This window comes from Streptomyces sp. NPDC058683, from assembly GCF_042716195.1.
Classification (GTDB): Bacteria; Actinomycetota; Actinomycetes; order Streptomycetales; family Streptomycetaceae; genus Streptomyces.
Genome location: NZ_JBHXSK010000041.1, coordinates 56,492 through 113,437, shown reverse-complemented (window position 1 = coordinate 113,437; position 56,946 = coordinate 56,492). Strand labels below are relative to the sequence as shown.

Annotated in this window: 49 protein-coding genes and 5 tRNA genes (1 of these 54 running past the window's edge); 37 read left to right on the top strand and 17 right to left on the bottom strand. The window is 71.0% G+C overall.

What is annotated here, in order from left to right:
• The first annotated feature begins 218 nt into the window (after window positions 1-218).
• The 7 genes from ACFWXC_RS36945 (at window position 219) to ACFWXC_RS36915 (ending at window position 3,791) form a co-directional block, all read left to right on the top strand.
• Window positions 219-2,468 carry a FlgD immunoglobulin-like domain containing protein gene (locus ACFWXC_RS36945; protein ID WP_384485741.1) on the top strand — a complete coding sequence of 750 codons (2,250 nt, stop codon included), beginning with the start codon at window positions 219-221 and terminating at the stop codon, window positions 2,466-2,468.
• Window positions 2,469-2,495: 27 nt separating this feature from the next.
• On the top strand, window positions 2,496-3,227 hold the full coding sequence (locus ACFWXC_RS36940; RefSeq protein WP_384485739.1) for an HAD family hydrolase: 732 nt from the start codon (window positions 2,496-2,498) through the stop codon (window positions 3,225-3,227).
• Window positions 3,228-3,318: 91 nt separating this feature from the next.
• A tRNA-Gln gene (locus ACFWXC_RS36935) sits at window positions 3,319-3,390 on the top strand.
• Between the two features lie 39 nt (window positions 3,391-3,429).
• Window positions 3,430-3,502: transfer RNA gene (locus tag ACFWXC_RS36930), tRNA-Glu, on the top strand.
• Window positions 3,503-3,524: 22 nt separating this feature from the next.
• Window positions 3,525-3,597, top strand: a tRNA-Glu gene (locus ACFWXC_RS36925).
• Between the two features lie 21 nt (window positions 3,598-3,618).
• Window positions 3,619-3,690, top strand: a tRNA-Gln gene (locus tag ACFWXC_RS36920).
• A gap of 28 nt (window positions 3,691-3,718) precedes the next feature.
• Window positions 3,719-3,791: transfer RNA gene (locus tag ACFWXC_RS36915), tRNA-Glu, on the top strand.
• Between the two features lie 65 nt (window positions 3,792-3,856).
• Here the strand turns inward: ACFWXC_RS36915 and ACFWXC_RS36910 are convergent.
• Window positions 3,857-4,501, bottom strand: coding sequence for a MerR family transcriptional regulator (locus ACFWXC_RS36910; RefSeq protein ID WP_384485737.1), 645 nt, complete (start codon window positions 4,499-4,501; stop codon window positions 3,857-3,859).
• Between the two features lie 89 nt (window positions 4,502-4,590).
• Between ACFWXC_RS36910 and ACFWXC_RS36905 the strand changes: the two genes are divergently transcribed.
• Window positions 4,591-5,103, top strand: a complete 513-nt coding sequence (locus ACFWXC_RS36905) for a DUF4188 domain-containing protein (protein ID WP_384485735.1) — start codon at window positions 4,591-4,593, stop codon at window positions 5,101-5,103.
• 84 nt (window positions 5,104-5,187) lie between these two features.
• On the opposite strand, the gene ndgR is transcribed toward ACFWXC_RS36905, so the two are convergent.
• Entirely contained in the window at window positions 5,188-5,904 is a 717-nt protein-coding gene (ndgR, locus tag ACFWXC_RS36900; RefSeq protein ID WP_003993203.1) for an IclR family transcriptional regulator NdgR, read from the bottom strand.
• A gap of 204 nt (window positions 5,905-6,108) precedes the next feature.
• Between ndgR and leuC the strand changes: the two genes are divergently transcribed.
• The 4 genes from leuC (at window position 6,109) to ACFWXC_RS36880 (ending at window position 9,419) form a co-directional block, all read left to right on the top strand.
• Window positions 6,109-7,539 (top strand): 3-isopropylmalate dehydratase large subunit, encoded by a 1,431-nt coding sequence (leuC, locus tag ACFWXC_RS36895; protein ID WP_384485733.1) that lies wholly within the window; start codon window positions 6,109-6,111, stop codon window positions 7,537-7,539.
• 6 nt (window positions 7,540-7,545) lie between these two features.
• Entirely contained in the window at window positions 7,546-8,139 is a 594-nt protein-coding gene (leuD, locus tag ACFWXC_RS36890) for a 3-isopropylmalate dehydratase small subunit (RefSeq protein WP_384485731.1), read from the top strand.
• A 288-nt stretch (window positions 8,140-8,427) separates the two neighbouring features.
• Complete coding sequence (locus ACFWXC_RS36885; protein ID WP_384485729.1) at window positions 8,428-8,658, top strand: hypothetical protein; 231 nt, start codon at window positions 8,428-8,430, stop codon at window positions 8,656-8,658.
• A gap of 140 nt (window positions 8,659-8,798) precedes the next feature.
• Window positions 8,799-9,419 carry an HU family DNA-binding protein gene (locus tag ACFWXC_RS36880; RefSeq protein ID WP_384485727.1) on the top strand — a complete coding sequence of 207 codons (621 nt, stop codon included), beginning with the start codon at window positions 8,799-8,801 and terminating at the stop codon, window positions 9,417-9,419.
• A gap of 114 nt (window positions 9,420-9,533) precedes the next feature.
• Here the strand turns inward: ACFWXC_RS36880 and ACFWXC_RS36875 are convergent, their stop codons facing one another.
• Together ACFWXC_RS36875 and cofC are read right to left on the bottom strand one after the other, a co-directional pair.
• On the bottom strand, window positions 9,534-9,737 hold the full coding sequence (locus ACFWXC_RS36875; protein WP_365804061.1) for a hypothetical protein: 204 nt from the start codon (window positions 9,735-9,737) through the stop codon (window positions 9,534-9,536).
• Window positions 9,738-9,746: 9 nt separating this feature from the next.
• Window positions 9,747-10,385 carry a 2-phospho-L-lactate guanylyltransferase gene (gene cofC / locus ACFWXC_RS36870; RefSeq protein ID WP_384485725.1) on the bottom strand — a complete coding sequence of 213 codons (639 nt, stop codon included), beginning with the start codon at window positions 10,383-10,385 and terminating at the stop codon, window positions 9,747-9,749.
• Window positions 10,386-10,562: 177 nt separating this feature from the next.
• On the opposite strand from cofC, the gene ACFWXC_RS36865 reads away from it, so the two are divergent.
• The 3 genes from ACFWXC_RS36865 to ACFWXC_RS36855 are packed head-to-tail and all read left to right on the top strand — an operon-like array spanning window position 10,563 to window position 13,551.
• Window positions 10,563-11,327 (top strand): lysophospholipid acyltransferase family protein, encoded by a 765-nt coding sequence (locus tag ACFWXC_RS36865; protein ID WP_384485723.1) that lies wholly within the window; start codon window positions 10,563-10,565, stop codon window positions 11,325-11,327.
• Window positions 11,324-12,334 (top strand): NAD(P)H-dependent glycerol-3-phosphate dehydrogenase, encoded by a 1,011-nt coding sequence (locus tag ACFWXC_RS36860; RefSeq protein ID WP_384485721.1) that lies wholly within the window; start codon window positions 11,324-11,326, stop codon window positions 12,332-12,334. The genes ACFWXC_RS36865 and ACFWXC_RS36860 overlap by 4 nt, the downstream gene beginning before the upstream one ends.
• 59 nt (window positions 12,335-12,393) lie before the next feature.
• Window positions 12,394-13,551: a D-alanine--D-alanine ligase family protein gene (locus ACFWXC_RS36855; RefSeq protein ID WP_384485719.1), complete on the top strand. Its 1,158-nt coding sequence runs from the start codon at window positions 12,394-12,396 to the stop codon at window positions 13,549-13,551.
• A 127-nt stretch (window positions 13,552-13,678) separates the two neighbouring features.
• On the opposite strand, the gene ACFWXC_RS36850 is transcribed toward ACFWXC_RS36855, so the two are convergent.
• Entirely contained in the window at window positions 13,679-14,164 is a 486-nt protein-coding gene (locus ACFWXC_RS36850; RefSeq protein ID WP_384485717.1) for a DUF3515 domain-containing protein, read from the bottom strand.
• A gap of 20 nt (window positions 14,165-14,184) precedes the next feature.
• Complete coding sequence (locus ACFWXC_RS36845) at window positions 14,185-14,418, bottom strand: Lrp/AsnC ligand binding domain-containing protein (RefSeq protein WP_352219363.1); 234 nt, start codon at window positions 14,416-14,418, stop codon at window positions 14,185-14,187.
• A gap of 206 nt (window positions 14,419-14,624) precedes the next feature.
• Here ACFWXC_RS36845 and ACFWXC_RS36840 point away from each other — a divergent pair, with 206 nt between their 5' ends.
• Window positions 14,625-15,590, top strand: a complete 966-nt coding sequence (locus ACFWXC_RS36840; protein ID WP_351705346.1) for a thiamine-phosphate kinase — start codon at window positions 14,625-14,627, stop codon at window positions 15,588-15,590.
• A complete protein-coding gene (thiD, locus tag ACFWXC_RS36835; protein ID WP_384485714.1) occupies window positions 15,587-16,384 on the top strand; it encodes a bifunctional hydroxymethylpyrimidine kinase/phosphomethylpyrimidine kinase in 798 nt (265 codons plus the stop codon). Before ACFWXC_RS36840 ends, thiD begins: the two co-directional genes overlap by 4 nt.
• Here thiD and ACFWXC_RS36830 read toward each other — a convergent pair.
• The 3 genes from ACFWXC_RS36830 to rpmB all read right to left on the bottom strand — a co-directional run bounded on the left by ACFWXC_RS36830 (window position 16,378) and on the right by rpmB (window position 21,044).
• The gene (locus tag ACFWXC_RS36830; protein WP_384485712.1) at window positions 16,378-17,604 is read right to left on the bottom strand and encodes an FAD-dependent monooxygenase; all 1,227 of its coding nucleotides are present in this window, start codon (window positions 17,602-17,604) and stop codon (window positions 16,378-16,380) included. The genes thiD and ACFWXC_RS36830 overlap by 7 nt on opposite strands.
• A gap of 34 nt (window positions 17,605-17,638) precedes the next feature.
• Window positions 17,639-20,692: a BTAD domain-containing putative transcriptional regulator gene (locus tag ACFWXC_RS36825; RefSeq protein WP_384485711.1), complete on the bottom strand. Its 3,054-nt coding sequence runs from the start codon at window positions 20,690-20,692 to the stop codon at window positions 17,639-17,641.
• 166 nt (window positions 20,693-20,858) lie between these two features.
• On the bottom strand, window positions 20,859-21,044 hold the full coding sequence (gene rpmB, locus ACFWXC_RS36820) for a 50S ribosomal protein L28 (RefSeq protein ID WP_003993230.1): 186 nt from the start codon (window positions 21,042-21,044) through the stop codon (window positions 20,859-20,861).
• A gap of 259 nt (window positions 21,045-21,303) precedes the next feature.
• Between rpmB and ACFWXC_RS36815 the strand changes: the two genes are divergently transcribed.
• Window positions 21,304-22,977, top strand: a complete 1,674-nt coding sequence (locus ACFWXC_RS36815; protein WP_384485710.1) for a DAK2 domain-containing protein — start codon at window positions 21,304-21,306, stop codon at window positions 22,975-22,977.
• A gap of 19 nt (window positions 22,978-22,996) precedes the next feature.
• Here ACFWXC_RS36815 and ACFWXC_RS36810 read toward each other — a convergent pair whose 3' ends face one another.
• Both ACFWXC_RS36810 and ACFWXC_RS36805 read right to left on the bottom strand, forming a co-directional pair.
• Window positions 22,997-25,915, bottom strand: coding sequence for a tetratricopeptide repeat protein (locus ACFWXC_RS36810; protein WP_384485708.1), 2,919 nt, complete (start codon window positions 25,913-25,915; stop codon window positions 22,997-22,999).
• Window positions 25,915-27,741, bottom strand: coding sequence for an HSP90 family protein (locus ACFWXC_RS36805; RefSeq protein WP_384485706.1), 1,827 nt, complete (start codon window positions 27,739-27,741; stop codon window positions 25,915-25,917). Before ACFWXC_RS36805 ends, ACFWXC_RS36810 begins: the two co-directional genes overlap by 1 nt.
• Before the next feature lie 169 nt (window positions 27,742-27,910).
• Between ACFWXC_RS36805 and recG the strand changes: the two genes are divergently transcribed.
• The 8 genes from recG (at window position 27,911) to mutM (ending at window position 35,311) form a co-directional block, all read left to right on the top strand.
• Window positions 27,911-30,115 carry an ATP-dependent DNA helicase RecG gene (gene recG / locus ACFWXC_RS36800; protein ID WP_384485704.1) on the top strand — a complete coding sequence of 735 codons (2,205 nt, stop codon included), beginning with the start codon at window positions 27,911-27,913 and terminating at the stop codon, window positions 30,113-30,115.
• A 164-nt stretch (window positions 30,116-30,279) separates the two neighbouring features.
• Window positions 30,280-30,867, top strand: a complete 588-nt coding sequence (gene rsmD / locus ACFWXC_RS36795; RefSeq protein ID WP_384485702.1) for a 16S rRNA (guanine(966)-N(2))-methyltransferase RsmD — start codon at window positions 30,280-30,282, stop codon at window positions 30,865-30,867.
• Window positions 30,868-30,893: 26 nt separating this feature from the next.
• Window positions 30,894-31,373 carry a pantetheine-phosphate adenylyltransferase gene (gene coaD / locus ACFWXC_RS36790; RefSeq protein WP_384485749.1) on the top strand — a complete coding sequence of 160 codons (480 nt, stop codon included), beginning with the start codon at window positions 30,894-30,896 and terminating at the stop codon, window positions 31,371-31,373.
• 57 nt (window positions 31,374-31,430) lie between these two features.
• Entirely contained in the window at window positions 31,431-32,531 is a 1,101-nt protein-coding gene (locus tag ACFWXC_RS36785) for a cell division initiation protein (RefSeq protein ID WP_384485700.1), read from the top strand.
• Between the two features lie 144 nt (window positions 32,532-32,675).
• On the top strand, window positions 32,676-33,326 hold the full coding sequence (locus ACFWXC_RS36780) for a YceD family protein (RefSeq protein ID WP_384485698.1): 651 nt from the start codon (window positions 32,676-32,678) through the stop codon (window positions 33,324-33,326).
• Window positions 33,327-33,328: 2 nt separating this feature from the next.
• Window positions 33,329-33,502: a 50S ribosomal protein L32 gene (gene rpmF, locus ACFWXC_RS36775; protein ID WP_007493396.1), complete on the top strand. Its 174-nt coding sequence runs from the start codon at window positions 33,329-33,331 to the stop codon at window positions 33,500-33,502.
• 8 nt (window positions 33,503-33,510) lie between these two features.
• On the top strand, window positions 33,511-34,368 hold the full coding sequence (rnc, locus tag ACFWXC_RS36770; protein ID WP_384485696.1) for a ribonuclease III: 858 nt from the start codon (window positions 33,511-33,513) through the stop codon (window positions 34,366-34,368).
• 82 nt (window positions 34,369-34,450) lie between these two features.
• The gene (gene mutM, locus ACFWXC_RS36765) at window positions 34,451-35,311 is read left to right on the top strand and encodes a bifunctional DNA-formamidopyrimidine glycosylase/DNA-(apurinic or apyrimidinic site) lyase (protein ID WP_384485694.1); all 861 of its coding nucleotides are present in this window, start codon (window positions 34,451-34,453) and stop codon (window positions 35,309-35,311) included.
• Here the strand turns inward: mutM and ACFWXC_RS36760 are convergent.
• Both ACFWXC_RS36760 and ACFWXC_RS36755 read right to left on the bottom strand, forming a co-directional pair.
• Window positions 35,284-35,688, bottom strand: a complete 405-nt coding sequence (locus ACFWXC_RS36760) for a winged helix-turn-helix transcriptional regulator (protein ID WP_384485692.1) — start codon at window positions 35,686-35,688, stop codon at window positions 35,284-35,286. The two genes, mutM and ACFWXC_RS36760, sit on opposite strands and share 28 nt — an antisense overlap.
• 212 nt (window positions 35,689-35,900) lie before the next feature.
• Complete coding sequence (locus ACFWXC_RS36755) at window positions 35,901-36,332, bottom strand: hypothetical protein (protein ID WP_384485690.1); 432 nt, start codon at window positions 36,330-36,332, stop codon at window positions 35,901-35,903.
• Between the two features lie 291 nt (window positions 36,333-36,623).
• Between ACFWXC_RS36755 and ACFWXC_RS36750 the strand changes: the two genes are divergently transcribed.
• Window positions 36,624-36,914, top strand: coding sequence for a hypothetical protein (locus tag ACFWXC_RS36750; RefSeq protein WP_384485688.1), 291 nt, complete (start codon window positions 36,624-36,626; stop codon window positions 36,912-36,914).
• A 241-nt stretch (window positions 36,915-37,155) separates the two neighbouring features.
• On the opposite strand, the gene ACFWXC_RS36745 is transcribed toward ACFWXC_RS36750, so the two are convergent.
• On the bottom strand, window positions 37,156-38,289 hold the full coding sequence (locus tag ACFWXC_RS36745) for a CAP domain-containing protein (protein ID WP_384485686.1): 1,134 nt from the start codon (window positions 38,287-38,289) through the stop codon (window positions 37,156-37,158).
• Window positions 38,290-38,478: 189 nt separating this feature from the next.
• Here ACFWXC_RS36745 and ACFWXC_RS36740 point away from each other — a divergent pair, with 189 nt between their 5' ends.
• From ACFWXC_RS36740 to ACFWXC_RS36725, 4 genes are all read left to right on the top strand, one after another.
• Window positions 38,479-38,760: an acylphosphatase gene (locus ACFWXC_RS36740; protein ID WP_351712561.1), complete on the top strand. Its 282-nt coding sequence runs from the start codon at window positions 38,479-38,481 to the stop codon at window positions 38,758-38,760.
• Between the two features lie 382 nt (window positions 38,761-39,142).
• A complete protein-coding gene (locus tag ACFWXC_RS36735) occupies window positions 39,143-39,346 on the top strand; it encodes a hypothetical protein (RefSeq protein ID WP_384485684.1) in 204 nt (67 codons plus the stop codon).
• Between the two features lie 270 nt (window positions 39,347-39,616).
• Window positions 39,617-43,282: an AAA family ATPase gene (locus ACFWXC_RS36730; RefSeq protein ID WP_384485682.1), complete on the top strand. Its 3,666-nt coding sequence runs from the start codon at window positions 39,617-39,619 to the stop codon at window positions 43,280-43,282.
• Between the two features lie 317 nt (window positions 43,283-43,599).
• Window positions 43,600-45,018 (top strand): sugar porter family MFS transporter, encoded by a 1,419-nt coding sequence (locus ACFWXC_RS36725; RefSeq protein WP_384485680.1) that lies wholly within the window; start codon window positions 43,600-43,602, stop codon window positions 45,016-45,018.
• Window positions 45,019-45,171: 153 nt separating this feature from the next.
• Here ACFWXC_RS36725 and ACFWXC_RS36720 read toward each other — a convergent pair whose 3' ends face one another.
• Both ACFWXC_RS36720 and ACFWXC_RS36715 read right to left on the bottom strand, forming a co-directional pair.
• Entirely contained in the window at window positions 45,172-46,143 is a 972-nt protein-coding gene (locus tag ACFWXC_RS36720; RefSeq protein ID WP_384485678.1) for an LLM class flavin-dependent oxidoreductase, read from the bottom strand.
• Between the two features lie 58 nt (window positions 46,144-46,201).
• The gene (locus ACFWXC_RS36715; protein ID WP_384485676.1) at window positions 46,202-47,674 is read right to left on the bottom strand and encodes a purine-cytosine permease family protein; all 1,473 of its coding nucleotides are present in this window, start codon (window positions 47,672-47,674) and stop codon (window positions 46,202-46,204) included.
• A 128-nt stretch (window positions 47,675-47,802) separates the two neighbouring features.
• Between ACFWXC_RS36715 and ftsY the strand changes: the two genes are divergently transcribed.
• Window positions 47,803-48,996: a signal recognition particle-docking protein FtsY gene (ftsY, locus tag ACFWXC_RS36710; RefSeq protein ID WP_384485674.1), complete on the top strand. Its 1,194-nt coding sequence runs from the start codon at window positions 47,803-47,805 to the stop codon at window positions 48,994-48,996.
• Window positions 48,997-49,132: 136 nt separating this feature from the next.
• Here the strand turns inward: ftsY and ACFWXC_RS36705 are convergent, their stop codons facing one another.
• Window positions 49,133-49,789 carry a bifunctional DNA primase/polymerase gene (locus tag ACFWXC_RS36705; protein WP_384485672.1) on the bottom strand — a complete coding sequence of 219 codons (657 nt, stop codon included), beginning with the start codon at window positions 49,787-49,789 and terminating at the stop codon, window positions 49,133-49,135.
• 457 nt (window positions 49,790-50,246) lie between these two features.
• Between ACFWXC_RS36705 and ACFWXC_RS36700 the strand changes: the two genes are divergently transcribed.
• The 5 genes from ACFWXC_RS36700 to ffh all read left to right on the top strand — a co-directional run.
• On the top strand, window positions 50,247-51,731 hold the full coding sequence (locus ACFWXC_RS36700) for a hypothetical protein (protein WP_384485670.1): 1,485 nt from the start codon (window positions 50,247-50,249) through the stop codon (window positions 51,729-51,731).
• Window positions 51,732-52,066: 335 nt separating this feature from the next.
• Window positions 52,067-53,404 (top strand): ammonium transporter, encoded by a 1,338-nt coding sequence (locus tag ACFWXC_RS36695; protein WP_384485668.1) that lies wholly within the window; start codon window positions 52,067-52,069, stop codon window positions 53,402-53,404.
• Window positions 53,401-53,739, top strand: coding sequence for a P-II family nitrogen regulator (locus ACFWXC_RS36690; RefSeq protein ID WP_384485666.1), 339 nt, complete (start codon window positions 53,401-53,403; stop codon window positions 53,737-53,739). The genes ACFWXC_RS36695 and ACFWXC_RS36690 overlap by 4 nt, the downstream gene beginning before the upstream one ends.
• Before the next feature lie 35 nt (window positions 53,740-53,774).
• The gene (locus ACFWXC_RS36685; RefSeq protein WP_384485664.1) at window positions 53,775-56,231 is read left to right on the top strand and encodes a [protein-PII] uridylyltransferase; all 2,457 of its coding nucleotides are present in this window, start codon (window positions 53,775-53,777) and stop codon (window positions 56,229-56,231) included.
• Window positions 56,232-56,324: 93 nt separating this feature from the next.
• Window positions 56,325-56,946, top strand: the start of a protein-coding gene (gene ffh / locus ACFWXC_RS36680; RefSeq protein WP_384485662.1) for a signal recognition particle protein. 929 nt of this gene lie beyond the right edge of the window; 622 of the gene's 1,551 nt are visible here — the first part of the coding sequence; the start codon lies at window positions 56,325-56,327; the stop codon falls past the right edge of the window.

The window sequence follows — 56,946 nt, the reverse complement described above, 5'->3', positions numbered from 1 at the left end:
CCCGGCCTTCTTCCGCGGGGGCGTCCGCGGGGCTCCCGTTCAACCCCCCGGGACAAATGGCGGGGCGCCCCCGGCCGCTTCCGGGCGCCGCCCCTCACGCGACCCCGAGCCGTCTCCGAGAGTTAACCCCTACGGCCAAGTCCCGCTTCCTGAGCGGATCTTGGATGTCTCCTGTGCGCATGATGTGCAGGCGCACCCGGTAGCAGGGGGTGGGGGACGTGACCCGTTCACGGCACGCAGAGATCCGTTCGCGCAGGCTGGCCACGGCCGTCGTCGCCGGAGTGGTGGCTCTGACCTGCGTCGGAGCGACCTCGCCAGCGTCGGCCGGGCCCGTGGTCCCGCCGCCGGTCGGGTACGTCACGCTCAGGTCGTGGGAGCCGACCTACGTGTACTACATGTGGGCGGGGGCGTCCGGGTTCCAATGGGAACCCCGGACCTCCGTCGGCCCCGGCACCTGGGTGGACTACCCGGACTTCGTCCCGCCCGCGCACGCCGGCCCGGACGACCTGGCCACCGGCACCGACGTGGTGAGCACCTGGGACGAGGGTGCCAAGGTGACGCAGCAGCACCGTTCCACCGGCGTGACGGCCACCGTCACCATCCCGGCGGGCCAGACCTACAAGGCCACGTCCGGCTGGAGCGTGCTCACCCAGGACACCTCCGGCACCCCGCACGTCCTGCGCGCCGCGGCCGACGGCTCCACCACCGACCTCCCCGTGACCGGACTCCCCGCGGGCGCCCGGCCCACCGGTTACCTCCCGGGCGGCTCGGTCCGCCGCGCCGCGATCGTCTACACCCTGGACGGCACCACCTCCGTCGGCCTCGTGGACCTGAGCGACGGCACCTTCCGCACCTACGTCACGGGAGTGACCGCCGAACCGCCGGTCCGCTTCAACGACCGCTGGCTGGTCGCCGACTGGAGGTACATCCGTGTCGACGCGGACCCGGGCACCCAGCCCACCGGTATGACGCCCTGGGGCGCCGAGCTGGTGGCCGTCGTCGGTGACCAGCTCCTCACCGGCAACCCGGCGTTCGTCAACGGTGGCACCCAGCCCGCGCTGATGGCCCGCTCGCTGACCACCGGCGAGACCCGCACCGTCCTCGCGAACTCCTCCCGAGGAATGGGCCCGACCCCGGACGGCGGCGCGCTCGCCACCGCCGGCACCTCCAGCTTCGACTGGAACGTCCACCGCATCACCCCCACCGCGGACGGCGGAACCGCCACGAAGAAGGTGGCCCAGGTCCCGGCCGCCCCGATCCGGGCCGAGGGGCTGGCCATGGCCGGCGGCGAGCTGTTCCTGGACGGCAGGCAGGGCAACGGCCACACGATCTCCAGCTTCGCGCTCAACGCCGTCGGCGCGCCGGTCGGACCCCAGACCCGCCGCAGCCCCGCCCTGGCCGACCCGACCTGCCTCACGGGCGACGCCGCCTGTCCCCAGCTGGAGGCCCTCGGCGACGGGCACGTCACCCACCTGTTCACCGACTCCTCCGGCCGGGAGTACGTGATCGAGACCGGCCTCGACACCGCCTCCCTGCAGAACGTGCAGACCGGCGACTCCCGGGGCCGCATCGCCGGCGGCACCGGCCGCTACGTCCTTTACAACGGCGGTACGCCCGGCGTCCAGAAGATCGTCGACTTCCCGCGCGGCGCCACGGCCGGCAAGATCCTGCAGAGCCGGAACCGCACCACGGCGGCCCTGTGGGGCCAGGTCCTGTGGACGCCCGGCAGCACCAAGGGGTCGATCACCGGCCACGACCTGAAGACCGGTGAGACCACGACCACGGTCACCACCGGCTCCCGGTGCGTCCCCACCGACATCCAGGCCGTCAACAGCCGCCTCTACTGGAGCTGCGGCGCATCCGGCCCGGCCGGGGTCTACGACCGGGCGGCCAAGCGGAACATTCCGGTCCCCGCCGGCCCCTCCCCGGCCCGCCTCGGCGACGGCTTCCTGGTGCGCGAGAACCGGACCACCCACCAACTGCTGCTCACCGACGTCCACACCGGTACCGCGAAGACCGGCGTCGTGGCGGTGCTGCCCACGACCGACCAGAACACCGGCACCAGCAACGGCCGTTGGGCCGTGGACCGGTTCGGCGGCCAGATCGCCTACCTCGGCTATTACGACGAGGTGTGGATCGTCCCCAGCCGCGTGCCCACCTCGCCGCTCGCCCAGATGGACGCGCAGGTCTACTCGCCGTCCGTCATCACCAGGTCGGCGCCCTGGTCCCCGGTGTGGCAGCTGAACAAGCCGTCCACCTGGACCCTGACCCTCGCCACCCCCTCGGGCACGGTCCGGCGCACCCTGACCGGCACCTCCACGGGCGCGGCCGTACGCCCGGCCTGGGACGGCACCACCGACAGCGGCGCCGCCGCCGCGACCGGCAGGTACACCTGGAAGCTCACCGCCCGTCCCCGCGACGGCCAGGGCCGGACCCTGACCCTGACCGGCACGACGACCCTGGGCTGACGGCGCCCGCGGAGTACGGTCGGTGTCATGACGATCAGGGCCGTGGTCTGGGACGTGGACGACACTCTCTTCGACTACACGAGTGCCGACCGCGAGGGCATGCGGGCGCATCTGGTGGCGGAGGGGCTGCTCGCGCGCTGGGAGAGCGCGGAGGCGGCGCTGGTGCGGTGGCGGGAGGTCACCGACCAGCAGTGGGCGCGGTTCGCGGCGGGCGGGCTCTCCTTCGAGGACCAGCGGCGCGAACGGGTACGGGTGTTCCTGGAGGCGGAGCTGACCGACGCCGAGGCCGACGACTGGTTTCGCCGGTACCGAACGCACTATGAGGCCGTCTGGGCCCTCTTCCCGGACGTCCTGCCCGCCCTGGACGCGCTCGCGACCAGCCACCGACACGCCGTGCTGTCCAACTCCAGCCTCCACGTCCAGGACCACAAGCTGCGCACGCTCGGTGTCCACGACCGCTTCGAGGCCATCCTCTGCGCCGCCGAGCTGGGCGTCTCCAAGCCCGCGGCCGGCGCCTTCCTGGCGGCCTGCGCGGCGCTCGAACTCGCCCCGCACGAGGTCGCGTACGTCGGTGACCACCCGGAGATCGACGGGCGCGGTGCCGCCGACGCCGGGCTGCTGTCGGTGTGGATCGACCGCCACGGGCTGTCGGCCAGGGGCGACGCGTCCGCCGGTCCGCACCGGATCGCGTCCCTCGCCGAACTTCCCGCGATCCTCCGCGCCGATACCCGTTTTGGAGCCCCGTCCACCTTCAGGTAATGTTCTTCCTGCGCCGCCGGGGAGCGGGCCGAAAGGCCGGAACCGGAGGCGCGAAACTAGAACAAGATCCCCTCAGGGGCTTGCGTTCCAGTGGCCTATGGTGTAATTGGCAGCACGACTGATTCTGGTTCAGTTAGTCTTGGTTCGAGTCCAGGTAGGCCAGCTCGCAGAGCTCATCTGCAGGTGCGGATCACATCCGCAAGCCCCCGTTGTGTAGCGGCCTAGCACGCTGCCCTCTCAAGGCAGTAGCGCCGGTTCGAATCCGGTCGGGGGTACGGTGATCGAAGGATCGCTAGGGCCCCCGTTGTGTAGCGGCCTAGCACGCCGCCCTCTCAAGGCGGTAGCGCCGGTTCGAATCCGGTCGGGGGTACGAACTGGTCTAAACCATCATTGGTCTATGGTGTAATTGGCAGCACGACTGATTCTGGTTCAGTTAGTCTTGGTTCGAGTCCAGGTAGACCAGCTCGGATCTGCGGAAACGTAAGATCCACGCCCCCGTTGTGTAGCGGCCTAGCACGCCGCCCTCTCAAGGCGGTAGCGCCGGTTCGAATCCGGTCGGGGGTACAGGGAAAAGCGAGGCCCCTCACTTCGGTGAGGGGCCTTCGTCGTGCCGCCGTATGTCGTGCGGCTCACTCGAAGCCGTAGCGGCGGGCCGTCTCCTCCTCCTGGGCCAGCCGGTGCAGCGCCTGGAGCATCGGCTCCACCAGGACCGCGCTGGCCACCGCGACCTCCACCTTCTCCTCCTCCGACGGATGCGTCTCCAGGAAGTCCAGGTCGGTGATCGCCGCCTGATGCATCAACTTCGCGTGCGACACGAGGAGTTCGGCGTCCCAGTCGTAACCGAGCCGGCGGAACGCGGCCACCGCGACCACCAGCTGGCGGTACGCGGGGGAGATGGTCGTGAGCTGCTTGGCGTTCTCCCAGCCGAGGACGTCCAGCAGCGCGCCGACCTCCTGGTGCGCGCTCCGCACGAACTCGTCCTCGTCGTCCGGCTCCGGGACCTGCGGCAGCGCCCACAGCGCGGCGCCCACCCTGATCGTGCGGCCCAGCGAGCCGTCGTCGACATGCCCGAGCACCTCGCGGACCGTCGCGACGGGGATCCGGCCGACCTGGATCATCGCGCGGACCAGGCGGAGCCGGCGCAGATGCTCCTCGTCGTATTCCGCGGTGGTGGCGTTGACCTGGCGGCCCGGCGGCAACAGGCCTTCGCGCAGGTAGTACTTGATCGTCGCGGCGGACACACCGCTGCGCTCGCTCAGCCGGGCAAGCCGCATGTCTTGCGCCCTTCCTTGGTAAGTGCCACTATCCAAGCATCCAAGAGAAGGATAGTGCTGCTATCCGATGAGGATCCGGGGGTGTCGTCATGTTCGCCAAACCGATTCCGGGCCGTACGACCGCGGCACGTGAGGGTGACGCGGTGGTCCTGCTGATCGGCATGCGCGTCAATCACTTCTGGGCGGTCCACCAGTGGCTGCCGGTCGCGCTGTCGATGTTCCGCATGCTGCGGGAGCTCGAACGGGACCCCGGCCGAGGGCTGCTGGGGCGCGTCCTGCTGACGGCCTCGCCGCGGACGTACTACGTCGTCCAGTACTGGGAGTCGAAGGAGAAGCTGTACGCGTACGCGAGCTCGCCCGACCTGTTCCACCACAAGGCGTGGGGCATCGTGAACCGCAAGGAGCGCGCGGGGAAGCTCCACGGGCACGTGGGACTGTGGCACGAGGCGTATGTGGCACCCGAGGGTTCCTACGAGTCGATCTACTTCGACATGCCTCGCTTCGGCCTGGGCGCGGCGAGCGGGGTGGTGCCGGTGGAGCAGCGGGGACGGTACGCGAAGGACCGGTTCGCTCATAGGAGCGCCGGCAAGAGCGCCCCGTAAGGGGCCAGTCCCCGTCCGGAAAAGTCTCACCCCCTGAGAAAGGGCCTGCCGCGGCGTTGAGGCCGGCCCCTTCCCATGGGAGTGTCAGCCCGTGCGGCGCAGGGCCTCCGACAGCCGGCCCGCCGCGTCGATGACCGCCTGGGCGTGCATGCGGCCCGGGTGGCGGGTCAGCCGCTCGATCGGTCCGGAAACGGACACCGCCGCCACCACGCGGTTGGAGGGCCCCCGCACCGGCGCCGACACCGACGCGACCCCCGGCTCGCGCTCGCCGATGGACTGGGCCCACCCGCGACGGCGGACGCCCGACAGCGCGGTCGCCGTGAAGCGCGCGCCCTGGAGGCCGCGGTGCAGGCGCTCCGGCTCCTCCCAGGCCATCAGGATCTGCGCGGAGGAACCCGCCTTCATCGTCAGCGTCGAGCCGACCGGAACCGTGTCCCGAAGACCGGACAGGCGTTCCGCCGCGGCCACACAGATCCTCATGTCGCCCTGGCGGCGATAGAGCTGCGCGCTCTCGCCGGTGATGTCCCGGAGGTGCGTGAGCACCGGGCCCGCCGTCGCGAGCAGGCGGTCCTCGCCGGCCGCCGCGGCCAGTTCCGCGAGTCGCGGACCGAGAATGAAACGGCCCTGCATGTCGCGTGCCACCATGCGGTGGTGTTCCAGAGCCACGGCCAGCCGGTGAGCCGTGGGTCGTGCCAGTCCGGTGGCCCCGACCAGACCCGCGAGGGTGGCCGGACCGGACTCCAGAGCGCTCAGGACAAGGGCCGCCTTGTCCAGAACGCCGACGCCGCTACTGTTGTCCATGCAACGATACTCACGTCTCACTCTGTGAAACGCAAGTTCAATTTTCGATGGAACGCGCCACTCTGGAGAGACACAGTGGCCCGCGGACCAACGGGCCCGGCGGCGGACGCCCGGAACCACGACTTCAGGGGCCCGAGAACGGGCAGCCGCTACCTCAAGATCTCTAGTTGGGCCGGTGCACGTCTGCCGGCCGGAGGGAAAGCGATGGGTAGGACACTCGCGGAGAAGGTCTGGGACGACCACGTCGTCCGGCGCGCCGAGGGCGAGCCCGACCTCCTCTTCATCGATCTGCACCTGCTGCACGAGGTGACCAGCCCGCAGGCCTTCGACGGTCTGCGCCAGAACGGCCGCCAGGTGCGCCGCCTCGACCTCACCATCGCGACCGAGGACCACAACACCCCCACCCTCGACATCGACAAGCCCATCGCCGACCCGGTCTCCCGTGTCCAGCTGGAGACGCTGCGCAAGAACTGCGCCGAGTTCGGCGTCCGGCTGCACCCGCTGGGCGACATCGAGCAGGGTGTCGTGCACGTCGTCGGCCCGCAGCTGGGTCTGACCCAGCCCGGCACGACCGTCGTCTGCGGTGACTCGCACACCTCCACGCACGGCGCCTTCGGCGCGCTCGCGTTCGGTATCGGCACCTCCCAGGTGGAGCATGTGCTGGCCACCCAGACGCTGCCGCTGGCCCGCCCGAAGACCATGGCCATCACGGTCGACGGCGAGCTGCCCGAGGGCGTCACCGCCAAGGACCTGATCCTGGCGATCATCGCGAAGATCGGTACCGGCGGCGGCCAGGGCTACATCCTGGAATACCGCGGCTCCGCCATCGAGAAGCTCTCGATGGAGGCCCGCATGACCATCTGCAACATGTCGATCGAGGCCGGTGCCCGTGCGGGCATGATCGCCCCCGACGAGACCACCTTCGCGTACATCAAGGGCCGCGCCCACGCCCCCGAGGGCGTCGACTGGGACGCGGCGGTCGAGTACTGGAAGACCCTGCGGACGGACGAGGACGCGGTCTTCGACGCCGAGGTGCACATCGACGCCGCCGCCCTCTCGCCGTTCGTCACCTGGGGCACCAACCCCGGCCAGGGCGCACCGCTTTCGGCACAGGTCCCCGACCCGGCTTCGTACGAAGACGCTTCGGAGCGCCTCGCCGCCGAAAAGGCCCTGGAGTACATGGGGTTGGAGGCCGGCCAGTCGCTGCGCTCCATCAAGGTGGACACCGTCTTCGTAGGTTCCTGCACCAACGGGCGGATCGAGGACCTGCGCGCCGCCGCCGCGATCGTCGAGGGCCGCAAAGTCGCCGACGGCGTACGGATGCTGGTCGTCCCCGGCTCCGCGCGGGTCGGTCTGCAGGCCGTCTCCGAGGGCCTGGACGTCGTCTTCAAGGACGCCGGCGCCGAATGGCGGCACGCGGGCTGCTCGATGTGCCTGGGTATGAACCCGGACCAGCTGGCCCCGGGGGAGCGCTCCGCGTCCACCTCCAACCGCAACTTCGAGGGCCGGCAGGGCAAGGGCGGCCGTACCCACCTGGTGTCGCCGCAGGTCGCGGCCGCCACCGCCGTCCTGGGCCACCTGGCCTCGCCCGCCGACCTGTCCGACGCCGACGTTCGTACGCCCGCTGGAGTCTGATCAGCCATGGAAGCATTCACCACGCACACCGGCCGGGCCGTCCCGCTGCGCCGCTCCAACGTCGACACCGACCAGATCATCCCTGCTCACTGGCTCAAGAAGGTCACCAGGGACGGTTTCGAGGACGGGCTGTTCGAGGCCTGGCGCAAAGATCCCGAGTTCGTGCTCAACCGGCCCGAGCGGCAGGGGGCGACCGTCCTGGTCGCGGGCCCGGACTTCGGCACCGGCTCCTCCCGTGAGCACGCCGTCTGGGCGCTGCAGAACTACGGCTTCAAGACCGTCATCTCGTCCCGCTTCGCCGACATCTTCCGGGGCAACTCGCTGAAGAACGGCCTGCTCACGGTGGTTCTGGAGCAGAAGATCGTGGAGGCGCTGCAGGAGCTCACCGAGAACGACCCGCAGGCCGAGATCACCGTCGACCTGGAGAGCCGCGAGGTGCGCGCCGAGGGCGTCACCGCCTCCTTCGAGCTGGACGAGAACTCCCGCTGGCGGCTGCTGAACGGGCTGGACGACATCTCCATCACCCTCCAGAACGAGGCCGACATCGCCGCGTACGAGACCAAGCGGCCGTCGTACAAGCCGCGGACGCTCCAGGCCTGATCCGGAGCCCGCTTCCGGCCTGATCGACCACATCTGAATACGGCTGGTTTCAGCCACCGCCACACCCCGCCTGTACCCCCGATCGCCACGATTGGGGGTACAGCCATGTCTGCACCCGAACGGACGCTCGCGTTGTCGCAGGTCTTGCCAACTTCCCACGTTAGGACGGATGTTGTGTGGGTACGTGAGTGCTGTGTCCGCGGCTTCCGCAAGTGCTCGGAAGGCCATTTGAGGCGGCAGTTGCCCCCTGCGCAGGCGACAACTCGCCCCAGATGGCACAATCTGTGCATGGAACACGACGGCCAACTCCAGCTCTATGCGGCGGTCGCGGGCCAACTGAAGGAAGCGCACACAAGAGTGCGCGCACTGCAAGTCCCGGAGGGCGTACGGATGGCGCTGACCCGGAAGCTGCTGGTCATTACGGCCGCGGCCAAGCACGACCTCGCCGACGCGGCAAGGCGGCTGGAACGGTTCAATGCGGACCTTGACGTGGGTCGATTCCCCGAAGAGGAACGCTGACTGGACCGTCCTGGACGACCGAATCCGTTGCGGCACAAGGGTGATAAGCCCGTTTCGTGTTTGATTTGCGGTATATATCTGCCTAACGTGCGAAAAAGCTTGAACACTTTCGTTCTGGCGATGTCTCCGAAGGGGAAGACGTGAACAAGGCGCAGCTCGTAGAAGCGATTGCCGACAAGATGGGCGGCCGCCAGCAGGCCGCCGAAGCGGTCGACGCGGTTCTGGATGCCATCGTCCGCGCGACCGTCGCGGGTGACCGGGTCTCGGTCACGGGCTTCGGGTCCTTCGAGAAGGTGGACCGTCCGGCCCGTTACGCCCGCAACCCCCAGACGGGCGAGCGGGTTCGGGTCAAGAAGACCTCCGTACCGCGCTTCCGTGCCGGTCAGGGCTTCAAGGACCTGGTGAGCGGCTCGAAGAAGCTCCCGCGCGGCGGTGAGGTCGCGGTCAAGAAGGCGCCCAAGGGCAGCCTGACCGGCGGTGCTTCGGCGACGGTCAAGAAGGCGGTGGCGAAGAAGAGCACGGCCAAGAAGGTCACCGCGAAGAAGGTCACCGCGAAGAAGACGACGGCTGCCGCGAAGAAGACGACGGCCGCCGCCGCCAAGAAGACCACGGCGAAGAAGGCGACCGCGAAGAAGGCCACGGCCACGGCCAAGAAGACGGCCGCGAAGAAGGCTCCGGCCAAGAAGGTCACCGCCAAGAAGGCGCCGGCCAAGAAGTCGACGGCTCGCAAGGCCACCGCCAAGAAGACGGTTGCGCGCTAGGGCAGGGCTCGCTTCACAGCGGGGTTGGGATACTCACGCGACGGGCCGGACTCCCTTGGGGAGTCCGGCCCGCGGTGTGTTCATACAGCCCCGCGCCCCTTGGCCGGCCGCGCCTCAGAACGTCTGGAGTGTCACCAGAGTGACGCGGAGGTCGGCTCCGCTTCCCTCGGTCTCGATCCGGACCCGTTGACCCGGCCTGAGCAGGCGTAGCCCGCCCGCCTCGAACGCCGCCCCGTCGAAAGGCACCGGGGTCCCGTCGTCCAGCAGTACCTGGCCGCTTCTGCTGTCGGGGTCGTACGTGTATGCGGTCGCCTGCATGAGCGCAGCCTACTGGTCCGGGATCAGCAGCCGCGCTGCCACCGCCGCCGTGCGCGGGCCCACGCCGAGGGCCAGGGCCGTGCGCAGGTCCGCGCCGGTGTCCACGTCCTGGCGTACCGACTCCACGCCGGCCAGTGTCAGTTCCGTGGCGCCCGAGGCGGTGTGGCGGGCGCGGGAATCCGGGCCGAATACGGGCGCCAATTCATTGCCGGGGGTCGCGGCCAGCAAGGTGGTGCCGATAGCCGCCGCGTCCGCGAGAAAAGCGCGCGGGAATTCCGCGGCCGCGTCGAGCACGCGGGACAATTCCAGCGGACGCAACGCCGGCAGATCGGCGTTCAGGGCCGCCACCGCGCTTTCCGGACGCGACGCGCGTACGACCGCGGCGCCGTGCCGCAGGGCGGCGTTCAGGCCGCCTCCCGGCGTGTCCGGGACGATCCGCGCGCCCAGCGCCGAGAGCTCGCGCCCGGCCAGCGTGTCGTCCGTGACGACCGCCACATCCTTCACCGCCTGGCAGGCCAGCGCCGCGGCCACCGTGTCCTGCGCGAAGGCGAGGGCCAGTCCCGGACGCACACCGTCCGTCGCGGTGTCCGCGAGCCTGCTCTTGGCTCGCGCCAGGGGCTTGAGGGGTATCACCAAGGTCCACTGCACCGACGTACCGTCCCTCCCTCGTTGCCTCATTGTCACCCGGGCCCCGAGGCAGGCGCGGCAGTGAGGCGTACGGTGTTCCTCGACAGACCGGCGGACCGGGGCGACACTTCTCCCGGCCCCCGGTCCGGGAGAAGAAGTCCCGGAGACCGGGAAGAAGTCCTAGAGGAAGGTGTGCGCGTGCCCCGCCGGAGAATCGGCTTCTGGTACCGCTTCGCTGCGGTGCTCTGCAAACCGCCGCTGGTGGTCCTGATCAAGCGGGACTGGCGCGGAATGGACAACATTCCGGCCGAGGGCGGATTTATCACCGCGGTGAACCACAATTCCCACATCGACCCCTTCGCCTACGCGCACTATCAGTACAACACCGGGCGCGTTCCGAGATTCCTGGCGAAGAGCGGGCTTTTCAAGAAGGGATTCGTCGGCGCCGCCATGCGGGGCACCGGCCAGATCCCCGTCTACCGCGAGTCCACCGACGCCCTCAGTGCCTTCCGGGCCGCGATCGACGCCGTGGAACGCGGCGAATGCGTGGCTTTCTACCCTGAGGGAACGATCACCCGCGACCCGGACCAGTGGCCCATGACCGCCAAGACCGGTGCCGCCCGGGTCGCCCTGCAGACCAAGTGCCCGGTGATCCCGGTCGCCCAGTGGGGCGCCAACGAACTGCTGCCGCCGTACGCGAAGAAGCTCAACCTGCTGCCTCGCAAGACCCACCACGTCCTTGCCGGTCCGCCGGTCGACCTCTCGCGCTTCTACGGCAAGGACATGACCCAGGACGTCCTGAAGGAGGCGACCGAGGTCATCATGGCCGCCATCACCCGCCAGCTGGAGGAGATCCGCGGCGAGAAGGCCCCCGAGAGCCCCTACGATCCACGCCAGGTGCGGATCGAGCAGCGGCGCCGGACGCGTGCGCAGAGCGGTCTGGAAGAGGAGAGCGGCAAGTGAGCATGCCTGCCAAGGCGGCGGTCTTCAGCGCGGGTTCGTGGGGTACGGCCTTCGGGATGGTGCTCGCCGACGCCGGGTGCGAGGTCACCCTGTGGGCGCGGCGGGCCGAGGTGGCCGAGGCCATCAACTCCGGCCGTACCAACCCCGACTACCTGCCCGGCGTGGAACTCCCCGAGAACCTGCGGGCCACGACCGACCCCGCCGAGGCCGCGGCCGGCGCCGACTTCACCGTCCTGTCGGTGCCGTCCCAGACCATGCGCGCCAACCTCGCGGACTGGGCGCCGCTGCTCGCGCCCGGCACCACCCTGGTGTCCCTCATGAAGGGCATCGAACTCGGCACCACCATGCGGATGAGCGAGGTCATCGCGGACGTCGCCAAGGTCGGCCAGGACCGTATCGCGGTCGTCACGGGCCCCAACCTGGCCCGTGAGATCGCGGCCCGGATGCCGGCCGCCGCCGTGGTCGCCTGCACCGACGACACCGTCGCCCAGCGCCTCCAGGTCGCCTGTCACACGCCGTACTTCCGGCCGTACACCAACACCGACGTCATCGGCTGCGAACTCGGCGGCGCGGTCAAGAACGTCATCGGGCTCGCGGTCGGCATCGCCGACGGCATGGGGCTCGGCGACAACGCCAAGGGCTCGCTGATCACCCGCGGCCTCGCCGAGACCACCCGCCTCGGCATGGCGCTCGGCGCCGACCCGCTGACCTTCTCCGGACTCGCGGGCCTCGGCGACCTGGTCGCCACCTGCTCCTCGCCTCTGTCCCGCAACCACACCTTCGGCACCAACCTCGGCAAGGGCATGACCCTGGAGGAGACCATCGCGGTCACCCGGCAGACCGCCGAGGGCGTCAAGTCCTGCGAGTCCGTTGCGGATCTGGCCCGCCGGCACGGCGTGGAGATGCCGATCACCGAGACGGTGGTCGACATCGTGCACGAGGGCAAGCCGCCCGTGGTCGCCCTCAAGGAGCTGATGTCGCGCAGCGCGAAGCCCGAGCGACGCTGAGCGAACCCACCCCGCGGACGCTGTATCGGCGCCCTACCACCGGGTACTCTCAACCCGATATGAGCACCGAGAACCTCCCCCAGAACCCTGAGCAGCCCGCTCGCAAGCCGCGTGTGGCCGTCGTGTTCGGCGGTCGCAGCTCCGAGCACGGGATCTCCATGGTCACCGCCGGCGCCGTCCTGAGCGCCATCGACCGGACGAAGTACGACGTCCTGCCGATCGGCATCACCAGGGAAGGCCGCTGGGTGCTCACCGCCGACGCACCGGAGCGCATGGCGATCACCGACCGCCGTACGCCGGAGGTCGGGGACCTCGCCGAGTCCACCGACGGCGGCGTGCTGCTCCCCGTCGACCCGGCCAACCGCGAGGTCGTCTACAGCGAGCCCGGCTCCGTGCCCAAGGCGCTCGGCGAGGTCGACGTCGTCTTCCCGATGCTGCACGGCCCCTACGGCGAGGACGGCACCCTCCAGGGCCTCCTGGAGCTCTCCGGCGTCCCGTACGTCGGCTCCGGAGTGCTCGCCTCGGCCGTGGGCCAGGACAAGGAGTACATGAAGCGGGTGTTCACCTCGTTCGGGCTCAAGGTCGGCCCCTACCTGGTGATCCGGCCTCGCGAGTGGAAGCAGGACGAGTCCGCCGCCCGCAAGAGGATCGTCGACTTCGCGGGTGAGCACGGCTGGCCGCTGTTCGTGAAGCCCGCGCGGGCCGGCTCGTCGATCGGCATCACCAAGGTCGACGACCTCTCCGGCCTGGACGAGGCGATCGCCACCGCCCAGGCCCACGACCCGAAGATCCTGGTCGAGGCGGCGCTGCGCGGCCGTGAGATCGAGGTCGGCGTCCTGGAGTTCGAGGACGGCCCGCGCGCCTCGGTCCCGGCCGAGATCCCGCCGGCCGACACGCACGCGTACTACGACTTCGAGGCCAAGTACATCGACTCCACCCCCGGCATCGTCCCGGCCCCGCTGACGCCCGCGGAGACCGCCGAGATCCAGGCGCTCGCGGTGGACGCCTTCGAGGCCGCGTCCTGCGAGGGCCTGGTCCGCGCGGACTTCTTCCTCACGGAGGACGGCGACTTCGTGATCAACGAGATCAACACGATGCCCGGCTTCACGCCGATCTCGATGTACCCCCAGATGTGGCAGGCGAGCGGTATCGCCTACCCCGAGTTGGTCGACCGCCTGATCCAGGCAGCGCTGAACCGTTCGACAGGGCTTCGCTAGAAAGCGCCCCGAGCTGAAGCGCCCCCGAAAGGGGCGCGGGGCTGGTTCGACTTGCGGCTACCGCCGCGTGGGCGCGAGCAACCACGCACGACCCGCACCCGACGGATCGGCCTCAGCGCCATGGCGCCTAGTCGGCGATCCCCTCCGGAATCGCCTTCTTGACGGCAGGCGCCAGGCTCACCAACGGCGCCATGCCGTCCCCGGTCCGCTCCTTCGGGATCGTCACCTCGACATACGCCTTCCGCAACGTCGTGGTGAACCGGAACGATTTGTCGGCCTCCTGCTCCAGCAGCCACCCGACCCCGTTGACCTCGACCCCGTCGGCCTCCGGATCGGCCATCTTCGCAGGCCGCTCGATTCCACAGCGCAGTATGATCGCGGGGTCCCCCCAGCCCGCCGTCAGCGCGGAGGCAGGCTCGGGGTCACGCCGGGCGAGCTTGTCCACCTTCTTCGGCAACCCCTCGTCGAGGTTCCGGCACAGCTTGGCAACCGCCGCGCCCGGACTGGGAACCGCCGCCGACGGGGCGTCGTCTGCTGAGGAGCAGCCCGCCGCCGCGATCATCAGCACGGCGAGCGCGGGCAGACCGAATGGCCGGTGACGGAAAATGTTCACCGGCCAAGCCTAGACGGGGGCTACAGATGGACGACCGGGCAGGTCAGGGTACGCGTAATGCCCTCCACTTGCTGGACTCTCGCGACCACGAGCCGACCGAGTTCGTCGACTGTCTCCGCTTGTGCGCGCACGATGACATCGTACGGTCCTGTCACATCCTCGGCCTGGATGACTCCAGGGATCTTGCTGATGATCTCGGCGACGGTCGACGCTTTGCCGACCTCCGTCTGGATCAGGATGTACGCCTGTACCACGGAACCTCCAGGGCGGCCACGAGGATCATGTGGGGAAAAGGAACGCCACGGTATCGCGTCGCCGCTCACCGCGGGGAGACCTGCGCGGACAGGGGCTTGCGCGCCAGGGTGCAGCCACGACAGAAGTTGACGGTCACCTCGACCGTATCCAGGACGACGATGACGCGCGAGCGGGCACGGCAAGGCAGAGAAGGGGCGTAAGGGCAATGAAGGGCACTGTTGGTGAGCTGGGGGAGTTCGGGCTCATCAGGGAGCTCACCTCCCGTCTCACCACCACTCCGGCGGTCCGGGTCGGCCCCGGCGACGACGCCGCGGTGGTCGCCGCGCCCGACCGCAGGGTCGTGGCCAGCACCGACATCCTGCTGGAGGGCCGGCACTTCCGCCGCGACTGGTCCACGGCCTACGACGTGGGCCGCAAGGCGGCCGCGCAGAACCTCGCGGACATCGCCGCCATGGGCGCCGTGCCGACCGCGCTGCTGCTCGGCCTGGTCGTCCCCGCCGAACTGCCGGTGACCTGGCCCAGCGAGCTGATGGACGGCATCCGGGACGAGTGCCAGGTGGCCGGCGCCTCGGTGGTCGGCGGCGACGTGGTCCGCGGCGACACGATCATGGTCTCCATCACCGCGCTCGGCGATCTGCGCAACCAGGAGCCGGTCACCCGGGCCGGCGCCCAGCCCGGCGACCTGGTCGCCGTGACCGGCTGGCTGGGCTGGTCCGCGGCCGGCTACGCGGTGCTCTCCCGGGGCTTCCGCTCGCCGCGCGCCTTCGTGGAGGCGCACCGCCGCCCCGAGCCGCCGTACCACGCGGGCCCGGCCGCCGCCGGCCTCGGCGCGACCGCGATGTGCGATGTGAGCGACGGCCTGATCGCCGATCTCGGGCACATCGCCGAGGCCAGCAAGGTCCGCATCGACATCCGCTCGGGCGCGATCGACGTCCCGTCCCAGATGAACGACATCGGGCAGGCCGTCGGCGTCGACCCGATCCAGTGGGTGCTGACCGGCGGCGAGGACCACGCGATCGTGGCGACCTTCCCGCCGGACGTGAAGCTGCCCGCCCGCTGGAAAGTCATCGGGGAGGTCCTCAACCCGTCCGCGCTGCCGCAGGTGACCGTCGACGGGGCACCCTGGACCAGCAAGGGCGGCTGGGACCACTTCGGGGACATCGAGTCATGAGCCTCCCGCGCGTGCTGACGGTCGCGGGCTCCGACTCCGGCGGCGGGGCCGGGATCCAGGCCGACCTGAAGACGATGCTGGCACTGGGCGTGCACGGCATGAGCGTGATCACGGCGGTGACCGCGCAGAACTCCGTCGGCGTGCAGGGCGCTTGGGAGCTGCCGGTGGCGGCGGTGCGGGCCCAGTACCGGAGCGTGGTCGACGACATCGGTGTGGACGCGGTGAAGACCGGGATGCTCGCCTCGGCCGAACTCGTCGAGACGGTCGCGGAGTTGATCGCCGGGACCGACGCGCCCGTGGTCGTCGACCCGGTGGGCGTCTCCAAGCACGGCGACTCCCTGCTCGCCGCCTCCGCCCTCGACTCGGTCCGCACCAAGCTCCTCCCGCTGGCCACCGTGGCCACCCCCAACCTCGACGAGGTGGCCCAACTCACCGGAGTGCGGGTCGAGTCGGAGACGGAGCTGCGCCGGGCCGCGGCGGCCGTGCTGTCGTACGGGCCGAAGTGGGTGCTGATCAAGGGCGGGCATCTGCCCGGTGAGGCCGTGGACCTGCTCACGGACGGCACGGACGAGTTCCGGCTGCGCGCCCCCCGGCACGACAACCGGCACACGCACGGCACGGGCTGCACCCTCGCGTCCGCGATCGCGTCGCAGCTCGCGAAGGGGCGGTCCGTACCGGAAGCGGTGGCGGCGGCCAAGGAGTACGTCACCGGGGCGATCGCCGCCGGGTTCGCCCTCGGCGCCGGGATCGGGCCGGTGGACCACGGCTGGGCCCTGGGCAGGGGCCCTCAGTAGGGATACTCCCGCAGCTTGATGTCGGTGGCCGCCTTCTCCGTCATCTTCTTGAAGATGCGGGCCAGCGGGCGTGAGCCGAGGACCCGGTACATGCGGTCCCGGTTGCGGATGCGCCGCTCGGTCGGCGGGGCGAAGAACGGGCCCGCGTTACCGGAGATCTTCTGGCAGCCCTTGGCGAAGTCCCGGATCCGGGTCTCGTACTCGGCGAACGCGGTGCGGTGGTCGCCGCCCGCGAGGGCGAGTTCACCGGCGAGGACATAGGCGCCGACGACCGCCACCCCCGTCCCCATCCCGCCCATGGTCGCCCCGTACCCGGCGTCCCCGAGCAGCACCACCCGCCCCTCGACCAGGCGGTCGACGTGGATCTGGGCGATCGCGTCGAAGTACAGGTCGTCGGCCTCTTCGAGGGCCTTGAGCAGGGTCGGGCCCTCCCAGCCGAAGCCGGCGAAACGTTCCGCGACGATCCGCTTCTGCGCCGTGACGTCCCTGCGGCCGTACGACAGCTCCTCGGACCGGAAGACCAGCAGCGCACCCGCGCGGTGCGGGTCGCCGTCGTAGTTGCCGATGACGGCCGCGCGGCCGGGCTCGCTGTGGACCCGGCCGGTGCGGTCCAGGCCGAGGTGGTTGGGGACGTCGAAGCCGGCCACGTAGTGGTCGAAGAAGCGCAGGTAGCGGGACTCGTCGCCGAAGGCGAGCCGGCGGGTGTGGGAGTGCAGGCCGTCCGCACCGACGACCAGGTCGAAGCGGCGCGGGGCGCCCTGCTCGAAGGTGACGTCGACACCGTCGGCGTCCTGGGCGAGGGAGGCGATCGAGTCGCCGAAGACGTACTCGACGTCGTCCTCGGTGCGCTCGAACATCAGCTGTGCGAGGTCGCCGCGGAAGATCTCCACGTCACCGCTCATCAGCTCGGCGGGCAGGTCCACGCGCGGGCTGCCGTCGGCGTCCACGACGGTCTGGCGGCCCATGTGGGTCTGGCGGGCGTGGATCTCGTCCCAGATGCCCATGGAGGTCAGGACGGTGCGGTGGACATGGCCGCGGAAGTCGACCGCGAAGCCGCCGCCGCGCAGTGCCGGGGCCTTCTCGACGACGGTGACGCGGGCGCCGAGCCGGACGAGGTTCAGGGCGAGGGCGGCGCCGGCGACGCTGGCGCCGGAGATCAGGACGCTGAGGTGGCCGAGGTTCTTCGGCGTGGGGTTCTTCGGTGTGACGTGCGTTGTCATGCGATGAGCTTCGGCGGCGCCGCTGACCGTCCTCCTACCGTTCGCTGACCGCGGCCGACCCCAGCCGCCGGCCCCGCTCGAAGGCCTGGTCGTAGGCCTCGGGCGACAGCTTCGCGCGTACGTCCTTGTCGGTGCGTACGACGTCGGGGTCGGCCTCGGCCCGGGCACCCCGCAGTGCTGTCGCCGCGCCGAGCAGGACGGCGGCCCGCTCGGCGGTGTCGGCGACGGACGCCCACGCGTCGGCCGTCTCGGCGAGTTTGAAGGCGCCCGGCCCCTCGACGGCGAGTTCGGTGGCCTGCCGGAACCACTCGCGCGCCTCCTCGGCGCATCCCTCGGCGGCGGCCGTGCGGCCGAGCCCGATGAGGATGCGGACCGTCTCGCCGACGCTGAACCAGTTGGCGGCACACTCCTGGAGGGCGGTCCCGTAGTGCACGCGCGCGCGTGCCGTGTTCCCGGACAGCCGTGCCGTGTCGCCGAGCTGACGCCGGGCACCCGCCACCTTGTCGGGGAGCCCGGCACTCCGGGCCAGCGTCAGTGCCCGCTCGAAGTGGGCTTCGGCGCCTTGCGCGTCGCCCTGGTGCAGCAGCACGGTGCCACGGCTGCGCAGCAGATCGGAGGTCTCCTCGGGGGCCGCCACCTCGCGCATGTACGCCAGCCCCTCGTCCAGCAGCTCCAGGGCGCGCGGTGAGTCCCCGCGCGCGTGGGCGAACATGCCGAGCGGGTCGAGGCAGTTGGCCATCCCCCAGCGGTCACCCGTCGCCCGGAACCCGGCCAGCGCCCTGGTGAAGCACTCCTCGGCCTCCCGCGGCCGGCCCGTGTAGTACTCCTGGAAACCCAGGCCCACGTCGAGCAGCGCACGGGCCCAGGGATCGTCGCCGGCCAGGGCGAGCGCCTGCTCGTTGGTCGCCGGCCGGGGGCCGACCGCGAGCGACCACAGCATGAGGATGTACGGCAGCCGCAGGGGGCCATCGTGCGCGGCCAGCAGGGCGTCCACGCGCGCGACGAGCTCCTCGTCGCCACCCGCTGCACCGCCGGCCGCGTGGTCGCCGTCGCCGAGGAGCACGTTGATCGCGCACAGCACGTACTCCTCCGTCAGCCCCGGCGGCGGCGCGTCCCCCACGGCGGCCAGCAGTGCGCGTGCCGACGTCACCTGTTCGCCGTGCAGCCCGCGCAGCCGCCAGAAACAGGACAGGACGGCCATCAGGCGCAGGGCGTCCTCGGGGCCGTGGCGCACGAGATGGCGCAGGGCCGCGTCCAGGTTGCCGTGCTCGGCGGACAGCCGTTCCAGCCAGGGCAGCTGCCCGCCGCCACGGAGTTTCGGCTCGGCCTCCTCGGCCAGCCGCAGGAAGTACCCGGCGTGCGCGTCCCGCAGGCCACCCGGGTCGGGCAGGTCCGCGGCGGCGAACGCGCGGATCGTCTCCAGCATCCGGTAGCGGCCCTCGGACACCTCCAGGAACGACTTCTCCACCAGCGAGGCCAGCAGGTCCTCCGGATACGGCAGCCCGCACACCGCCTCGACGGCCGCCAGCGTCGCGCCCCCGGAGAACACCGTCAGCCGGCGCGCCAGCTCCCGCTCCTCCTCGTCCAGCAGATCCCAGCTCCACTCGACGACCGCGCGCAGGGTGCGGTGCCGGGGCGCCTTGGAGCGGTCGCCGCGCGACAGGAGCCGGAAGCGGTCGTCCAGGCGGTCGGCGAGTTCGTCGGGGGTGAGGGTGCGCAGCCGGGCCGCCGCCAGTTCGATGGCCAGCGGCAGCCCGTCGAGGGCGGCGCAGATGTGCGGCACGCGCGCGTGGCCGTCGAAACCGGGGCGCACCGCGCGGGCCCGGTCCAGGAAGAGCCGCTCCGCCGGTTCCGGCGGCAGCGGGGGCACCGGGACCAGGACCTCGCCGGTGATGTTCAGGGACTCCCGGCTGGTGGCGAGGATCCGCACGCCCGGGCAGGAGGCGAGGAGCAGGGCGGCGATCTTGGCGGCCGCCTCGACCAGGTGCTCGCAGTTGTCGAGGACGAGCAGCAGCTCGCGCTCCTCCAGGGCGGCCAGCAACCGGTCCGTGGTGTCGGCGGCAGGGCTGCGCAGACCCTCGCGGACGCCGAGGCCGGTGAGGACGGCGTACGGGATCTGGGAGCCGTCGCCCAGCGGCGCCAGCTCGACGAAACAGACGCCGTCACCCGTGCGCGCAGTCTCGTCCGTGATCGCGGCTTCGATCTTGTTCGCCGCCTCGACCGCCAGCCGGGTCTTGCCCGCACCGCCGGGGCCGGTGAGCGTGACCAGGCGGGAGCCGGCCAGGAGGCCGGCGATCCGGGCGAGCTCGGGCTCACGGCCGACGAACCGGGTGAGCTGGCCCGGGAGCCGGGGCCGCCCGGGCTCCGCGCCCCTGAGCAGCTCCAGGTGCAGCGCGGACAGCTCCGGCGAGGGATCGGCGCCCAGCTGGTCGGCGAGGGCGCGACGGGCCTCCTCGAACACCGTGAGCGCCTCGGCGGGCCGCCCGCTCGCATGCAGGGCCCGCATCAGCTGCCCGTACAGCCGCTCGCTCAGCGGATGGGCGGCCAGCAGCGCCCGCACCTCCGCCACCAGGCCGGAACCCTCGCCGAGCGCCAGATCCGCCTCGATCCGGTCCTGCACGGCGGCCAGCCGCAGCTCTTCGAGCCGCGCGGCCTCGGCGTGCGCGTCCGGGAGGTCGGGCAGCGCGGGGCCGCGCCACAGGGCGAGCGCCTCCCGGAGCCGGGCCGCCGCGTTCCGGTGGTCGCCGGCGGCGAGGGCGGCACGGCCGACCGCGGACCGGGTTTCGAACTGGTGCACGTCCACGGTGTCGGGGGCGACGGCGATTCGGTAACCGGTGGCGGTGGCCTCGATCCCCGCGTGCGGTGCCAGACGTCGGCGCAGCCGGGAGATCTGGGACTGGAGGGCGTTGGCGGCTCCGGCGGGCGGCTCGGCGCCGTACAGACCCTCGGCGAGGCGCTGTGCGGAGACCGCGCGGCCGGCGTCCAGGAGCAGCAGGGTGAGCAGCGCGCGGGGGCGGGGGCCGCCGGGGTCGACGGGGGTGCCGTCATCGGCGCGTATGTCCAGGGGGCCGAGGATGCCGAAGCGCATGCGCCCAGCTTGGCAGGGCCCGGTTTGCCGGGGTTCCGATTTTCGGGCACGGCTGACCGGGCCGGCTTTCGGGCCGGCTTTCGGGCACGGCAAAAAGCCGGCCCACCCTCAGGTGGACCGGCTCAGTGCGGCGAACCGGCTGTGGCCGCGCGCTAGCAGCAGTGCGTCAGCGCGAGACCTTGCCGGCCTTGATGCACGAGGTGCAGGCGTTCACGCGCTTCGGCGTCCCGCCGACCACGGTACGCACACGCTGGATGTTCGGGTTCCAGCGACGGGACGTACGGCGGTGCGAGTGCGAGATGTTGTTGCCGAAGCCCGGCCCCTTGCCGCAGACGTCGCAGTTGGCAGCCACGGGTCACTCCAAAGACTTCAGATGCACTTACGGTTGAATCCCGGCCTGCCGGGATCGAGATTCAGGGATCTGAGATCTTGAGTGGCATTGCCAGGGGTGATGGCCCGATCGGATCGGGCAACCGGAGCAGCATACAACGGCCGCGTCGGTTAGACGAAACTAGCATGGCAGCTCAGGGGCCGGCTCCCGGCCCACTTCCGGTGGACACCCTCCCGGGGTCTACGCTGCGACCACGTCGGGCCAGCTCAAGGAGGCGCAGGTGGCGCAGGTGCCGCAGACATTCTTCGATGCTCTCGCGGTACGCACCTGGTGCGGTCTCGCGCTCGGGGCGATCGGCCGGGCGCGCGAGGAGATCGACGCGATCAACGTCTACCCGGTGGCCGACGGCGACACGGGTACGAACCTCTATCTGACGGTGGAGTCGGCCACCGGGGCCGTGGAGGCCGTCTTCGCCGGTTACGAGCTGGGCGAAGAGGTCCCCACCCTGGCCGACGCGGTCCGCGCGATGGCGCACGGGGCCCTGATAGGCGCGCGCGGCAACTCCGGCACGATCCTGGCGCAGCTGCTGCGCGGCATGGCCCAAGTCCTCACCGAGGGTGAAGCGACTCACATCGACGGCGAGGGGCTGCGGCTCGCCCTGCGGCACGCCGCCGACGCCGCCCGCCAGGCCGTGGCCCACCCCGTGGAGGGCACGGTGCTGTCGGTCGCGTCGGCAGCCGCTGACGCCGCCGACGCGACCGAGGGCGACTGCGGGACGATCGCGCGGGTCGCCTACGAGGGCGCGTGCAAGGCGCTCGCACAGACCCCGGGACAGCTGGCCGCCCTGGAGCGGGCCGGGGTGGTGGACGCCGGCGGGCGGGGCCTGGTCGCGGTGCTCGGGGCGCTGGTGGAGGCGTTCACGGGCGAGACCCCGACGCCTTTCGACGCGCACGCGTACGGGGCGGTACCGGTCGTCCACGCGCGCGTGGACACCGTTTCCGACGCCCGGGCCGATGCCTGCGCCGAGTCGGCAGGGGGCCCCGCCTTCGAGGTCATCTACCTCCTGGAGGCCGAGGACGCCGCCGTGGACCGGCTGCGGACCCGGCTCGACGCGCTCGGCGACTCCCTGGTCGTGGTCGGCGGCGACGGCCTGTGGAACGTCCACGTGCACGTCGACGACGCCGGTGCCGCCGTGGAGGCGGGCGTCGAGGCGGGGCGGCCGTACCGGATCCGGATCACGCACTTCGGCGCGGGGGACGTGCACACCGGCGGGGAGCCGCCGCGCGAGCGGGTACAGCGCGCCGTGGTGGCCGTGGTGCCGGGGGAGGGGCTGGTCGGGCTGTACACCGAGTCCGGCGCGACCACCGTACTCGCGCGCCCCGGGGAGCCGCCCGCCAGCGGGGAACTGGTGGACGCCGTACGCCGTGCCCACGCGCGCGAGGTGGTGCTGCTGCCCAACGACGCCGACCTGCGGCACACGGCGGCCGCGGCGGCCGAGCAGGTCCGCGCGGAGGGCATCCGGGTCGCCCTCATCCCGACCCGCTCGGCGGTCCAGGGCATCGCCGCGCTCGCGGTGCACCAGCCGGAACGCCGCTTCGACGAGGACGTCGTCCAGATGACCTCGGCGGCCGGCGCCACCCGCTACGCCGAGGTCGTGGTCGCGGAACGGCAGTCCTGGACCATGGCCGGCATCTGCCAGGCCGGCGACGTGCTGGGCCTGGTCGACGGGGACGTGGCGGTGATCGGCTCGGACGTGACGGCCACCGCCGAGACCGTCCTCGACCGCATGCTCCAGGCCGGCGGCGAGCTGGTCACCCTCGTCCTCGGCGACGAGGCGCCCGAGGGCGTCGCCGAACGCCTGGAGGCACGGGTGCGCGAGGCGTACCTCGCCGTCGACACGGTGATCTACAACGGCGGCCGGCAGGGGGCCCCGCTCCTCATCGGAGTCGAGTGAGCCCCCACCGCACGCCCCTTCACGCCTCCGTGGGCTCCAGCAGCTGCCGTGCCTCCGCCCGCCGGGCCCGGACCGTGTCGTCGTCCGGGTCGGCGCCCTCGTAGGCGTCCAGCACCGCACGCGCGCGCGCCGCCGCGTCCGCCGGCCGGCTCAGGTCGGCCTCCAGCCAGCCCGCCGCGAGTTCGGCGCCGGTACGGCTGTGCAGTCCGTCCTCGCCCAGCTCGGCGAAGACCGCGATCGCCGCCGTCATCTCGGCCAGCGCCGCCTCGAACGCGTCCTGGATCGCCGCGTCCTCCGCGTCCTCGGGCACCGACCGGGCCAGCAGATCACCGAACTGCCGGCGGGTGTGTCCGAGTTCACCGGTGAGCCGCTCCCGGGCCGCCGGGTCGGCGGGCGTCGGGAGCCCCGCCAGCGCCGTCTCGCACTCCGTGACCGCGGCCGCCATCAGTTTCCGCGCGCCCTCCGTGCCCGCCTCCGTGCGCAGCGCCAGCCAGGCGCGCGCCCGCAGCGAGCGGACCAGGAAGTGCACATTGCCCATGGCCCGCCACAACTCGCCCGCGCGCGTGTACGCCTGGTCCGCCTCGGCGGGCAGCCCCGCGTTGCCCAGCGATTCGGCGGCCAGGTGCGCCAGGGTGGCGTGGTCGTGCTGCTCGGGCCAGTGCCGGGCGATCTCGGCCGCCTGGAGCCGCCGTTCGGCCGCCGCGTGGTGCTCGCCGAGCTCGCTCAGACAGTCCCCGAGCCACCACTGGGTCTGGACGACCGCGCCGTCGCCGTGCGTCTCGGCACTCAGGTCCGCCAGCGCCGACTCCAGCACCTCCGCGGCCTCCGCGAACCGCCCCTGCCGCAGCAGGAAGCCGCCCAGCTGGTGCCGTGCCCAGGCGCCCAGGGTGCCGCTCTCCCCGGCCTCGTCGGCCCAGTGCGCGGCCTCCAGGGCGTGCTCGGCGGCCTCCTCGGCCCCGCCCCGGCCGCCCAGGACCTCGGCGAGCTGGAGGTGCAGCTGGGCCCGCCCGACCGGCTCCACGTACGGCCCGCCGTGCTCCAGGGCCGCGCGCAGCGCCCGCTCCGCCTCGGCCGTGTCGCCCTGCTCATGGGCGAGCGCGGCCACCCGCACCTCGTACTCCACCGCGAACCACGGCAGCTCCGCGCCGACGAACTGCGCCGTCGCCTGCCGGAACAGCTCGCCCGCCCGCTCCCCGTCGCCGGCGTGCTCGGCCAGTTCGGCGAGCATCGCCCGCCCCTCGGCCGCCCGGGACACCAGCCGGAGGTCGGACCCACCGCGCCCGCCGACGAGCGCGAGCAGTTCCCGTACGGCCTGCTCGGCGTCGGCGGCGCCCTCGGACCGCTCGTGCACCCACCGCATCAGGATCCGTGCCCGGCTCATCAGCACGGACGCCGTCTGCCGCACGCCGGTGGCGTCGTCGGCGTACAGCGCAAGGATCCGGTCGTACGGCTCGCCGATCGCGGCCGTCGCCTCGTCCAGCTCCCCGGACAGCGCGCGGACGTAGGCGGCACGCGCGCGTGCCGCGATCGCCTCGCCCTCGTCGCCGGCCTCCGCGTACAGCTCCGCCGCCCGCTCGAACAGCTCGACGCCCTCCGGGCCGCGGCCCATCGCCGTGTGGTCGGCGATCTCCGCGCGGACATAGGTGTCCACCTCGGCGCTCTCGGCGGCCTCCGCGACCGCCGCCCAGGCCTCCAGGGCGTGCGGCTGGAGCGTGTCCGACAGCCGACGCGCCTCGCTGAGCAGCGCGGGCAGTGACGGTCGCTCCGGCGCGGGCGCCTGCACCACCGGCGCGACCGGTCCGGCGGGCGCCGTCCGTACCGCCCGTACGCCCAGCGGCAGCCGGTCCACCAGCGGCCGCTGGGCCATGCGCTCGCGCACCTGGTCACCGACATAGGAGGTGCCGTTGCGGGTGTCGAACCGCGCGGCCAGCTCCAGGGCCTCCGCGCGTGCGTGGACGGCGAGTTCCCCGGCGCTCCAGGCCTGCCCGGCGGGACCCGGTACCCGCTGCTCACCGAGGCCCAGTTCGGTCAGCCGCTCCATCAGCAGCGTCACCACCGCCATGAAGTCCAGCCGGCTGCGCGGCTGCCCGGTGTCCGTGAAATAGGCGGGACGTTCCGCCAGCAGCTCGAGACCGCGCGCCTCGTTGCCGGTCAGCGCACAGAACTCCACATGGTCCGCGTACGCGCCCCGCATGCTCTCCATGGGGCGGACCAGCCGGAAACCGCGCAGGTGGTGGGCGCGCGCCTCGTCGACCCGGCCAAGGCGCAGCAGCGGCACCAAAGAGGAGGCGAGGACCGTGTGCGGCTCGTGGGCGCAGCTGTACTCGCCCTCCAGGACCGGCCGCCACAGCTCCAGGGCCTCGGCGTCCCGGCCGTTGCGCAGCTGCCAGCTGCCCTGCCCGTGCAGCTCGCACGCGTGGCAGTCGGCCATCCGGTCCCGGTCCGCCGCCAGCCAGGCCGTGTACGCCCGCTCCGCGCGCGTGAAGTCACCGATGTGCCCGGCGACACTGAACTCGGCGCTGCGCACCGCCCGCTCGGAGTGCCCGGCGAGCCGGTAGCGGTGCTCCATCTCGCCCAGCCACTTCTCGATCGAGGCGAGCGGGATGTGCGGCTGGTCGAGCATGCCGGCCGACATCCACTTGAAGACCCAGTACAGCGAATGCGTCTCGTACTCGTCGAAGTCCCCGGGCCGCTCGTCCCACAGGCGCAGCAACCGCGCGAACGGGACGAACATCTTGTCCTTCTCGGAGCTGTAGTTGTAGACCTTCAGCTGGTGCCCGAGCGCCTCGATCACGGCGAGCGGGATGTTCAGCTTCTCGGCCTCCACCAGCAGCTGCTCCGCACGCGCGTTGCGGGCGGGCCCCTCCGGCTCCTCGGAGTTCTCGGCCATCGCGTGGCGCAGCGAGTCGAAGTCCGCGATCCCGCCGGTTTCGTCCATCAGCGGTCACCCTCCCCGTGAGTGGCCCATTCCAGGAGGCCGATGAACGAGCGGTTGATCAGCACCGAGTCGGCGGGCCGCAGCGGGCGCTGGGCCATCAGCAGCGCCTGCCCGTAGAGCGATTCGCTCGCGGTGCCGATCAGCTCCGGATCGGTCAGGGAACTGATCCGCCGGATCAGCGGGTTGAGGTGGTTGAGCACCAGACGCGCCCGGGGTGCGCTGCCGCGCAGCGAGCCCAGGATGCCCGCCCACAGGTCGTCGGCCTGTTCCTCGGCGTCCGCGCGGGCCTGTTCGTGCCGGGCCGCCCGGTCGTCCAGGTGCAGCGCGGGCACGGACAGGGGGTGGAAGGCGCGCAGGACGACATCACAGCCCAGTGGGTCCAGCTTCGCCCGCGCGGCCGCGAGGAAGCCCGCCAGCGCCAGCTCCTCCGCGGGATCCACCGTGTCCAGATGCGCGGTCACGGTGTCGGCGTCCAGCTCCGCGACCACCGTCCCGGGCCGCACCGACGGCAGCGCCTCGACCAGCTCGCTGTCGTACGTGTAACCGCCGTTGATCACCCCGACGCCCTGCGCGGAGGCGATCGGCGCGACCTGCCGGTACTCCTCGACGGTCCGCGTGAAGTGCACCACCGGGTGCCGCTGCGCGAACTCCTCCAGGGACAGCTGCCCGTCCGTGGTCTCGAAGGGGAGCCACGGCAGCATGGTGCGCAGCATCTCCCGGTCGTGCCGGGCCAGCGACTTCACACCCAGGTGGTGCACGGACAGGAACGCCGAGAGCCGTTCCGGATCGCCGGCGGCCAGCCCGGTCAGCCAGGACCGAATCCTTTCGCCGAGCGCCTCCCGTACGGCGGCCAGCGTCTCGTCCTCGTACAGCGACTCGCGTGAGGCGGTCGGCCGCAGACTGTCCGTGTCCAGGACACAGCGGACGAAGAACGCCCAGTCCGGCAGCAGCTGTTCGGCCCGCTCGGTGAGCAGCATGCCCTTGAGGTGCACGCGATGGGTGGCCCGCTGGGCGGGACTGACCGCCGACGGCAGCACGTACGCCACCCCCCGGATCCCGGCCAGCGGTACGTCCAGCGCGATCGAGTCCAGCGGTGCGAACCCGAACAGCTCCTGACAGTGCCGGGCCAGCGCCACCCGGCGGGTGCTGGGGGAGGGGTACGGCCGGTCCCAGGGCGCGGGCAGATCGGTGACCGCCTCGTCGCCCACCCGGACGTCGTAGGGCAGTAGCGAGCCGAAGTCCCGCGCCAGCGCGAGCACCCGCCGCTCGTCCAGCCACTCCGCCGCCCCCGCCCGCGCCACCAGATGCACGGTGGTGCCGGGCTCGGGACGGGCCTCGGGCGCCAACGTCCTTACGGTGTACGACCCGTCGTCGCGGGCCGTCCACTCCACGGGCGGCGCGTCCGGAGTACGGGCACTGCGGCTGACCACCCGGATCCGCTCGGCGACCACGAAACAGGCCAGCAGCCCGATGCCGAACTGGCCCAGGAAGTCGGAGCGGGCCTCCTGCAGCCCGTCCGACCGCTTGGAACTGCGCCCGATGGTCGCGAGCAGCGTGTGCACGTCCGACTCGGTGAGCCCGACGCCGCTGTCCTCCACCCGAAGAGCGCTGCCGTCGGCGTACAGCCGCACCCGCGCCGGGGCGTCGGGCTGCTCGGCCCGTCTGGCGGTGATGGCGTCCACCGCGTTCTGCAACAGCTCGCGCAGGTAGACCTTGGGGCTGGAATACAGATGGTGGGAGAGCAGGTCCACCAGACCACGCAGGTCGACCTGGAACGTATGGGGTGACTGTGATGCCTGGGATGACTGTGAGGTCTGGGAGTCCATCGTCGCTGCGCCGGAGGGGGGAAGACGTGGTCGGCGCGGGGTCGGGCGGTCCCTGGTGGGGTGGTGACCGCGGAAGGATGGCCGGAGCGCGCCATCCTATGACTCAAAACGGCCGTCTGACCAGGGGTTTCCCGAGACATATACGGCATTGTCAGTGGCGTGGTGTGCAATGGATCTCGTGCCCGCACTGGAAGAACCACTGAAGAAGGTGCTCGGCCCAGCCACCGCCAAGGTGATGGCCGAGCATCTCGGCCTGCACACGGTCGGCGATCTCCTGCACCACTACCCCCGCAGATACGAGGAGCGCGGCCAGCTCACCCACCTCGCCGACCTGCCCATGGACGAACACGTCACGGTGGTCGCCATGGTCGCCGACGCCCGACTGCACACGTTCGCCTCCTCCAAGGCGTCCCGCGGCAAGGGCCAGCGGCTGGAGGTCACGATCACCGACGGCAGCGGCCGGCTCCAACTGGTCTTCTTCGGCAACGGCGTCCACAAGCCCCACAAGGAACTCCTGCCGGGCACGCGCGCGATGTTCGCCGGCAAGGTCTCGGTCTTCAACCGCCGCCTCCAACTGGCCCACCCGGCCTACGAACTGCTCCGCGGCGACGACCCGGCCGAATCGGTGGAGACCTGGGCCGGAACCCTCATCCCGCTCTACCCGGCCACCGCCAAGCTCGAGTCCTGGAAGATCGGCAAGGCGATCCAGACGGTCCTGCCGAGCGTCCAGGAGGCCCTGGACCCGCTTCCACCGGCCCTCCGTGAGGGCCGCGGTCTGGTCTCCCTCCCCGAGGCCCTCCTCAAGATCCACCGCCCGCACACCAAGGCGGACATCGAGGACGCCCGCGCCCGCCTCAAGTGGGACGAGGCCTTCGTCCTCCAGGTCGCCCTGGCCCGCCGCCGCCACGCCGACGCCCAACTCCCGGCGGTGGCCCGCAGGCCCAGCCCCGACGGCCTCCTCACGGCCTTCGACGACCGTCTGCCGTTCACCCTCACGGACGGCCAGCAGAAGGTCTCGAAGGAGATCTTCGACGACCTGGCGACGGAGCATCCGATGCACCGCCTCCTCCAGGGCGAGGTGGGCAGCGGAAAGACCCTCGTCGCCCTGCGCGCGATGCTCGCGGTGGTCGACGCGGGCGGGCAGGCGGCCATGCTCGCGCCCACCGAGGTGCTGGCCCAGCAGCACCACCGCTCGATCACCGAGATGATGGGGGAGCTGGCGGAAGGCGGCATGCTGGGCGGCGCCGAGCACGCCACCAAGGTCGTCCTGCTCACCGGGTCGATGGGCACGGTCGCCCGCCGCCAGGCGATGCTCGACCTCGTCTCCGGCGACGCCGGCCTGGTGATCGGCACCCACGCCCTGATCGAGGACAAGGTCCAGTTCCACGACCTGGGCCTGGTGGTGGTGGACGAACAGCACCGCTTCGGCGTGGAACAGCGAGACGCCCTGCGCGGCAAGGGCAGACAACCTCCCCACCTCCTCGTCATGACCGCGACCCCCATCCCGCGCACGGTCGCGATGACGGTCTTCGGCGACCTGGAGACCTCGGTCCTGGACCAGCTCCCGGCCGGCCGCTCCCCGATCGCCACGCATGTCGTCCCCGCCGCCGACAAGCCCCACTTCCTGGCCCGCGCCTGGGAACGGGTCCGCGAGGAAGTCGGGAACGGCCACCAGGCGTACGTCGTCTGCCCGCGCATCGGAGACGAGGAGGAGGACCCGAAGAAGGCAAAGAAGTCGGCCGAGGACGAAGCCGAGAAGCGCCCCCCGCTGGCCGTCCTGGACGTCGCCGACCACCTCGCCAAGGGCCCGCTCAGCGGCCTGCGGGTGGAGGTCCTGCACGGCAGGATGCACCCGGACGACAAGGACGCGGTGATGCGCCGCTTCGCCGCCGGCGACACGGACGTCCTGGTCGCCACCACGGTCATCGAGGTCGGCGTGAACGTCCCCAACGCCACCGCCATGGTGATCATGGACGCCGACCGCTTCGGCGTCTCCCAGCTCCACCAGCTGCGCGGCCGAGTGGGCCGGGGTTCCGCCGCCGGCCTCTGCCTCCTGGTCACGGAGATGCCCGAGGCGAGCCCGGCCCGCCAGCGCCTGACGGCGGTGGCCTCGACCCTGGACGGCTTCGAGCTGTCGAGGATCGACCTGGAACAGCGGCGCGAGGGCGATGTCCTCGGCCAGGCCCAGTCGGGCGCCCGCTCCAGCCTCCGCGTCCTGGCGGTCATCGAGGACGAGGAGATCATCGCCGAGGCGCGGGAGGAGGCGACGGCGCTGGTGGCGAGGGACCCGGAGCTTGCCGACCTCCCGGGGCTACGAACGACCCTGGACGCCCTCTTGGACGAGGAGAGAGAGCAGTACTTGGAGAAGGGCTGAGTGGACGCGCCCCGAAAGGGGCGCGGGGCTGTGTCGAAATGCGGCTCCGCCGCGCGGGCGCGACCGGCCACATCGCGACCGCAGCCGCCGTCGCAGACCAGGCACCCACCCCCGTGGGCCTGCCAAACTGAATCCGTAAAGCCGCCCCCGATGAAGGACCCCCCATGACCCGCGTGATCGCCGGCCAGGCAGGCGGACGGCGCCTCGCCGTGCCGCCCGGCACAGGAACCCGGCCAACTTCGGACCGCGCACGCGAGGGCCTCTTCTCCACCTGGCAGTCCCTCCTCGGCGGCCCCCTGGACGGCGAACGCGTCCTCGACCTCTACGCCGGTTCAGGAGCCGTGGGCCTGGAGGCCCTCTCCCGGGGCGCGGCCCACACCCTCCTCGTCGAAGCCGACCCCAGAGCCGCCCGCGTCGTACGGGAGAACGCCAAGAGCCTGGGCCTGCCCGGCGCCGAGGTGAGGGCGGGCAAAGCGGAACAAATCGTCCAGTCACCGGCCCCCGCGCAGCCGTACGACCTCGTCTTCCTCGACCCCCCGTACGCCGTCTCGGACGACGATCTTCGGGAGATTCTCCTCACACTCCACTCGGGGGGCTGGCTAGCGCCGGAGGCGCTCGTCACCGTGGAGCGCAGCACCAGAGGCGGTGACTTCCACTGGCCGGCCGGCTTCGAGGCCCTCCGGTCCCGTCGCTACGGCGAGGGAACGTTTTGGTACGGTCGCGCCGCCTCTACGTGCGAAGACGCACGATGACCGGACCGGAGAGCGAGGGATCTCAAGTGCGCCGCGCCGTCTGTCCCGGGTCGTTCGACCCGATCACCAACGGACACCTCGACATCATTGCCCGTGCGTCCCGTCTCTACGACGAGGTCTACGTCGCGGTGATGATCAACAAGTCCAAGAAGGGCCTGTTCGAGATCGACGAGCGGATCGACCTGATCCGCCAGGTCACGGCCGACCACGGAAACGTCCGCGTCGAGGCGTTCCACGGCCTCCTCGTCGACTTCTGCAAGCAGCGCGACATCCCGGCCATCGTCAAGGGCCTGCGGGCCGTCAGCGACTTCGACTACGAGCTGCAGATGGCCCAGATGAACATCGGCCTGTCGGGCGTGGAGACACTCTTCGTGCCGACCAACCCCACCTACAGCTTCCTCTCGTCCTCCCTGGTCAAGGAGGTCGCCCAGTGGGGCGGGGACGTATCCCACCTGGTACCGGAGGCCGTTTTCGAGGCCCTCAACAAGCGTATTCACCGGGACTGATGGGGCTACAGTCGTCCCGTCCGTCTCCAACCCAGCTGTAGAGAGTGGCGAGCACAGGTGGACGTGCAGAAGAAGCTCGACGAGATCGTGACCATGGTCTCCGGCGCCCGGTCCATGCCCATGTCGGCGTCGTGCGTGGTCAACCGCGCCGAGCTGCTCGCGATGCTCGAAGAGTTGCGCCAGGCGCTGCCCGGCTCCCTCGCGCAGGCCCAGGAGCTCATCGGCGACCGGGACCAGATGGTCGAGCAGGCCCGCATGGAGGCCGGTCGGATCATCGAGACCGCGCACGCCGAGCGCGGCTCGCTGATCTCCGACACCGAGGTGGCCCGCCGCTCCCAGGCGGAGGCCGACCGGATCCTCGGCGAGGCCCGCAGGGAGGCCGAGGAGGTCCGCGCCGACGCCGACGACTACGTCGACTCCAAGCTCGCCAACTTCGAGGTCGTCCTCACCAAGACCCTCGGCTCGGTCGGGCGCGGCCGCGAGAAGCTCCTCGGCACCGGCCCGGGCCTGGACGAGCAGGGCTACGAGGACGAGGACGCCCCCGAGCGCAGCCACGACCCCGAGACCCTGCGCCGGGACGCCGACGCCTACGTCGACGTCAAGCTCGGCGCCTTCGAGGCGGTCCTCGCCAAGACCCTGGAGGCCGTCGGCAAGGGCCGCGCCAAGCTGCACGGCCGGATCGCCTCCGACGCCCTCGGCGCCCTGGCCGACGACAACACGACCTTCCAGCACTCCAGCGACGCCGACTACCTCGCCGACCTCGCGGCCCTCGCCGACCAGGACGACCGGGCGGCACAGGCGGCACAGGCGGCACAGGCCGAGCAGCAGCCCGCCGCCGCCCAGCAGCAGCCGCAGTACGACCAGCAGCCGGTGCAGCAGCCCGTGGTGCAGGATCCGTACGGCTACCCGCAGCAGCAGGACCCCTACGGCGGCTACCCCCAGCAGCAGCCCGCCTACGCCCAGCAGGACCCCTACGGCTACCAGCAGGCCGACCCCTACGCCTACCAGGGCTACGACACCGGTCAGCAGCCCGTCTACGACCCCCAGCAGCAGCCGGCCCAGCACCAGTCGTACGCCCTCGACGAGACCAGCCTCTTCGACACCGGCATGATCACGCCGGAGCAGCTGAGGGCCTACGAGCAGGGCCGCGGCCTGTAGGGAAGGGGCCGAAAGCCGGCGGATTGGGCCGACAGCGAAAGGTCCAGTATCCTGGCTCTTCGGTCGCGTCTGCGTATGCGATCACCGCTGCCCGGAGGAATCCTCCGGACGGCGTCCCTTTGAACTCGAAGATCGAAAGCAGGAATGGCTCCTCACGCACGCCTAGACCACCGCAACCCGTTCGTGTTCGACACGCACGAGCTGGGGCGGCGTCCTGGCGCGCTGCAGCGCCTGACCCGCACGATCGACGCTCCCGAGGACTTCGGTATCAAGGGGGTCATCGGAGTGCCGCAAGGCGTCCCGGTGGAGCTGGACCTCCGGCTCGAGTCGGTCATGGAAGGTGTGCTCGTCACAGGCACCGCCCGTGCACAGGCCGAGGGGGAGTGCGTAAGGTGTCTGGAGCCGGTCGAGCAGGAGCTCGAAGCGGACTTCCAGGAACTGTTCTCGTACCCTGACGCCGACGACCGGGGCCGCGTGATCGCGGAACCGGGCGACGACGCCGAGGACGACGAGGACAGGTACTTCATCGAGGACGGCTTGTTCGACCTCGAACCCGTGCTGCGTGATGCGGTGGTGCTCGCACTGCCGATGCAGCCGGTGTGCCAGGACGACTGTGCAGGGTTGTGCTCCGAGTGCGGAGCCCGCCTCACGGACGACCCGGACCACCACCACGACGCCGTCGACATCCGTTGGGCGGCTTTGCAGGGACTCGCCGGTTCCACGAAGGACGGCGAGAAGGACGAGATGAGCGGCGCTGACGCGGAAGCGGGCGTCGACGAGAAGCAGGAGAAGTAGCCGTGGCTGTTCCGAAGCGGAAGATGTCGCGCAGCAACACGCGCCACCGCCGGTCGCAGTGGAAGGCTGCGGTCCCCACCCTGGTTGCGTGCGAGCGCTGCCACGAGCCCAAGCTGCAGCACATTGCGTGCCCGTCTTGCGGCACCTACAACAAGCGCCAGGTCCTCGAAGTCTGAGCGGCCAGGTGAGAGGCACTGTGTCCAGTCCCAAGAAGGCGGATGACGCCAAGGCGGACCCAACCGCCAAGAAGAAAACGGACAACACGGCCTCGTCCCACACGCTTCTGGAAGGGCGGCTCGGCTACCAGCTCGAGTCCGCCCTTCTGGTGCGTGCGCTGACCCACCGTTCCTACGCGTACGAGAACGGCGGTCTGCCGACGAACGAGCGGCTGGAGTTCCTCGGTGACTCCGTCCTCGGCCTCGTCGTCACGGACACGCTGTACACGACCCACCCGGACCTGCCTGAGGGCCAGCTGGCCAAGCTCAGGGCAGCGGTGGTGAACTCTCGTGCGCTCGCGGAGGTGGGCCGCGGTCTCGACCTGGGTTCCTTCATCCGGCTCGGCCGCGGTGAAGAGGGCACGGGCGGCCGGGACAAGGCGTCCATCCTCGCCGACACCCTGGAAGCGGTGATCGGCGCGGTCTATCTCGACCAGGGCCTCGACTCGGCGTCCGAGCTGGTGCACCGGCTCTTCGACCCGCTGATCGAGAAGTCCTCGAACCTCGGAGCCGGCCTGGACTGGAAGACCAGTCTCCAGGAGCTCACCGCGACGGAGGGTCTCGGCGTGCCCGAGTACCTGGTCACGGAGACCGGCCCCGATCACGAGAAGACCTTCACTGCTGCCGCCCGCGTCGGAGGCGTCTCGTACGGCACCGGCACCGGCCGCAGCAAGAAGGAGGCGGAACAGCAGGCCGCCGAGTCCGCCTGGCGCGCCATCCGCGCCGCCGCGGACGAGCGGGCCAAGGCAGCCAAGACGGCAGCGGCAGCCGAAGAGGCCGCCGCGGCCGAGGAGGACGACGGTCCGTCGTCCGCCGCCTCCGCCTGAAGAACAGCGCGATGATCCGAGCGCCCGGTCCCTTCCCAGGGCCGGGCGCTCGCATCGTCCAGGGTCCTGCACGGGAGACGTGATGCCCGAATTGCCCGAGGTCGAGGTCGTACGGCGTGGCCTGGAGCGGTGGGTCGCCCACCGGGTCGTGGCCGAGACCGAAGTGCTGCACCCGCGTGCCGTACGACGGCACCTCGCCGGCGCCGACGACTTCACCCACCGGCTCAAGGGCCACCGCGTCGGCACCCCGAGCCGGCGCGGCAAGTACCTGTGGCTGCCGCTGGAGGACACCGACCAGTCGATCCTCGCCCACCTCGGCATGAGCGGTCAGCTGCTGGTGCAGCCGCACGAGGCACCGGACGAGAAGCACCTCAGAATCCGCGTGAGGTTCGCCGACGGCCTTGGCACCGAACTCCGCTTCGTCGACCAACGCACCTTCGGCGGACTGTCGCTGCACGACAACACCGTCGACGGGCTGCCGGACGTCATCGCGCACATCGCCCGCGACCCGCTCGACCCGCTGTTCGACGACGAGGCCTTCCACCAGGCACTGCGCCGGAAGCGGTCGACCATCAAAAGGGCGCTGCTCGACCAGTCGTTGATCAGCGGGGTCGGCAACATCTACGCGGACGAGGCTCTTTGGCGGGCCCGTCTCCATTACGAGCGACCGACCGCCGGCTTCACCCGCCCGCGCACCGCCGAACTCCTCGGCCATGTACGGGACGTGATGAACGCGGCCCTGGCCGTCGGCGGCACCAGCTTCGACAGCCTCTACGTCAACGTCAACGGCGAGTCGGGGTACTTCGACCGCTCGCTGGACGCCTACGGCAGGGAGGGGCTGCCCTGCCGGCGGTGCGGTACGCCGATGCGCAGGCGGCCCTGGATGAACCGGTCCAGCTACTTCTGCCCGAAGTGTCAGCGGGCGCCGCGCGTCTCGTCGTAACGCTCGCGGGCGGCCAGCACCTCGTCCATCCGGCTCTCCACGAAGTGGACGACGGACAGCAGGCGGTCGGCGACCTCGCGGCCGAGCGGGGTGAGTTCGTAGTCGACCCGCGGCGGGTTGGTCGGCTGGGCCTCGCGGTGCACCAGGCCGTCGCGCTCCAACGCCTGGAGGGTCTGCGAGAGCATCTTCTCGCTGACGCCGTCCACGCGCCGGCGCAGTTCGTTGAACCGGAACGATCCCTCGTGCAGTGCGCTCAGCGTCAGCCCGCCCCAGCGGCCCATGACATGTTCCAGCGTGGTGCGCGAGGGGCAGGCCCGGGCGAAGGCGTCGTACGGAGGATGCGCCTCCTCGGGACGGTCCTGGGTGCTGATGGTCATGGGTCAAGCGTAAGCGAGCACAGCGCTAACCAACAGGGTGCGCTAACTGTCGGTTAGCGCACTCTGGAGCGGTCGTACGACTCAGTAGCCGAAGAAGTACCGGGCCGGGTCTCTGACCTGGGGCCACGCAATCGATCAACGCTGCGACCTGCGACTTGGCCGTCGGCGGTTGTCAGCGGTGGCTGTGCTGGACGTCCGCCGCCGGCCCCGCGTCAGGCGAAGTAGGGGTTCGTCAGGTCGATGGAGAGGGAGTTGCCGAGGTTGTTGGTGAAAGTGGCCAGAGAGCCGTGGACCCCAGCTCCCTCGAACGGGTTGGAGTCCAGCAACGACACCAGCCACGCCAGGTTCTTGTCCTGGTCGAGCCGCGCGAAGAAACCCTCCGAGCCCAGCGAGCCGTCCCCGCAGCACACATACCCCGACCCGTCCGACAGCTCCGCCAGGCCCTGCGGATGCACATCGGCCCACGTCAGCCGCTCCGGATCCTTCGCCAGCAGCTCATCGAGGTCGAGCGGCTCGCCGACGTCGAACCAGGACAGCTCAGGACCGTCTACCTCGACCGCCCACGCGGAACCGTCAGCGCGAAACAGCCCATCCACGGCCGGCCGCTTGTTGGCCAGCCACAGATCGATGATGCCTTTGCTCACTTCGCCCCCAGACCGGTGATGCAGCCGGGCGACGCTTCGGCTCGGCGTTGCAAAGGTAAGGCACGTACCCAGTTCGGAAGATCGCGTATGCGGAGGGGTGCTGACCTGGTGAGACGCTGACCTGCACGTTCCTGGTCCATTCGCTGGTGTTGTTGTCCTGTCTTCCCCGTCGGGCGCTGCTCGATCGGGCACGCGGGGGCACGCTCTCCTGAGATCTGGTGCAGCGGCACCTTCCGGTCGGACGACGGCCGCTCTGCGGACCCAGCGGCACGCTTCACCGCGAACCCGTCCTTGGCCTCAGGGCAGACCACCCGCCTGGACCGGGTCGGCGCCGACTCCTACGTGCGGATCAGCCCGGCCCGCACCGAGGGGTACGCGGCACTGACGCTGTTCGGCATGGCGCTGTTCGTCTTCGCGGGCGCCGGATTCGCCCCCCGGGCGAACTCCACTGGCCGACCCGAACTCCGCTCCGGACGCGTCGGCCGCGCAGGGCTCCGACTCGGTCAGGCAGGGATCATCCTGCTGCTGGGTGCCGCGCTCTGCGTAATCATCGCGTTCCTGAGCCCACTGCTGGGCGGCTGACTGAGCCGCCGCAGGAAGTGCGCTGCGCCTCGGTGCTCCTGAACGCGGGGGAGAGCATCAAGGCACTCAGCGAGTACCCGGGTCATCACGACCCAGGGTTGACGCTGCGGACGTACACCCACCTGATGTCGTCGAGTGGGACCCGTACCCGGGCCGCCGTGGACCGTGTCCTTCCGGAGAGCGCGGCTGACGGCCCGGAGACGGCCCAGGACGATTCCCAGGCCGCTGACCTGCGGTTGTCTCAGTAGCCGAAGTCCTGCGTCCACCAGGGGCCGCCCGAACCGAGGTGCACCCCGACCCCGAGGGTCTTGAAGTCGCAGTTCAGTATGTTGGCGCGGTGGCCCTCGCTGTTCATCCAGGCGTCCATGACGGCCTCGGCGGTGGCCTGGCCCCGGGCTATGTTCTCGCCGCCCAGGTTGGCTATGCCGGCGGCCGCGGCCCGGTCCCAGGGCGTCTTGCCGTCCGGGTCGGTGTGGTCGAAGAAGTCCCGCGCGGCCATGTCCTCGCTGAACGCCTCGGCCAGCTTGGTCAGCGAGGAGTTCACGGACAGCGCGCTGCAGCCGACCTTGGCCCGCTCCTCGTTCACCAGCTTGAGCACCTCGGCCTCGGCGGCGGCCGCCTCGGACACGGTGATCGGCGCGGCGGTCTTCACCGGCGCCTTGGTGGCCGTCCTGGCCGGCGCGGGCGTCGCCTCCTTGGACGGCGTGGCGCTGGGCGCCGGCTTCTCGGACGCCGTCTTCGTCGGTGTGGGCGACGCGGCGGCGGAGGTGGAGGCGGGCGCGGAGGCCGTCTCCGTGGGCGAGCCGGAGCGCTGGGTGTCACGGCTGGTCGAGGAGCCGGTGTCCCGGCTCTCGGCGCTGCCGGAGGTGCCGCCCTGTTCGGCGGCCGTGTTGCTGGGCGCCCCGTCGGCCTGTACCTGGTCGCCGCCGGTGGTGCCGGTGTTCCCGCCGAGCTTGTAGTTCTCCAGGCCCGGCACCATGCCGGTGGCCACCGCGACGGTACCGATGGCGACGGCGGCCGAGACCCCGAGCAGACCCGTGCGCATGGGCCGTGCGGCCTTCTTCTTGCGCCGGTGCCCGCTGCCGCCCGCCGGGGAGCCGCCGATGACCGGGGCGAACTCCTCGGTGGAGAAGACGGCCGTGTCGTCGGCCCGGGCGTAGCCGTTGCCGGTGGCGTACAGATAGGCGGAGCTGCGCGCGTTGGCGTCGGCGTACTCCTCCTGGTGCAGGTAGGCCGCGGTGCCCGTCCCGAAGCGGAGGCCCGCGTACGAGTCCTGCGGGTCGTGGCCGCCCGAGTACGGGCCGTCGTTCTCCGTGCCCCCCGTGGCGCGGCCCGTGGCGGCGCGGCCGGCGGCGGAGCGTCGGTGGCGTCCCATGTCCTTGCCTTCTTCCCTCGTCCTCGCGGTCCGGGCCGACCAGGGGCCGGTGTGGCCAATGACTCCTTCTGGTCGACCAGACTCATCCGATCGAGTGAGTTTCAGATGAGATTCATTGGGTCGGGACGGTACCGCATGGCGGTGAAGGCGGAAGTGTTCCGAGTGACATTGGCCGGTTAGGTTGCACCCATGAGCGAGGATGTGCGACTGGTCGCCTGGGTACGTGGACGTGTACAGGGAGTGGGATTCCGCTGGTTCACGCGGGCCAAGGCGCTGGAGATCGGCGGCCTGAGTGGTTTTGCTCTCAATTTGGGCGACGGCCGCGTCCAGGTGGTCGCGGAGGGCTCCCGGACGGGCTGCGAAGGGCTGCTGGCCTGGCTCCAGGGCGATGACACGCCCGGGCGGGTCGAGGGTGTCACCGAGATCTGGGACACACCCCGCGGCGGTTACGAGGGCTTCGCCATCCGCTGACTCCGCTCCGTGAAGCCCCGCAGGTGGAAGCGGAGTGAACTGCCACCGGCATGTGCCCGAAGCAGGAATGGCCTGGTGGTTGCCAAGAATCGCTTGTCGTGGCAGGCTCCGCAGATAAAGATGATCGCCATGTCCTGAGGGCCCCGCAGGAGTCGCAGCGCCGCCGGTCCTGAGCCGCGCGCGCCCGGGTTCGCCCGCCAATACAGGGCGTGATCGTGTTGACCGTCAAACTTTTTGGTGAGACGCTGAAAGCCCCGCGCACCTTAGCTGTTTGGCATGGAGCAACAGGCGAGTAACACTCGGATGTGTCAAGCACCGCGGGTGCGATCCCTCACGACCCACACCGCTTCGGTCGGTCACTCAGTGTGGAGGACCATCCATCATGGCAAAGGCGCTTCTCGGTTACGTCGGCGGCTCTGACCCGCGACTCCTCGCCGAGATGCGACGGCTCCAGCAGCGTGTCCACGACCTCGAATCCGAGCTTGTACGGATTCAGGCCGAGAACGACGCGCTGACGGCTGCCGCTTCTCCCGACAGGATCATGGAGAGCATCGACGCAAACCAGGCGGAGCCTGCGCTCACCTGATCGCTGCATCGCTCCACAACAGCACGTGCGGCGGTTGGGCAGCCCTTTCAACCGCTAAGTTGTCAAGATCTGCAAGGGACGCCCCGGCGTCCCTTCTTTTCTTCGCTGTCCCTCCGGGTGGCCCCCGCACCCCTGCGCCCGGCCCCTTCCAGCCCCGCGCATCCTTTCACCCTCTTTAACGTCTGGTGTGCCCTGCATGTTCATGCGCGAAACCGCGAGGTTGCGAGGGGTCGTGGAGTGCGGTAGCGCCGCCGGGTAAAGTCCGACGGCGTGCATCTCAAGGCCCTGACCCTTCGCGGGTTCAAGTCGTTCGCCTCGGCGACCACGCTCCGGTTCGAGCCGGGGATCACGTGTGTCGTCGGTCCGAACGGCTCGGGCAAGTCCAACGTCGTGGACGCGCTCACCTGGGTCATGGGTGAGCACAGCGCCAAGTCGCTGCGCGGCGGCAAGATGGAGGACGTCATCTTCGCCGGCACCACCGGCCGCCCGCCGCTGGGCCGCGCCGAGGTGTCCCTGACCATCGACAACTCCGACGGCGCGCTGCCCATCGAGTACGCCGAGGTCACCATCACGCGGATCATGTTCCGCAACGGCGGCAGCGAGTACCAGATCAACGGCGACACGTGTCGCCTCCTCGACATCCAGGAACTGCTCTCCGACTCCGGCATCGGCCGCGAGATGCACGTCATCGTCGGCCAGGGCCAGCTCGACTCCGTCCTGCACGCCGACCCGATGGGCCGCAGGGCCTTCATCGAGGAGGCGGCCGGCGTCCTCAAGCACCGCAAGCGCAAGGAGAAGGCCCTCCGCAAGCTGGACGCGATGCAGGCCAACCTCGCGCGCGTGCAGGACCTCACCGACGAGCTCCGCCGCCAGCTCAAGCCCCTCGGCCGCCAGGCGGCGGTGGCGCGCAGGGCCGCCGTCATCCAGGCGGACCTGCGCGACGCGCGGCTGCGCCTGCTCGCCGACGACCTCGTACGACTGCGCCAGGCGCTGCAGACCGAGATCGCCGACGAGGCCGCCCTCAAGGAGCGCAAGGAAGCCGCCGAGCAGGAGCTGAAGAAGGCCCTCCAGCGCGAGGCGCTCCTGGAGGACGAGGTACGCCGGCTCACCCCGCGCCTCCAGCGCGCCCAGCAGACCTGGTACGAGCTGTCCCAGCTGGCCGAGCGGGTACGCGGCACCATCTCGCTGGCCGACGCTCGGGTGAAGAGCGCCACCTCCACGCCGCCCGAGGAGCGGCGTGGCCGCGACCCCGAGGACATGGAGCGCGAGGCCCACCGCATCCGTGAGCAGGAGGCCGAGCTGGAGGCGGCCCTGGAGGCGGCTCAGCACGCCCTCGACGACACCGTCGCGCACCGCGCCGAACTGGAGCGCGAACTGGCCCACGAGGAGCGGCGCCTGAAGGACGTGGCCCGCTCCATCGCCGATCGCCGGGAGAGCCTGGCCCGGCTGAACGGCCAGGTCAACGCGGCCCGTTCGCGTGCCGGCTCGGCCCAGGCCGAGATCGACCGGCTGGCCGCCGCCCGCGACGAGGCCCAGGAGCGAGCGGTGTCGGCGCAGGAGGAGTACGAGGCGCTGAAGGCGGAGGTCGACGGCCTCGACGCCGGTGACGAGGAACTGGCCGAACAGCACGAGCAGGCCAGGCTGCGGCTCGCCGAGGCGGAGGCGGCGCTGACCGCGGCGCGTGAGGCGACCACCGCGGCGGAACGCAGCCGCGCCGCGACCCAGGCCCGCCGCGAGGCGCTGGCACTGGGCCTGCGCCGCAAGGACGGCACCGGCATACTGCTCGGCGCCCGGGACCGCCTGACCGGAGTCCTGGGCCCGGCGGCGGAACTGCTGACGGTGACCCCGGGCCACGAGGTGGCCCTGGCGGCGGCCTTCGGCACGGCGGCCGACGCCATCGCCGTAACGACCCCGGCCTCGGCAGCCGATGCGATCCGCCTCCTCCGCAAACAGGACGGAGGCCGAGCAGCCCTCCTCCTCTCGGACGCCCCTGAACTGCCCCATCCTGAGGCGCCCCGGTCCGAAGCGCCCCAAAGGGGCGCGGGGAACGGCGCGACCAGCCACGACGCACCCGCACCCGACCCACGACCCCTCCCGGCACCCCCCTCCGCGGCACCCCCCGCCGGGACGCCCGCCGGGACGCCCGCCGCCGATCTCGTCCGCGGCCCCGCCGACCTCATGCCCGCCGTCCGCCGCCTCCTGCACGGCATCGTCGTGGTCGACACCCTCGAAGCCGCCGAGGAGCTCGTCTACCGCCACCCCCACCTCACCGCCGTCACCGCCGAAGGCGACCTCCTCGGCGCGCACTTCGCACACGGCGGCTCCGCGGGCGCCCCCAGCCTCCTCGAAGTACAGGCCTCCGTCGACGAGGCCGCCGCCGAACTGGAAGAGCTGGCGGTCCGCTGCGAGGCGCTGACCGAGGCCCAGCAGGCGGCCCAGGAACACCGCAAGGCGTGCACCGCACAGGTCGAGGAGCTGGCGGAACGCCGCCGCGCCGCCGACCGGGAGAAGTCGGCCGTCGCCCAGCAGCTCGGCCGGCTCGCCGGACAGGCGCGCGGCGCGGCCGGCGAGGCGGAACGTTCCACGGCCGCCGCCGCCCGCGCCCAGGAGTCCCTCGACAAGGCCCTGGAAGAGGTCGAGGTACTGGCCGAGCGGCTCGCCGTGGCCGAGGAGATGCCGGTCGAGGAGGAACCGGACACCTCGGTACGGGACCGGCTGGCCGCCGACGGCGCCAACGCCCGCCAGACCGAGATGGAGGCCCGCCTCCAGGTCCGTACCCACGAGGAGCGGGTCAAGGGCCTCGCCGGCCGCGCCGACTCCCTCGACCGCGCCGCCCGCGCGGAACGCGAGGCACGCGCGCGTGCGGAACAGCGCCGGGCCCGGCTGCGCCACGAGGCCGCGGTCGCGGAGGCCGTCGCCTCCGGCGCCCGGCAGCTGCTCGCGCATGTGGAGGTCTCGGTCGGCCGGGCCGACCGGGAGCGGGACGCCGCCGAGGCCGCGAAGGCCCGGCGCGAGCAGGAGCTGACCGCCGCCCGCAACACCGGCCGTGACCTCAAGGCGGAACTCGACAAACTCACGGATTCAGTTCACCGGGGTGAGGTACTCGGCGCCGAGAAACGGCTGCGGATCGAGCAGCTGGAGACCAAGGCGCTGGAGGAACTCGGTGTCGAACCGGCGGGACTCGCCGAGGAGTACGGCCCGCACCAGCTGGTGCCGCCCTCGCCCCCCGCCGAGGGCGAGGTGCTGCCGGAGGACCCCGAGCATCCGCGCAACCAGCCCAAGCACTTCCACCGGGCCGAACAGGAACGGCGGCTCAAGGCGGCCGAGCGGGCCTACCAGCAGCTCGGCAAGGTCAACCCGCTCGCCCTGGAGGAGTTCGCGGCCCTTGAGGAACGGCACAAGTTCCTCAGCGAGCAGCTGGAGGACCTGAAGAAGACCCGCACCGACCTGCTTCAAGTGGTGAAGGAGGTCGACGAGCGGGTCGAACAGGTCTTCACGGAGGCGTTCCGGGACACGGCCCGGGAGTTCGAGGGCGTCTTCAGCCGTCTCTTCCCGGGCGGCGAGGGACGGCTGATCCTGACCGACCCCGACAACATGCTCACCACGGGTGTGGACGTCGAGGCCCGGCCGCCGGGCAAGAAGGTCAAGCGGCTCTCCCTGCTGTCGGGTGGCGAACGCTCGCTGACCGCCGTCGCAATGCTGGTCTCGATCTTCAAGGCGCGGCCCAGCCCGTTCTACGTCATGGACGAGGTCGAGGCGGCCCTGGACGACACCAACCTCCAGCGGCTGATCCGCATCATGCAGGAGCTCCAGGAGTCGTCGCAGCTGATCGTGATCACGCACCAGAAGCGCACGATGGAGGTCGCCGACGCGCTCTACGGCGTCTCCATGCAGGGCGACGGTGTGTCGAAGGTCATCAGCCAGCGGCTTCGCTGACGCTGGGTCTTGGCCGACTTCGGCTGCGGGTGCGTTGTGGCTGGTCGCGCCCCGTGGCGGAGCCGCAAATCGATACAGCCCCGCGCCCCTTGGGCACGTCACCTCCTCCCATCCTTCAAGAAGTGAACGCATTTCCCTTGCGTGGTCTCTGCAACGTCACACCTCACCCCCTATTGACTTCGAAACTTGAAGGCATAGTCTCTGCAACGTTGCTTTTACCTTCAGGTGTGAGCGGTGTGAACTTGTGCGCCACTTGAACCTGAGAGGGCTCACCCCCACCCCCCGGCAGCGCTGCCGGGTGGCCCGAGGAGTTTTCTGTGACCAGCACTGCGCAGGCACCCAATTCAGGAGCCGGGACGGCTCACCCCGATCATCTCGGGCATGTCATCTTCATCGCGGCGGCCGCCGCGATGGGCGGTTTCCTCTTCGGCTACGACAGCTCCGTCATCAACGGCGCCGTCGAGGCCATCCGAAGCCGCTATGACATCGGGTCCGCCGCCCTGGCCCAGGTCATCGCCATCGCCCTGATCGGCTGTGCCATCGGCGCCGCGACCGCCGGCCGGATAGCCGACCGGATCGGCCGTATCCGCTGCATGCAGATCGCCGCCGTGCTGTTCACCGTCAGCGCCGTCGGCTCGGCGCTGCCCTTCGCCCTGTGGGACTTCGCCTTCTGGCGGATCATCGGCGGCTTCGCCATCGGCATGGCCTCCGTCATCGGCCCCGCCTACATCGCCGAGGTCGCTCCGCCCGCCTACCGCGGCCGTCTCGGTTCCTTCCAGCAGGCCGCGATCGTCATCGGCATCGCCGTCTCGCAGCTGGTCAACTGGGGTCTGCTCAACGCCGCCGGCGGCGACCAGCGCGGCAAGCTGATGGGCCTGGAGGCCTGGCAGGTCATGCTCGGCGTCATGGTGATCCCGGCCGTCCTCTACGGCCTGCTCTCCTTCGCCATCCCCGAGTCCCCGCGCTTCCTGCTCTCCGTCGGCAAGCGTGACCGCGCCCGCGCGATCCTCGAAGAGGTCGAGGGCAAGAGCGTCGACCTGGACGCCCGCGTCGCCGACATCGAGCACGCGATGAAGAGCGAGCACAAGTCGACGTTCAAGGACCTGCTCGGCGGCTCCTTCTTCTTCAAGCCGATCGTCTGGGTCGGTATCGGTCTCTCGGTCTTCCAGCAGTTCGTCGGCATCAACGTCGCCTTCTACTACTCCTCGACGCTGTGGCAGTCGGTCGGTGTCGACCCGACGGACTCGTTCCTCTACTCCTTCACGACGTCGATCATCAACATCATCGGCACCGTGATCGCGATGATCTTCGTGGACCGGATCGGCCGCAAGCCGCTGGCCCTCATCGGCTCGGTCGGCATGGTCGTCGGCCTCGCCCTGGAGGCCTGGGCCTTCTCCTACCACCTGGTCGACGGCAAGCTCCCCGCCGCGCAGGGCTGGACCGCGCTGGTCGCCGCGCACATCTTCGTCCTCTTCTTCGCCCTGTCCTGGGGTGTGGTCGTCTGGGTCTTCCTCGGCGAGATGTTCCCGAACAGGATCCGCGCCGCCGCGCTGGGCGTGGCCGCCTCGGCGCAGTGGATCGCCAACTGGGCCATCACCGCGAGCTTCCCGTCGCTGGCCGACTGGAACCTCTCCGCGACCTACGTGATCTACACGGTCTTCGCGGCCCTCTCCATCCCGTTCGTCCTCAAGTACGTCAAGGAGACGAAGGGCAAGTCCCTGGAGGAGATGGGCTGACCCTCGTCACGAGGCTCCCGACTCGAGGAGAAGGGCCAAGTCCCCGCTGCCCCTCTCCTCGTACCCCCCGCCGCCCCGCCCGGTCACTGCCCGGGCGGGGCGGCGGTTCACGCTTCTCCTGTCACTCGATCCGCCGTGCCCCCCGTCTTCCGCCTACGCCGGAAGCGCCGGAAGCACGGCCTCTGCGAACAGCCGCAGGCTTCGCCAGCCCTCCTCCAGGGGCATGCCGCCTGCCAGCGGGTGGAGGACCAGGTTGTCCAGGCCGGCCGTCACGCATTCCTCCGGCGTGAGGATGCGGTAGACGCCCTCCGCGCGGAGTTCCTCCACCGTCGTCGCCGACGAGCGCACCGCCGAGTGGATGTCGCCGGACTGCCAGGACGCGTAGGTGAGGGCCTCGTGCAGGAAGTGCTGCCCGTACCGATCCCACGCCCGGTCCGGGTCCTCGGCGATGTGCAGCAGCGGTGTCTCCGCCGTGGGCATCATCGTCCAGCCCTCCGTGCCGTACTCGGTGAGCTTCTCCTTGTAGTACGCCTCCAGCTCCGGCAGATGCGCGCTGGGGAAGAACGGCAGGCCGAGCCGGGCGGCGCGGCGGGCGGCGGCCTTGGAGGAGCCGCCGACCAGCAGCAGCGGATGCGGATCGGTGAAGGGGCGCGGTGTGACCCGCACCGTGCGGCCCCGGTACTCGAACTCCTCCCCGGTCCACGCCTTGAGCACCGTCTCCAGCACCTCGTCCTGCAGCCGGCCCCGCCGCTTCCACTCCACGTCGAACAGGGCGTACTCCTCCGGCCGGTAGCCGATCCCGGCCACCGTCACCAGCCGGCCCCCGCCGAGCAGGTCGAGCACCGCGATGTCCTCCGCCAGCCGCAGCGGGTCGTGCAGCGGGCCGATCACCGCCGACACGGTCACCGCGATGTTCCGGGTCGCCCCGAACACCGCGCCCGCGAAGACGAACGGCGACGGCAGCCAGTTGTTGTCGACCCCGTGGTGTTCCTCGGTCTGGACCGTGGTGACCCCGTGCTCGTCGGCGTACGCGGCCATCTCCACGGCGGTCCGGTAGCGGGCGCCCAGGGAAGCGGAGTCGGCCCCGGGCTCGACGAGGTTGAAGCGGACGACCGAGACGGGCATGGGAGTTCCCCTTCACCTTCGCCGGGCGGGTGTGGCGGGGACAGTAGCTGACGGTGCGTCAGACAGCCAGAGTCGCGCGCTCCCCGGCCGCGGCCGGCACCACCGCCGGCTTCGGCAGCACCGCGTACAGCAGACCCGAGACGACGATCGTCGCGATCCAGCCCAGCCCGTACCGGCCCACGGGGTTGTTCGCGGCGAACGGGCCGGTGAACCAGTCGGACCTGGTGAACAGGGACCCGGCCAGCAGGCCGAGCGCCCAGGCCGTGACGGCGGCGGGGGAGAAGCCCGCCCGGTACCAGTAGGCGCCGGTGCGGGTGGTGTCGAGGAGCGCGGTGGCGTCGTACTCCCGCCGCCGGAGCATGTCGGTCCCGAACACGCCCACCCATGCCGAGAACGCCACCGCCAGCAGCGACAGGAAGGCGATGAACGAGCTCATGAACGAGGTCGCCGCCAGCATCAGCACCCCGCCGAGGACCAGTGAGATCACCGCGTTGACGGAGACCGCCCAGGGGCGGGGGATCCGGAAGCCGAGCGTCTGCGCGGTGAAGCCCGCCGAGTACATCGACATCGCGTTGATCAGCACCATCCCGATCAGCGCGATCAGCAGATAGGGGACGGCGAGCCACAGCGGGAGGATCTCGCCGAGGAAGGAGACCGGGTCGGCGGCCTTGGCGAGATCCGGCGTGCCGGTCGCCACCACCGCACCCATCAGGACCATGGGGAGGACGACGAGCACGGCGCCGCCGACCGTGTTGCGTACGATCGCCGCCGAGGACGCCGTACCCGGCAGATACCGCGTGAAGTCCGGCGAGGCCGGAGCCCAGCTCATCCCGCCCGCCGCGATCAGTCCGACCCCGGTCACCATCGCGGCCGTGGGGCCGGCGGCCTGTCCGAACACCCGGTCCCAGTCCGTCTCCACGATCAGACGGCCGAGGACCAGCAGGGTGAAGGCGCCGAACAGCCAGGTCGCCCACCGGTTGCAGCGCTGCACCGCCTTGATGCCCATGCCCGAGATCGCGAACGTGGTGATCACGAAGAGCAGGAGGGTGACGATGATCAGGGCTGTGTTGCTCCTGATCCCGAAGAGGATGTCCAGGACCGTCAGCAGCGCATAGGCGCCGGTCACCGCGTTGATCGTCTCCCAGCCCCAGCGCGCCACCCAGATCAGCGCGCCGGGCAGCAGATTGCCGCGCTGCCCGAAGACCGCGCGGGACAGGGCCATGCCCGGTGCGCCACCCCGTTTGCCCGCGATGCCGACCAGCCCCACCAGGCCGTACGACACGATCGGCGCGACGGTGCCGACCACCAGCGCCTGCCAGAAGTTCAGTCCGAACGAGACCGTCAGACTCGCACCCACGGTGAGCAGCAGGACGGTGATGTTGGCGGCGATCCAGGTGGGGAGCAGTCCACGGGGTGTCCCGGTGCGCTCGGAGTCGGGGACCGGTTCGATGCCCCGGGTTTCGAGGCCGTGCTGCTCCAGTGACTCTTCCAGATGTTCGAGGGCGCCATCGTGGTGGGCGGGGGTGCTCACGAGCAGCCATCGTACTTTAGTCTGACGAATCAACCCAAAGGTGACATCTCGGTTCGAGGGATCGTCCGGAAACTCCCTCGCGAGGGAGCAAAGTCGTGCCCGGGGGAGGGATGGATACTGGACGCGTTATGGAAACCGTCATCCTTGCTGTAGTCATCGCCGTGGTCGTGCTCGGCGCGATCGGCGGGCTCGTCATCGGCAGCCGGCGCAAGAAGTCGCTGCCCCCGCCGCCGCCCGCCGCGCCCGACATCACCGCGCCCCCGGCCGAGCCGCACGTCGGCGACGAGGCCGAGACGCCGCGCGACGAACCGCGCCGGACGATAGAGGAGGTCGACCTTCCCGACGGCTCGGCTCCCGTCGTCCTGGAAGAGCCCCCGGCTCCCGAGATCGAGATCCCCGAGCCCACGGCCGGCCGCCTGGTCCGGTTGCGTGCCCGGCTCTCCCGCTCCCAGAACGCCCTCGGCAAGGGGCTGCTCACGCTGCTCTCGCGCGAGCACCTCGACGACGACACCTGGGAGGAGATCGAGGACACCCTGCTCACCGCCGACGTCGGTGTGCAGCCCACCACCGAATTGGTCGAACAGCTGCGCGAGCGCGTCAAGGTGCTCGGCACCCGCACCCCCGAGGAGCTGCGCGGGCTGCTGCGCGAGGAGCTGCTCAAGCTGGTCGGTACGGAGGCCGACCGCGCGGTGAAGACCGAGCCCGCCGACCGCAAGCCCGGCATCGTGATGGTCGTCGGCGTGAACGGCACCGGCAAGACCACCACCACCGGCAAGCTCGCGCGCGTGCTCGTCGCCGACGGCCGTACGGTCGTCCTCGGCGCCGCCGACACCTTCCGGGCCGCCGCCGCCGACCAGCTCCAGACCTGGGGCGAGCGGGTGGGTGCCTACACCGTGCGCGGGCCGGAGGGCGGCGACCCCGCCTCCGTCGCGTTCGACGCGGTGAAGGAGGGCAAGGAGATGGGGGTGGATGTCGTACTGATCGACACCGCCGGGCGTCTTCATACCAAGACCGGGCTCATGGACGAGCTCGGCAAGGTCAAGCGGGTCGTCGAGAAGCACGCCCCGCTGGACGAGGTGCTGCTCGTCCTGGACGCCACCACCGGCCAGAACGGCCTGGTCCAGGCCCGGGTGTTCGCCGAGGTCGTCGACATCACCGGCATCGTGCTCACCAAGCTGGACGGCACCGCCAAGGGCGGCATCGTGATCGCGGTCCAGCGCGAACTGGGCGTCCCCGTGAAGCTCATCGGCCTCGGCGAGGGCGCGGACGACCTGGCACCGTTCGAGCCGGAGGCGTTCGTGGATGCCCTTATCGGTGACTGACCCCGGGAGGGTGAATTTACCCGCCGCTGCGGCGAGAGCCCCCGTGAACCTTCGAGCCCTCGTGAACCTTCGTGAGAAGCGCCCGATCCCTACCGTGCAGTCGGGGACGGGCGCTTCGGCGTACCGGCCCCTGCGGCTACGCCCGTGACCGGTGCGCCACGTACGCCAGTGTCCCCAGCAGCAGCCTCGCCGCCGGCGGCTTCGTCGCCGAGTCCAGGGCCGGTGGCCGCAGCCAGCGCACCGGGCCCAGGCCGCCCCGGTCGGACGGCGGCGCGGTGATGTACGCACCCGGGCCGAGGCCGCGCAGGTCCAGGGAGGTCGGGTCGTCCCAGCCCATGCGGTAGAGCAGTCCGGGAAGTTCGGCGGCGACGCCGGGGGCGACGAGGAAGTGGGCGCGGCCCTCCGGGGTGGCGATGACCGGGCCGAGCGGCAGACCCATCCGCTCCAGGCGAACCAGGGCCCGGCGCCCGGCGGCCTCGGCGACCTCGACCACGTCGAACGCGCGGCCGGCCGGCAGCATCACCGCCGCGCCCGGGAACTCGCCCCAGGCCTTGGTGACCTCGTCGAGCGTGGCCCCCGCGGACACCTGGGGCGCGAAGTCCAGCGGATGCGCTCCCGGCGCGGGACAGTCGGCGTGCCCGCACGAGCACGCGCCGGCCGCGGCCCGGGCGCCCGGGACCACGTCCCAGCCCCACAGGCCGGTGAACTCGGCGACGGCGGTGCAATCCGATGAACGACCGCGCCGGCGCGTGCCGGAGCGGATCTCGCGAATGCCGCCGATCGTGAAGCCCATGCCCCCTCCAACGGGTCCGGCGCGCCGGTGGTTACGACACGGAACGAGACCGAAACGGAACGTGACGCTACGGCTCCGCCTTCCCTGACGGCCGCAAGGTCAAGGCAGCGCCTGGAAGCGCTGCCGGTGGTGCACCTGGGGCTGCGCGCCCCCGAGTGCATCGCTCCGCCTACTCCCGGCCGTCCTATGTCAAGTGAATCGCGCCAAGGGTGTCGCGAGTTCATTCGAAGGGGTGGCGAATGGTGGCGTTTCCGGGATCGCCATGGCTGGAGCAGTGATCGTAGGATTACTTTGAGTGCACGAGGCCTGGGGGCACATGCACTCGTGGGTATGCCGGAGGCAACTCGGTATCCCGTTCGAAGGGTGAGAACTAGCGGACGGGCGGCCGTATTTACCGGCATTCTGATAGGGCTTGGCGCATCCGGCAACAAGTGGTCTCAGGGATGGGGGCGTTCCAGTGGGCGGCAACGGCGGAAGCGGGACGACCGCGGCCAGTACGGACAAGCGCCCCAATGAGCTGCTCAACTCGTGGTTCGTGCGCAGCGGCTGGTCCAAGGGCGAGCTGGCGCGGCAAGTGAACCGCAGGGCACGCCAGTTGGGGGCCAACCACATCTCGACCGACACGTCGAGGGTGCGCCGCTGGCTCGACGGGGAGAACCCGCGCGAGCCGATCCCGCGGATCCTCTCCGAGCTGTTCTCCGAGCGCTTCGGCTGTGTCGTCTCGGTCGAGGACCTCGGTCTGCGGGCCGCCCGCCAGTCACCCTCGGCGACCGGCGTCGACCTGCCCTGGACGGGCCCGCAGACGGTGGCCCTGCTCAGCGAGTTCTCGCGCAGCGACCTGATGCTGGCGCGGCGCGGCTTCCTCGGAACGTCGCTGATCCTGTCGGCGGGCCCGTCCCTCATCGAGCCCATGCAGCGCTGGCTCGTCCCCTCGCCCACCGCCCCGCAGCAGCCCCCCGAGCCGGCGGCCGACTCCCGCCGCCCAGGCCGCCTCTCCAAGCCCGAGCTGGAGCTGCTGGAGTCCACCACGGTGATGTTCCGCCAGTGGGACGCCCAGTGCGGCGGCGGCCTGCGCCGCAAGGCGGTCGTCGGCCAGCTGCACGAGGTCACCGACCTCCTCCAGGAGCCCCAGCCCGAGACCACCACCCGCAAGCTCTTCCAGGTCGCCGCCGAGCTGGCGGAGCTGGCCGGCTGGATGTCCTACGACGTCGGGCTCCAGCCCACCGCCCAGAAGTACTTCGTGCTCGCCCTGCACGCGGCCAAGGAGGCCGGTGACAAGCCGCTGGGCTCGTACGTCCTCTCCAGCATGAGCCGCCAGATGATCCACCTCGGCCGGCCCGACGACGCCCTGGAGCTGATCCACCTCGCCCAGTACGGCAGCCGGGACTGCGCGAGCCCGCGCACCCAGTCGATGCTGTATGCGATGGAGGCCCGCGCCTACGCCAACATGGGCCAGCCCGGCAAGTGCAAGCGGGCGGTCCGGATGGCCGAGGACACCTTCGCCGAGGCCGACGAGTGGGACGAGCCGGACCCCGACTGGATCCGCTTCTTCTCCGAGGCCGAGCTCTACGGCGAGAACAGCCACTCCTTCCGCGACCTCGCCTATGTCGCCGGCCGCAGCCCCACCTACGCCTCGCTGGCGGAGCCCCTGATGCAGCGGGCCGTGGAGCTTTTCGCCAAGGACAGCGAGCACCAGCGGTCGTACGCACTGAACCTCATCGGCATGGCCACCGTGCACCTGCTGCGGGGCGAGCCCGAGCAGAGCACGGTTCTCGCCTCCGAGGCCATGGGCATCGCCAAGAAGGTGCGCTCCGAGCGCGTGAACACTCGTATCCGAAAGACGGTGGACTCCGCCGTCCGCGACCACGGTGATCTCGCCGTGGTCGTCGACCTCACCGAACAGCTCGCCGTCGATCTGCCGGAGACCGCCGAGGCGGTCTGAACCCCGGCACACCACGGACCCCGGCCGCGGCCGGCCCTCCCGAACTGCCCGACTCGGCTCCCCCACGCCAGGTCATCGGAAGGCCGCCGCGGCCGGTTCTCTCCGTCCGGGAGAAGGTTGCGCCACGATAACGATCCCGCAGCCCGGTATCTCGCAGTTCATCGACGCGTAACACGCAGGGCGTCTTCGTCACTCCGGCGAAACAACGAGGGGCAACGACCGAAACGGCGCTGCGCCAATCTCATGGCGCATAACCGGCCCACCCCCCGCTTGAACCGGACCGCTCTCAGGCATCGCCCGCACACAGGGCCGTACCAATCGACGAGGAGACGCCGATGGCACCAGCCATCATGCTTGCCGCGGAGGCACCCAAGCTGTCCTCCGCGAACACAGGCTTCATGCTCATCTGTTCCGCCCTGGTGCTGCTCATGACGCCGGGCCTCGCCTTCTTCTACGGAGGCATGGTCCGCGTCAAGAGCACCCTGAACATGCTGATGATGAGCTTCGTCAGCATCGGGATCGTCACCATCCTGTGGGTGCTCTACGGCTTCTCCCTGGCCTTCGGCTCCAGCAACGGCTTCATCGGCTTCAACTCCGACTGGCTGGGCATGAGCAACGTCGGCCTGACGGAGCTCTGGGACGGCTACACGATCCCGATCTTCGTCTTCATGGTCTTCCAGATGATGTTCGCGGTCATCACACCGGCGCTGATAAGCGGTGCCATCGCCGACCGCGTCAAGTTCTCGGCCTGGGCGCTCTTCGTCGCCCTGTGGCTCACGGTCGTCTACGTCCCGGTCGCCCACTGGGTGTGGGGTGCCGACGGCTGGGCCTACAAGCTCGGTGTGATCGACTTCGCCGGTGGTACCGCGGTGCACATCAACGCCGGTGCCGGCGCGCTCGGCGTGATCCTGGTCATCGGCAAGCGGGTCGGGTTCAAGAAGGACCCGATGCGCCCGCACAGCCTCCCGCTGGTCATGCTCGGCGCCGGTCTGCTGTGGTTCGGCTGGTTCGGCTTCAACGCCGGCTCCTGGCTCGGCAACGATGACGGCGTCGGCGCGCTGATGTTCGTCAACACGCAGGTCGCCACCGCCGCCGCCATGCTGGCCTGGCTCGCCTACGAGAAGATCCGGCACGGCGCGTTCACCACGCTGGGCGCCGCCTCCGGCGCGGTCGCCGGTCTGGTCGCGATCACCCCGTCCGGTGGTGCGGTCTCCCCGCTCGGCGCGATCGCCGTCGGCGTCATCGCCGGTGTCGCCTGCGCCGCGGCCGTCGGACTGAAGTTCAAGTTCGGCTACGACGACTCCCTGGACGTCGTCGGCGTCCACATGGTCGGCGGCATCATCGGCTCCCTGCTCATCGGCTTCTTCGCCACCGGCAAGGGCCAGTCCGCCGCGACCGGCGTCTTCTACGGCGACCACTCCTTCACCCAGCTGTGGAAGCAGTTCGCCGGTGTCGGTGCGGTCCTCGCCTACTCCCTGGTCGCCTCCGCGGTCCTCGCCTTCCTCCTCGACAAGACCATCGGTATGCGGGTCTCCGAGGACGAAGAGGTCTCCGGCATCGACCAGGCCGAGCACGCCGAGACTGCATACGACTTCAGCGGTGCGGGCGGCGGTGTCCTCGGCACCGTCTCCGCCGCGGCCCTGGCCGGCACGAGCAAGAAGGTGGACGCATGAAGCTCATCACCGCTGTCGTGAAGCCCCACCGGCTCGACGAGATCAAGGAGGCCCTGCAGGCCTTCGGCGTCCACGGTCTCACGGTCACCGAGGCCAGCGGCTACGGTCGGCAGCGCGGCCACACCGAGGTCTACCGTGGTGCCGAGTACACGGTCGACCTGGTGCCCAAGATCCGCATCGAGGTGCTGGCCGAGGACGAGGACGCCGAACAGCTGATCGACATCATCGTCAAGGCCGCCCGCACCGGCAAGATCGGTGACGGCAAGGTCTGGTCCCTCCCGGTCGAGACCGCCGTACGGGTCCGCACGGGCGAACGCGGACCGGACGCACTGTAGAACAGAACCATCTGAATACAGGCAGGAGTCGCTGGGTGACGGGTACGGAAGTTCGGAACGACGCAGAGAACACGGGACCCAGCGGCTACGCGGCGGCCCGGCTGCGCCTCCTCACCGAGGGGGCGCGGTCCGGGCCGTCGCGCCGTACCGCCCTCGCCGAACTCACGGACGAATGGCTGACCGGCCTGTTCGCGGCGGCCACCGAGGGCATCAAGGGCGGCGTCTCCCTGGTCGCCGTCGGCGGCTACGGCCGCGGCGAACTGTCCCCGCGCAGCGACCTGGACCTCCTGCTCCTGCACGACGGCGGCGACTCCGGCGCGGTCGCCGCCGTCGCCGACCGGCTCTGGTACCCCGTCTGGGACCTGGGCCTGGCCCTCGACCACTCCGTGCGCACCCCCGCCGAGGCCCGCAAGACCGCCGGCGAGGACCTCAAGGTCCAGCTGGGCCTGCTCGACGCCCGCCACATCGCCGGCGACCTGGGCCTGACCTCCGGACTGCGCACCGCGATCCTCGCCGACTGGCGCAACCAGGCGCCCAAACGCCTCCCCGAACTCCAGGAGCTCTGCGTCGAGCGCGCCGAACGCCAGGGCGAGCTGCAGTACCTCCTGGAGCCGGACCTGAAGGAGGCCCGCGGCGGGCTCCGGGACGCCACCGCGCTGCGCGCCGTCGCCGCCTCCTGGCTGGCCGACGCCCCGCGCGAGGGCCTCGCCGACGCCCGCCGGCGCCTGCTCGACGTCCGCGACGCCCTGCACCTCACGACGGGGCGCGCCACCGACCGCCTCGCGCTCCAGGAGCAGGACCAGGTCGCCGCCGAACTGGACCTCCTCGACGCCGACACGCTCCTGCGCCAGGTCTACGAGTCCGCGCGGGTCATTTCGTACGCCAGTGATGTCACCTGGCGTGAGGTGGGGCGCGTACTGCGTTCGCGCGCCGTGCGGCCGCGGCTGCGCGCCATGCTGGGCGGCGGCAAGCCGGTCGCCGAGCGCTCCCCGCTCGCCGAAGGGGTGGTGGAACAGGACGGCGAGGTGGTGCTCGCCCGCGCCGCACGCCCCGAACGCGACCCCGTGCTCCCGTTGCGCGCCGCGGCCGCCGCCGCGCAGTCCGGCCTCCCGCTCTCCCTGCACGCCGTACGGCGCATGGCCGCCACCGCGCGCCCCCTGCCCACGCCCTGGCCCGCCGAGGCGCGCGAGCAGCTGGTCACGCTCCTTGGCTCCGGCCGCCCCACCGTCGAGGTCTGGGAGGCGCTGGAGGCGGAGGGCCTGATCACCCGGCTCCTTCCCGACTGGGAGCGGGTCCGCTGCCGTCCGCAGCGCAATGCCGTGCACATCTGGACCGTCGACCGGCACCTCATCGAGACCGCCGTCCGCGCCTCCGAGTTCGCCCGCCGCGTGCACCGCCCCGACCTGCTCCTGGTCGCCGCGCTGCTGCACGACATCGGCAAGGGCTGGCCCGGCGACCACTCGGTGGCCGGCGAGATCATCGCCAAGGACGTGGCGGCCAGGATCGGCTTCGACCGCACGGAGGTGGCGGTCCTGTCCACGCTCGTACGGCACCACCTGCTGCTCATCGAGACCGCCACCCGGCGCGACCTGGAGGACCCGGCCACGGTCCGCCTGGTCGCCGAGGCGGTCGGCAGCCAGGGCACCCTGGAGCTGCTGCACGCCCTCACCGAGGCCGACGCGCTGGCCACCGGCCCGGCCGCCTGGTCGTCCTGGCGCGGCTCGCTCGTCGCCGACCTGGTCAAGCGGGTCTCGGCGGTCCTCGCCGGGGACACCGCCGACGAGCCCGAGCCGGGCGCGCCCACGGCCGAGCAGGAGCGGCTGGCGATCGAGGCGTTCCGCACCGGCAGCCCGGTGCTGTCGCTGCGGGCCCAGACCGAACCGTCGGCGACGGAGGACGAGCCGTCCGGCGACCCCGAGCCGCTCGGCGTGGAACTGCTCATCGCCGTACCGGACCAGCCGGGCGTCCTCCCGGCCGTCGCCGGCGTCCTGGCCATGCACCGCCTCGCCGTCCGCACCGCCGAGCTGCGCTCCCTCCGGCTCCCCGACGACGTCGACGACGGCGCCGTCCTGCTCCTGGACTGGCGGGTCGCCGCCGAGTACGGCTCCCTGCCCCAGGCGGCCCGTCTCCGTGCGGACCTGGTCCGTGCCCTGGACGGCTCCCTGGACATCGCCGGGCGCCTCGCCGAGCGGGACGCGGCCTACCCGAGGCGCCGGGGCTGGGTGGCCCCGCCGCCGCGCGTGACGGTCGCCTCGGCGGCCTCCCGGCACGCCACGGTGATCGAGGTGCGGGCCCAGGACGCACCCGGCCTGCTGTTCCGGATCGGGCGGGCGCTGGAAGACGCCGAGGTACGGGTGCGCAGCGCGCATGTCAGTACGCTCGGGTCCAACGCCGTCGACGCCTTCTACGTGACCGGCACCGACCACGCGCCGCTGCCCGCGGAGGAGGCGAGCTCCGTGGCGCGCAAGCTGGAGGAGATGCTGAGGGCCTGACCGCACGGTTGTGCAAGGCGGGGACCACTTCCTTGCGCGGCCGGATACCCTGGAAGACGCTCACTGCCCCCGACTCCGAGGACCGACGCCGCCGTGTTCGACACTCTCTCCGATCGCCTTTCAGCGACCTTCAAGAATCTGCGCGGCAAAGGGCGTCTGAGCGAAGCGGACATCGACGCCACGGCGCGGGACATCCGCATCGCGCTGCTCGAAGCCGACGTGGCCCTCCCGGTCGTCCGCACGTTCATCAAGAACGTCAAGGAGCGGGCGCTCGGCTCCGAGGTCTCCAAGGCCCTGAACCCGGCCCAGCAGGTCCTGAAGATCGTCAACGACGAGCTGGTCACCATCCTCGGCGGCGAGACCCGGCGGCTGCGCTTCGCCAAGCAGCCGCCCACCGTGATCATGCTCGCCGGTCTCCAGGGTGCCGGTAAGACCACCCTCGCGGGCAAGCTCGGCCACTGGCTCAAGGGGCAGGGCCACTCCCCGCTCCTGGTCGCCGCCGACCTCCAGCGCCCCAACGCCGTCAACCAGCTCAGCGTCGTCGCCGAGCGTGCGGGGGTCGCCGTCTACGCGCCCGAGCCGGGCAACGGCGTCGGCGACCCGGTCAAGGTCGCCAGGGACTCCATGGAGTTCGCCAAGCAGAAGGTCCACGACATCGTGATCGTGGACACCGCCGGCCGTCTCGGCATCGACCAGGAACTGATGCAGCAGGCCG

Coding starts and splice junctions, on each gene's coding strand:
- rsmD (WP_384485702.1), top strand. CDS start 30,280: ATGACCCGCGTGATCGCCGGCCAGGCAGGCGGACGGCGCCTCGCCGTG.
- ACFWXC_RS36780 (WP_384485698.1), top strand. CDS start 32,676: ATGGCTCCTCACGCACGCCTAGACCACCGCAACCCGTTCGTGTTCGAC.
- ACFWXC_RS36825 (WP_384485711.1), bottom strand. CDS start 20,692: ATGCGCTTCGGCATCCTCGGCCCCCTGGACATACGCGCCGATGACGGC.
- ACFWXC_RS36695 (WP_384485668.1), top strand. CDS start 52,067: ATGGCACCAGCCATCATGCTTGCCGCGGAGGCACCCAAGCTGTCCTCC.
- thiD (WP_384485714.1), top strand. CDS start 15,587: ATGAGCCTCCCGCGCGTGCTGACGGTCGCGGGCTCCGACTCCGGCGGC.
- ACFWXC_RS36805 (WP_384485706.1), bottom strand. CDS start 27,741: ATGGACTCCCAGACCTCACAGTCATCCCAGGCATCACAGTCACCCCAT.
- ACFWXC_RS36840 (WP_351705346.1), top strand. CDS start 14,625: ATGAAGGGCACTGTTGGTGAGCTGGGGGAGTTCGGGCTCATCAGGGAG.
- ACFWXC_RS36940 (WP_384485739.1), top strand. CDS start 2,496: ATGACGATCAGGGCCGTGGTCTGGGACGTGGACGACACTCTCTTCGAC.
- ACFWXC_RS36745 (WP_384485686.1), bottom strand. CDS start 38,289: ATGGGACGCCACCGACGCTCCGCCGCCGGCCGCGCCGCCACGGGCCGC.
- leuD (WP_384485731.1), top strand. CDS start 7,546: ATGGAAGCATTCACCACGCACACCGGCCGGGCCGTCCCGCTGCGCCGC.
- ACFWXC_RS36740 (WP_351712561.1), top strand. CDS start 38,479: ATGAGCGAGGATGTGCGACTGGTCGCCTGGGTACGTGGACGTGTACAG.
- ftsY (WP_384485674.1), top strand. CDS start 47,803: ATGGAAACCGTCATCCTTGCTGTAGTCATCGCCGTGGTCGTGCTCGGC.
- recG (WP_384485704.1), top strand. CDS start 27,911: ATGGATCTCGTGCCCGCACTGGAAGAACCACTGAAGAAGGTGCTCGGC.
- ACFWXC_RS36810 (WP_384485708.1), bottom strand. CDS start 25,915: ATGGACGAAACCGGCGGGATCGCGGACTTCGACTCGCTGCGCCACGCG.
- ACFWXC_RS36760 (WP_384485692.1), bottom strand. CDS start 35,688: ATGACCATCAGCACCCAGGACCGTCCCGAGGAGGCGCATCCTCCGTAC.
- ACFWXC_RS36910 (WP_384485737.1), bottom strand. CDS start 4,501: ATGCGGCTTGCCCGGCTGAGCGAGCGCAGCGGTGTGTCCGCCGCGACG.
- ACFWXC_RS36720 (WP_384485678.1), bottom strand. CDS start 46,143: ATGCCCGTCTCGGTCGTCCGCTTCAACCTCGTCGAGCCCGGGGCCGAC.
- ACFWXC_RS36905 (WP_384485735.1), top strand. CDS start 4,591: ATGTTCGCCAAACCGATTCCGGGCCGTACGACCGCGGCACGTGAGGGT.
- leuC (WP_384485733.1), top strand. CDS start 6,109: ATGGGTAGGACACTCGCGGAGAAGGTCTGGGACGACCACGTCGTCCGG.
- ACFWXC_RS36735 (WP_384485684.1), top strand. CDS start 39,143: ATGGCAAAGGCGCTTCTCGGTTACGTCGGCGGCTCTGACCCGCGACTC.
- ndgR (WP_003993203.1), bottom strand. CDS start 5,904: ATGGACAACAGTAGCGGCGTCGGCGTTCTGGACAAGGCGGCCCTTGTC.
- mutM (WP_384485694.1), top strand. CDS start 34,451: ATGCCCGAATTGCCCGAGGTCGAGGTCGTACGGCGTGGCCTGGAGCGG.
- ACFWXC_RS36875 (WP_365804061.1), bottom strand. CDS start 9,737: ATGCAGGCGACCGCATACACGTACGACCCCGACAGCAGAAGCGGCCAG.
- ACFWXC_RS36705 (WP_384485672.1), bottom strand. CDS start 49,789: ATGGGCTTCACGATCGGCGGCATTCGCGAGATCCGCTCCGGCACGCGC.
- ACFWXC_RS36885 (WP_384485729.1), top strand. CDS start 8,428: ATGGAACACGACGGCCAACTCCAGCTCTATGCGGCGGTCGCGGGCCAA.
- ACFWXC_RS36830 (WP_384485712.1), bottom strand. CDS start 17,604: ATGACAACGCACGTCACACCGAAGAACCCCACGCCGAAGAACCTCGGC.
- ACFWXC_RS36855 (WP_384485719.1), top strand. CDS start 12,394: ATGAGCACCGAGAACCTCCCCCAGAACCCTGAGCAGCCCGCTCGCAAG.
- ACFWXC_RS36690 (WP_384485666.1), top strand. CDS start 53,401: ATGAAGCTCATCACCGCTGTCGTGAAGCCCCACCGGCTCGACGAGATC.